The 57,671-nt window shown below is 28.7% G+C and carries 43 protein-coding genes, 2 other RNA genes and 1 pseudogene (2 of these 46 cut by a window edge); 41 read left to right on the top strand and 5 right to left on the bottom strand.

The window, feature by feature from the left end; translation table 11 throughout:
* The 10 genes from HF850_RS03160 to HF850_RS03115 form a co-directional block, all read left to right on the top strand.
* A protein-coding gene (locus HF850_RS03160) for a hypothetical protein (RefSeq protein ID WP_169104031.1) crosses the window boundary here: on the top strand, positions 1 to 961 show its 3' portion. Its footprint begins 206 nt before the window's first position; 961 of the gene's 1,167 nt are visible here — the last part of the coding sequence; its start codon lies beyond the left edge, outside the window; its stop codon occupies positions 959 to 961.
* A 251-nt stretch (positions 962 to 1,212) separates the two neighbouring features.
* On the top strand, positions 1,213 to 7,440 hold the full coding sequence (locus HF850_RS03155) for a M60 family metallopeptidase (RefSeq protein WP_169104030.1): 6,228 nt from the start codon (positions 1,213 to 1,215) through the stop codon (positions 7,438 to 7,440).
* A 120-nt stretch (positions 7,441 to 7,560) separates the two neighbouring features.
* Positions 7,561 to 10,095 (top strand): immunoglobulin-like domain-containing protein, encoded by a 2,535-nt coding sequence (locus HF850_RS03150; protein ID WP_169104029.1) that lies wholly within the window; start codon positions 7,561 to 7,563, stop codon positions 10,093 to 10,095.
* A gap of 169 nt (positions 10,096 to 10,264) precedes the next feature.
* Positions 10,265 to 10,744, top strand: a complete 480-nt coding sequence (locus HF850_RS03145; RefSeq protein ID WP_169104028.1) for an S-ribosylhomocysteine lyase — start codon at positions 10,265 to 10,267, stop codon at positions 10,742 to 10,744.
* A gap of 239 nt (positions 10,745 to 10,983) precedes the next feature.
* Positions 10,984 to 11,514 carry a hypothetical protein gene (locus HF850_RS03140; protein WP_169104027.1) on the top strand — a complete coding sequence of 177 codons (531 nt, stop codon included), beginning with the start codon at positions 10,984 to 10,986 and terminating at the stop codon, positions 11,512 to 11,514.
* Between the two features lie 158 nt (positions 11,515 to 11,672).
* Positions 11,673 to 12,659, top strand: coding sequence for a Gfo/Idh/MocA family oxidoreductase (locus HF850_RS03135; RefSeq protein ID WP_169104026.1), 987 nt, complete (start codon positions 11,673 to 11,675; stop codon positions 12,657 to 12,659).
* 155 nt (positions 12,660 to 12,814) lie between these two features.
* Complete coding sequence (locus HF850_RS03130) at positions 12,815 to 13,243, top strand: MarR family transcriptional regulator (RefSeq protein ID WP_169104025.1); 429 nt, start codon at positions 12,815 to 12,817, stop codon at positions 13,241 to 13,243.
* A 231-nt stretch (positions 13,244 to 13,474) separates the two neighbouring features.
* Positions 13,475 to 17,083, top strand: coding sequence for an AMP-binding protein (locus HF850_RS03125; protein ID WP_169104024.1), 3,609 nt, complete (start codon positions 13,475 to 13,477; stop codon positions 17,081 to 17,083).
* Positions 17,084 to 17,272: 189 nt separating this feature from the next.
* On the top strand, positions 17,273 to 17,848 hold the full coding sequence (locus HF850_RS03120) for a rhomboid family intramembrane serine protease (protein ID WP_169104023.1): 576 nt from the start codon (positions 17,273 to 17,275) through the stop codon (positions 17,846 to 17,848).
* 299 nt (positions 17,849 to 18,147) lie between these two features.
* Positions 18,148 to 19,479, top strand: coding sequence for an alpha/beta hydrolase (locus HF850_RS03115; RefSeq protein WP_243159375.1), 1,332 nt, complete (start codon positions 18,148 to 18,150; stop codon positions 19,477 to 19,479).
* Between the two features lie 111 nt (positions 19,480 to 19,590).
* Here the strand turns inward: HF850_RS03115 and nrdG are convergent, their stop codons facing one another.
* The 3 genes from nrdG to HF850_RS03100 form a co-directional block, all read right to left on the bottom strand.
* Positions 19,591 to 20,091: an anaerobic ribonucleoside-triphosphate reductase activating protein gene (gene nrdG, locus HF850_RS03110; RefSeq protein WP_169104022.1), complete on the bottom strand. Its 501-nt coding sequence runs from the start codon at positions 20,089 to 20,091 to the stop codon at positions 19,591 to 19,593.
* Between the two features lie 64 nt (positions 20,092 to 20,155).
* A complete protein-coding gene (nrdD, locus tag HF850_RS03105; protein ID WP_169104021.1) occupies positions 20,156 to 22,273 on the bottom strand; it encodes an anaerobic ribonucleoside-triphosphate reductase in 2,118 nt (705 codons plus the stop codon).
* Between the two features lie 268 nt (positions 22,274 to 22,541).
* Complete coding sequence (locus HF850_RS03100) at positions 22,542 to 23,249, bottom strand: carbonic anhydrase (RefSeq protein ID WP_206151576.1); 708 nt, start codon at positions 23,247 to 23,249, stop codon at positions 22,542 to 22,544.
* Positions 23,250 to 23,665: 416 nt separating this feature from the next.
* Between HF850_RS03100 and HF850_RS03095 the strand changes: the two genes are divergently transcribed.
* The 15 genes from HF850_RS03095 to ssrS (HF850_RS03025) all read left to right on the top strand — a co-directional run bounded on the left by HF850_RS03095 (position 23,666) and on the right by ssrS (HF850_RS03025) (position 36,279).
* Positions 23,666 to 24,643, top strand: coding sequence for a mannose/fructose/sorbose PTS transporter subunit IIA (locus HF850_RS03095; RefSeq protein ID WP_169104019.1), 978 nt, complete (start codon positions 23,666 to 23,668; stop codon positions 24,641 to 24,643).
* 33 nt (positions 24,644 to 24,676) lie between these two features.
* The gene (locus tag HF850_RS03090; protein WP_169104018.1) at positions 24,677 to 25,483 is read left to right on the top strand and encodes a PTS mannose/fructose/sorbose transporter subunit IIC; all 807 of its coding nucleotides are present in this window, start codon (positions 24,677 to 24,679) and stop codon (positions 25,481 to 25,483) included.
* 17 nt (positions 25,484 to 25,500) lie between these two features.
* A complete protein-coding gene (locus tag HF850_RS03085) occupies positions 25,501 to 26,415 on the top strand; it encodes a PTS system mannose/fructose/sorbose family transporter subunit IID (protein ID WP_169104017.1) in 915 nt (304 codons plus the stop codon).
* Positions 26,416 to 26,581: 166 nt separating this feature from the next.
* Complete coding sequence (locus HF850_RS03080; protein ID WP_169104016.1) at positions 26,582 to 26,953, top strand: DUF956 family protein; 372 nt, start codon at positions 26,582 to 26,584, stop codon at positions 26,951 to 26,953.
* A gap of 447 nt (positions 26,954 to 27,400) precedes the next feature.
* The gene (nhaA, locus tag HF850_RS03075; protein ID WP_169104015.1) at positions 27,401 to 28,570 is read left to right on the top strand and encodes a Na+/H+ antiporter NhaA; all 1,170 of its coding nucleotides are present in this window, start codon (positions 27,401 to 27,403) and stop codon (positions 28,568 to 28,570) included.
* A 168-nt stretch (positions 28,571 to 28,738) separates the two neighbouring features.
* Entirely contained in the window at positions 28,739 to 28,966 is a 228-nt protein-coding gene (tlp, locus tag HF850_RS03070; protein ID WP_169104014.1) for a small acid-soluble spore protein Tlp, read from the top strand.
* A gap of 546 nt (positions 28,967 to 29,512) precedes the next feature.
* Positions 29,513 to 30,499 carry a mannose/fructose/sorbose PTS transporter subunit IIA gene (locus HF850_RS03065; protein WP_169104013.1) on the top strand — a complete coding sequence of 329 codons (987 nt, stop codon included), beginning with the start codon at positions 29,513 to 29,515 and terminating at the stop codon, positions 30,497 to 30,499.
* Between the two features lie 34 nt (positions 30,500 to 30,533).
* Complete coding sequence (locus HF850_RS03060; protein ID WP_169104012.1) at positions 30,534 to 31,340, top strand: PTS mannose/fructose/sorbose transporter subunit IIC; 807 nt, start codon at positions 30,534 to 30,536, stop codon at positions 31,338 to 31,340.
* 18 nt (positions 31,341 to 31,358) lie between these two features.
* Positions 31,359 to 32,273 (top strand): PTS system mannose/fructose/sorbose family transporter subunit IID, encoded by a 915-nt coding sequence (locus HF850_RS03055; protein ID WP_169104011.1) that lies wholly within the window; start codon positions 31,359 to 31,361, stop codon positions 32,271 to 32,273.
* Between the two features lie 179 nt (positions 32,274 to 32,452).
* Positions 32,453 to 32,827 (top strand): DUF956 family protein, encoded by a 375-nt coding sequence (locus HF850_RS03050; protein WP_169104010.1) that lies wholly within the window; start codon positions 32,453 to 32,455, stop codon positions 32,825 to 32,827.
* A 273-nt stretch (positions 32,828 to 33,100) separates the two neighbouring features.
* Positions 33,101 to 34,114 carry an alpha/beta hydrolase gene (locus tag HF850_RS03045; RefSeq protein ID WP_206151575.1) on the top strand — a complete coding sequence of 338 codons (1,014 nt, stop codon included), beginning with the start codon at positions 33,101 to 33,103 and terminating at the stop codon, positions 34,112 to 34,114.
* Positions 34,115 to 34,288: 174 nt separating this feature from the next.
* Complete coding sequence (locus tag HF850_RS03040; protein ID WP_169104008.1) at positions 34,289 to 34,909, top strand: flavodoxin family protein; 621 nt, start codon at positions 34,289 to 34,291, stop codon at positions 34,907 to 34,909.
* 91 nt (positions 34,910 to 35,000) lie between these two features.
* The gene (locus HF850_RS03035) at positions 35,001 to 35,423 is read left to right on the top strand and encodes a GNAT family N-acetyltransferase (protein WP_169104007.1); all 423 of its coding nucleotides are present in this window, start codon (positions 35,001 to 35,003) and stop codon (positions 35,421 to 35,423) included.
* Between the two features lie 118 nt (positions 35,424 to 35,541).
* Positions 35,542 to 36,030: a large-conductance mechanosensitive channel protein MscL gene (gene mscL / locus HF850_RS03030; protein WP_169104006.1), complete on the top strand. Its 489-nt coding sequence runs from the start codon at positions 35,542 to 35,544 to the stop codon at positions 36,028 to 36,030.
* 37 nt (positions 36,031 to 36,067) lie between these two features.
* Positions 36,068 to 36,279, top strand: a non-coding RNA gene (gene ssrS, locus HF850_RS03025) — 6S RNA.
* A gap of 121 nt (positions 36,280 to 36,400) precedes the next feature.
* Here ssrS (HF850_RS03025) and HF850_RS03020 read toward each other — a convergent pair.
* Positions 36,401 to 38,158, bottom strand: a complete 1,758-nt coding sequence (locus HF850_RS03020; protein ID WP_169104005.1) for an ATP-binding cassette domain-containing protein — start codon at positions 38,156 to 38,158, stop codon at positions 36,401 to 36,403.
* Between the two features lie 441 nt (positions 38,159 to 38,599).
* Here HF850_RS03020 and HF850_RS03015 point away from each other — a divergent pair, with 441 nt between their 5' ends.
* The 16 genes and pseudogenes from HF850_RS03015 (at position 38,600) to HF850_RS02940 (ending at position 57,498) form a co-directional block, all read left to right on the top strand.
* Positions 38,600 to 39,646, top strand: coding sequence for an IS1595 family transposase (locus HF850_RS03015; protein ID WP_169104004.1), 1,047 nt, complete (start codon positions 38,600 to 38,602; stop codon positions 39,644 to 39,646).
* 160 nt (positions 39,647 to 39,806) lie between these two features.
* Positions 39,807 to 40,043, top strand: a complete 237-nt coding sequence (locus HF850_RS03010) for a hypothetical protein (RefSeq protein WP_169104003.1) — start codon at positions 39,807 to 39,809, stop codon at positions 40,041 to 40,043.
* A 466-nt stretch (positions 40,044 to 40,509) separates the two neighbouring features.
* On the top strand, positions 40,510 to 40,917 hold the full coding sequence (locus HF850_RS03005; RefSeq protein ID WP_169104002.1) for a secondary thiamine-phosphate synthase enzyme YjbQ: 408 nt from the start codon (positions 40,510 to 40,512) through the stop codon (positions 40,915 to 40,917).
* A 3-nt stretch (positions 40,918 to 40,920) separates the two neighbouring features.
* Positions 40,921 to 41,448: a 2'-5' RNA ligase family protein gene (locus tag HF850_RS03000; RefSeq protein WP_169104001.1), complete on the top strand. Its 528-nt coding sequence runs from the start codon at positions 40,921 to 40,923 to the stop codon at positions 41,446 to 41,448.
* Positions 41,449 to 41,612: 164 nt separating this feature from the next.
* Positions 41,613 to 43,179, top strand: a pseudogene (locus HF850_RS02995) (peroxidase family protein).
* Positions 43,180 to 43,305: 126 nt separating this feature from the next.
* Positions 43,306 to 43,518, top strand: a non-coding RNA gene (gene ssrS, locus HF850_RS02990) — 6S RNA.
* A 215-nt stretch (positions 43,519 to 43,733) separates the two neighbouring features.
* On the top strand, positions 43,734 to 45,650 hold the full coding sequence (gene cooS / locus HF850_RS02985) for an anaerobic carbon-monoxide dehydrogenase catalytic subunit (RefSeq protein ID WP_169104000.1): 1,917 nt from the start codon (positions 43,734 to 43,736) through the stop codon (positions 45,648 to 45,650).
* Positions 45,651 to 45,834: 184 nt separating this feature from the next.
* On the top strand, positions 45,835 to 46,290 hold the full coding sequence (gene msrB / locus HF850_RS02980) for a peptide-methionine (R)-S-oxide reductase MsrB (RefSeq protein ID WP_169103999.1): 456 nt from the start codon (positions 45,835 to 45,837) through the stop codon (positions 46,288 to 46,290).
* A 259-nt stretch (positions 46,291 to 46,549) separates the two neighbouring features.
* On the top strand, positions 46,550 to 48,643 hold the full coding sequence (locus HF850_RS02975) for a glutamine synthetase III (RefSeq protein WP_169103998.1): 2,094 nt from the start codon (positions 46,550 to 46,552) through the stop codon (positions 48,641 to 48,643).
* A 370-nt stretch (positions 48,644 to 49,013) separates the two neighbouring features.
* Entirely contained in the window at positions 49,014 to 51,062 is a 2,049-nt protein-coding gene (locus HF850_RS02970) for an ATP-binding protein (RefSeq protein WP_169103997.1), read from the top strand.
* A gap of 404 nt (positions 51,063 to 51,466) precedes the next feature.
* Positions 51,467 to 53,512: a PAS domain-containing sensor histidine kinase gene (locus HF850_RS02965; RefSeq protein ID WP_169103996.1), complete on the top strand. Its 2,046-nt coding sequence runs from the start codon at positions 51,467 to 51,469 to the stop codon at positions 53,510 to 53,512.
* A gap of 222 nt (positions 53,513 to 53,734) precedes the next feature.
* Positions 53,735 to 54,247 (top strand): ECF transporter S component, encoded by a 513-nt coding sequence (locus HF850_RS02960; RefSeq protein WP_169103995.1) that lies wholly within the window; start codon positions 53,735 to 53,737, stop codon positions 54,245 to 54,247.
* 233 nt (positions 54,248 to 54,480) lie between these two features.
* Entirely contained in the window at positions 54,481 to 55,827 is a 1,347-nt protein-coding gene (locus HF850_RS02955) for a triacylglycerol lipase (RefSeq protein ID WP_347564389.1), read from the top strand.
* 30 nt (positions 55,828 to 55,857) lie between these two features.
* Entirely contained in the window at positions 55,858 to 56,304 is a 447-nt protein-coding gene (locus HF850_RS15980; protein ID WP_169103994.1) for an HNH endonuclease signature motif containing protein, read from the top strand.
* A gap of 12 nt (positions 56,305 to 56,316) precedes the next feature.
* Positions 56,317 to 56,850, top strand: coding sequence for a flavodoxin domain-containing protein (locus HF850_RS02945; protein WP_169103993.1), 534 nt, complete (start codon positions 56,317 to 56,319; stop codon positions 56,848 to 56,850).
* A gap of 21 nt (positions 56,851 to 56,871) precedes the next feature.
* Positions 56,872 to 57,498 carry a CDP-alcohol phosphatidyltransferase family protein gene (locus tag HF850_RS02940; protein WP_169103992.1) on the top strand — a complete coding sequence of 209 codons (627 nt, stop codon included), beginning with the start codon at positions 56,872 to 56,874 and terminating at the stop codon, positions 57,496 to 57,498.
* Positions 57,499 to 57,579: 81 nt separating this feature from the next.
* On the opposite strand, the gene HF850_RS02935 is transcribed toward HF850_RS02940, so the two are convergent.
* Positions 57,580 to 57,671, bottom strand: the final stretch of a protein-coding gene (locus HF850_RS02935; protein ID WP_169103991.1) for a DUF4317 domain-containing protein. The gene runs 1,357 nt beyond the window's last position; only the last 92 of its 1,449 coding nucleotides appear in the window; its start codon lies beyond the right edge, outside the window; the stop codon is at positions 57,580 to 57,582.

Below are 57,671 nucleotides of genomic sequence, written 5' to 3'. Positions count from 1 at the left end.
TAATATACAGGATGAACTTGAAAGTATTGTTGTTAAAGATACAAGGATAAAAAAGGGATTAAGGTTTAATTTAAATAAAGAATTTAATGAATATAATATAACTGTGCCATTTTTAAGTGAAAATGATGAATTTATTGCGACAATAATAGTTGAAGAAACTAAGGGAAATAAGCCTTATGTTGCATTACGTTCTCCAGAAAAATTTAGAAAAACATATAAAGAAATAAAGAGTAATAAGAAATCATCTTCTAAGTCATCTTTTAATAGTAATTCACATGAAGGTAGCAATGGCATAGATGAAACTGCTATTCTTGATAGAAGTGATTTGACAAAAGCAAATTGTGATAAGAAGCATCATAGTACTAAAGGTATAAAAACATTTATATCAAGGAAAATAATTCTTGCAGTTATAGGAATATTAGTACTTGTGTACATAGGCATTTTGGGAATGGAAAAAGTTAAGGATGATAGTGCAAAAATAGGCTCTATAGGTAAAGCAGTTAGCACACAAAGTCAGCAGAAGAGCACTGAAAGCCCATCAGCAACTTCAAATGACAATAATAAAAATAAAGTAAATGAGCAGGTACAAGTAGAGAAAAAAACTCAAACTCAAAATAAAGCTAATACTTCTAAAGAAAAAGATACTTCAAGTACAGTGGAAGATAATAAAACAAAAGATAATGTATCAGTACAAGAAGCAAATGAAGCAATAAAAGAAAATGAAAATACTAATGATACTACTAATAATACTACTAATAATACTAATGCTAGTGCTGCTAAGAATACTATAACTAATTCTAATAACAATACAAATATTGAAGAAAAACAAAGTACAAGCAAGTCAAGCGAAGATGAAAAAAATAATACTAGCAAAAATAACTCAAATAGCAAAAATCAGAATTCTAATGTGAAGAATAATGCTGATTCTAAGTTTACGGATACTATTAATAAAGTACAGTAATAATCAAAACTTCATTTCATGTATAGTGCATGGAATGGAGTTTTTTTAGATAATTATAGATTCTAAACTGTTATTAAATATGAGTTTTAAAGAATAAATAAGGAATATATAATCAAATTTAAAATGTAGAATTAAAATCAACAAATACAAAATACTAATTTTATTAAATGAACTAAATATTTTAGATAAAAGGTCGAAAAATATACAGGATAGTTATTATTACATAAAAATAGGTAAAAGAGGAAGAGATAGTGAAAAAAATAATATCATGTACATTAGTTGCTTCCATAACAGGTACAAGTTTTGTAGCAGTTAATCCTAGTGAAGCAAAAGCTTTAGAAAATAATGATTCAGCAGTTAATAAAAATGTAAGTGTTGAAATTGAAAATATAGAAAATGACAATATTGATTTAGATAATGAAGGAATTAAGGATGATGATTTATCTAATGATAATTCAGAACAAGATAATATAAATTCAGACTCATCAGAAGAACAAACACCAGATGAGGAAACTAAAAATGAGTATGATGAGAACGAAGAAATAAATAATGATTTTGATGAAAATGATTCAAAAGAAGATAGCAGTGAAGATAGTATCATTGATAAAGAAGATTCAGAATCAGATGTGAATAATACTGAAGAAGATACAGTAGTTGATGAAATTGGAAATATAAATGAGGATTCATCATCAGATGAAGGTGAACAACCAGATGAAGATAGTGAAATAGCAACGGATAAGAATGAAGAGATAATAGAAGAAGATGAAGTATTAGAAGATGTTGATTTTCAAGATGAAGAGATAGACGAATCAGAAGCAAAATCTGTAGGTAAACTAGAAGTGGATATGAATTTCACGATGCCATTGATTGATAATAATGATTTGGATATTCAAATTGAGTTATTAAAAGATAATGAAGAGGTAGGAATTTTAGATTTATCAAAGGGAGTTATAACATCAGATTTAGATACAGATAAAAATTCTGATATAGATGAAAATGAAAATACTAAAAGTAGAAGTAAAGAACTAAACTTTGGAATAACATATAAAATAGAAAAATTCAATTATAAAAGAGAGCATATAAACAATAATGATGAAAGTATATATTATGTTAAAGTAACTTTTGAAAATCTTGAAAAAGATGTTTATGGATTAAAGGTTTCTGGTTCAGGATATTCAGAGATTAATGTTGAAGATATTAATATTATAGACTATTCAAAGAGAGTAAAAATTGGAAGTGGTAGTGCTTCAGAAGAGTCTACAGGCTATAAAAATACTTTCTTAGGTGGAGATGTAGATAATGATGGTAAGATAACTATGCAGGATTATCAAATAGTCTTTGATAAGATAGGTAGTAAAAATAAAAAGTCTGATTTAAAGAAATATGATTTAAATAGAGATGGAAAAATAGATGTAGCTGATTTATCTATTATATATGAAAATTTAGGACAGTCTAAAGAAGAGGCACAAATAGAAAATACAAATAAAATAATAGATGTGAGTGAAGTAAAATTAGAAAGTAATGCTGATTTTAATGGAAGTTCTGAAAGAGAAGTAATTGAAGACATATTATTAAAGGATAATTCAGTGGTTCAATTAGGTATTAAAAATGAAGAAGGTGAGATTGAACTTCCAAGTAAAGAGAAACCACTTACTTTATCTTTTGACCTTGAATCAGCATTTGGATCATCTAAAAAGAAAAGTAATAATTCTGGTATTGAAATGGAGCAAATTGTAATAAAAGCTCCAACAAAAGAAAGTGAGAATGCATCTTCGCCTGAAGAAGGATATATAACATATATTGATGAAAATGGAGTAAAACAAGAAGTTAAATTTAGTGCAGATAATTCAAATGATGAAGATTCAGAAGATAGCAGAGTAAAAAACAAGAAAAGAAGTTCATCAAATGATATTGTTATTGATTTAGGAAAGCAGGTTGCAGTAAAACAGATTTCAATAAATGTTACAGCTAACAGAGGAAATAAAGCAATATCTCAAATAGCTAAAATTGAGTTTTTAAATAATGTATATAAAGAAGTTCCAAAGCCAGATATGAATATTCCTGAAATTAAGACAGTAGAAACGTCAACAGAGATGCATGACGAAAGAATTACGATTTCATGGGAACCAGAGGCAAACGTTACAAGCTATGAAGTTAAATATGATAAATTAAATGAAAATGGTCAAGTAATTAAATCTAAAAAGCTTCAGACTAATAAAACAAATTTAAATATATTAGATAAAGATATAAAACCATATGATATATACAGAGTAAGTATACAGTCTATAAATGGTGAGTGGGAAAGTGGATATGAGGAAGAAACTTCAGGTCATAATGGATATGACGGAAAACCTGACAATGTTGATTCCAATTATAACCCAATAGAAAGCTATTACAAAGGTGATAAAGGGAAAGTTACAGAAATTCAAGTAATACCTCAAAGAAGTCCAGAGCAACCTAGAAACTTAACAACTGTTTCAGGATATAAATCATTTACTGTAAGCTGGGAAGACCATAGACAGGCTAGAGAATTTGATGTTTATTATAGAAAAGTAGGGGAATCTGATTGGATTAAGGCAAATGAGACAGATGAAAATGGTGAAAGACTTGTAGTATCAGAAAATAGCAGTCAAGTTACAAATCCAAATAAAGATACTTTAGTTCGCTCTCATAGCTATGTAGTAAATAAGCTAGAAGATAATACAACATATGAAGTACGTGTTACAGCAACAAATCATTTGGGAACTAGTAAAATGTCTCAAACTTATCTTGCAAGCACAGTTTCAATGCAAGAACCTAATGTTTATAAACATAAATTAATAAATAAGCCAACTTCAGAAAATAAGATTGGTGTAGAACATATTATAGATGTTGTTAATAAAACTGATGCAGATGGTGGATGGGATGTAAATGACACTAGATTAACTGTAGATTCAAAATATGCAGTTGTTGATGGTGATTTTTCTACTTCATTAAAATGTGATGATTGGGATATGGGAGCATATTACGGTGCTAACAGAGGATCTGAAATAACATTTGATAAAGAATATAAAATAGGAAAAGTTATACTTACTAAGTGCTATGAACAAGGCTTTGGTGGCTGGTTCGGAAGAGTTAAGATTACATATTGGGATGAAGAAGGAAACAAGAATGTGGCTATTACTGAATCAATTAATACTAAAACTTCTAATGGACAACAATATCATGAAATGAAGCTTGAAACTCCAATTAATGCTAAGAAAATAAAAGTAGAAACTGGTGGAGGTGGTTGGCAGACTATCTCTGAGCTTATGTTCTATGAATATGACAGTATAGAAGATGATATTAAAGATTTATATGTAGATCCATTAAGATTAAAGCTAAAAGATGATGTGACTCAAGAAAAGATAAATACATTAGTTGATAGAGTAAATACTAAAGATGCTGGAAGTAATGAATATCATCCAGATAGAGATACTTTATTAAAGGAATTAGAAAATGCACAGAAATTATTTGATGATAAAGATGTTTCTGTAAATATTAAACCTCTTGATGCAAGTATAAGAACAGATAATGTTGGACCATCTCTTGGAATGGAAAACTCATATCAAGCTTTAGGGGCAGTAGCAAGACCTAATGCTATAAATGCAGAAAAGAAAAAGAAAATAGTAGTTTATATGGGGTCTAGCGATAAAAATACTACTGTAGATATAGCATTTATTCAAAATTATGGACAACCAGGAGAATATATATCGAGAGTTACAACTATAAGACCTGGAGTAACTGAAATAGAAATACCTACTATCTTTAGTGCTGATGTAGAAAAAGGTGGTCAGGTAATGGCAAGAGTTACAGGGGGAAGTACTAATGCTGATGTAAAAATACGTTTAAGTGGAGTAGAGGAAATACCACATTTAAATGTAAATAATATTATTAATGATGTAACTAAGAAAGAGGAAGTAAAAGAAAGAATAAGAACATATATAAGACAATTAAAGGCTTATGTAAATGAATTACCTTCAAAATATCCAGATGAAGTAAGTGCCACTGATAAAGAAAATAATATATATACATATGAAAAGACAACTTCAGTATTAAATACAACAGATATTGAAGGTGATAGATTTACTCTTACTTTACCAGCAACAGAAATTCTTGCAGGAATTGAAGAAAATCTAAATGGAAATGAAGAATTAGAAGTAAATAGAGTTTATGATGCGCTTTTAGCATGGGAACAAGAAATGGAAGTGAGTTTTGCTAAGAAAGGTGTATTTGAAGAAGTTCAAGATTTTAATAATAATGGTGAAATTGATGATGAGGATAGAGGATATTTCAATAAACATAAAGCTCCTCTAACAAGATTAAATGTTAAGTATCAAAGAATGATGATGGGGGCAGCTGCATATGCGTCATCACATCATATAGGTGTAGGATTTGGAGCATCATCCTACATTCAAGGTGTGCCTTACAAATTTGATGAAAATGGTAATGTAATAAATAGAGATGAAGCTAAGTTATATGGAACTCTTATGGGACATGAAATAGGACATGCTATGGATATTTCAGATAGAATTTATCCAGAAACAAGTAATAACTTACTTGCATCTATTACCAATACAATGCTTAATGAAGATAATCCTCAAACTTCAGGTGCAATGAAGGAGCTATACAATAAAGTTACTTCAAATACAATAGGACTTTCTACTAATAGAAGCGTTGTTCTTGGAATGTTATGGCAGCCATATTTAGCATATGAAGATAATGATACATATAAGATGCTATTCACTGATTTTGATAAAGATATTTCTAATGATTCATACTTTGCAAAGCTTAATAGAGCATATAGAGAAATGAGTGATGAGGAAAAGTTAAATGGTGATAGAGATCAGTATTTAATAAGAATGACATCTAAGGTGACAGGGAAAAATTTAAGTGATTTCTATATTGCACATGGTATTATTCCAAATACGCAAACATTAAAGTATGTATCTAAGTTTGATAAAGAAGAAAGACCTATACAATATATAAATGATGAAGCTAGAAGAATGAGATTAGCAGGAAAAGCAGATATGGAAAATGGAACAACATTAACTGCAGAGTTTGGAAATGATTCAAAAGGAAATAAAATAACTGATGGTTCATATGTGGATTCTAAAGAAGTTAAAATAAATCTTTCTGTAAATAAGAGTAATGATAGAATTCTTGGATACGAAATTTATAGAAATGGTCTTCCATGCGGATTTATTGAAAGAGATAAATTAAATTCAGAAACGGTATTTACGGATACTCTTGAAAGTATGAACAATAGAGTTGTTACATATAAAGCTGTAGCATATGACTATAATTTAAAGGCAACAGAGGAAGTTGAGCTTGGAACAATTAAAATTCGTCATGAAGGTGGAGTTGATAAAAAGAGTATTGAAATAACTTCAAGTACTATAAGTGTAAATGAAGAAAAGAATAATATTCATGGAAGCTGTGCAAATGAAGATTTAAAAATGGCATTAGATAATGATGATAATACTTATTATGAAGGAAGAATGCTTAAGAATGGTGAATATAATTCATCTTTACATGGTGAAGAAATGAAGCCAGGAAATAACCCATACATAGTTCTTGATACAACGGAAATTAAGACTCTTGTTGGAATAAAGTATACAGCACCAGTTGAGAATGCAGGCTTCATATTTAAGAAGTCACAAATTTTAGATAGTGCATTAAAGGATTATAAGATAGAAGTAAGTAAAGATGGTACAGAGTGGATGACAGCAAAAACAGGTACATTAAGTGTAACTCCTGAAAATCCAACAGCTACAATTTATTTTGATGCAGATGGTACTACTGGTGGAAAACAACTGGCATCATATAATGCTAGATATGTTAGGATAACTGCTTTAAATACTAAGGTGATTTCAGCAGCAGAAATCGAACTTATAACTCCTCCAGGCGATAACATTGAAATAGGTGTTGCTGATGATAATATTAATTATAAAAATGGAATAGGAATACTTAAAGAAGATTATGCTTATCAGTTAGATAATCCAGATACTGATGAAAATGAATTTAGAGCGATTCCAAAGGGTTCAGTTATTATAACAGGAGAATATCGTGGAAATCCAGCTTTTAATGTTCCTTTAGTACTAAATCAAGATGAAAAACATATAGCAGATAAATATAATGGTTTATTATTTGCGGACGTACCTGATACTGGTGATTTAAAAGAAATTGCTGAAGGAAACTGGGTGTACTGGGTAGAGCCAGAATATGTAGATTCATTTTTAAAGGAAAATAAAAAGATATTTGCTGAATTGTATAGAACTGATTCAGCAGATGCTTCAGAAGGTGGACAAAGACTTGTAAGTGATACATTCATAATAGATGTGCCGGAAAAACTACCTGAAATATCATTAAGCAAAACTAAAGGATACAGGGCATCAAACAATTTAAAAACAATGAAAATCAACAAAGATTTAATAGATAAAGTAAGTTATAACAGATAACAAATATAAGTTACAAATTCAATTGATTTTAGTAAGTGTATGAATATTAAGTGTAATATTATGTTTTTTCATAATCATAATTATTACGCTTAATATTAAAAAAGCATAAAGGAGCAGCAAATGAAAAAGGTAAAATTAAAAGTTAAGATACTTGCGTCAATGGCAATAGTATCAATGACTATTGCAGGAGGAACTTTATATGTTACAAATGCTAAACAGCATAGGAATGTAGATGGAAATTCTATAGAACTTAATGTTGAAAAGCAGGATAGAGATACGGTTAAAATATATTTAAGTAATTTTGGTGATTTAGCAAAATCACTTCAATTAAGTGTGAAGATAGATAAAGGAAATGTGAAGTTTGAAAAAGATTCAATTAAGTGGTTAATTGGGTCAGAAAATAATGATGAAAATGGATCAAACAAAATACAGACAAACTATAAAATTGATAGCAGTGGTAAAGTATTAGATTTATTTATTGTATCAAAAGAGGCTCTTAATTCTGATGGTGGAAGAATAGAATTATGTGAAATTGATGTATCAAAGGACGAATCTATTTTAGATAGGATATTTAAATCAAATGATGGAACATATACAGTTGTACCAAACGTAGTAGATGGAGAAGCTTATAGCTATGTAACTTATTCTACAAACAAGAGAGTGGCTGGCGAAAATATAGTAAATCCAAGTGATGAGAAGCTTTCTATAAAAGATGAGCCTATTATAAAATTTAAGGATATCTCTTCAGTAGTTAATAATCAGATAATAATATCAAAAGGAACTGTATTCAACATAAATGATTATGTTGAAGCATTTGATGCAGATGGAAATGAAATTGAAAAAATAGAATATACAGGGGAAATTGATAATAAGAAAGCTGGTTCATATAAAATAGTATGTACTGCAACTGATTCATCAGGAATAACTACTAAACTTGAAACAGTTGTTGTAGTTGAACAGATTACAAATGAAGATATATCTCAGCCTGTTATATATGGAACTGAAACTCCTATTGAAATCTTTATAGGTGAAGAATTTAATCTTGAAGAAGGAATTACCGCAAAAGATTATATGGGAAGAAATCTAAAGCTTAATATTTATGGTGAATATGATATTAATACAGCTGGAGAATATACTATAATTTATTCTGCTACAGATAGATTTAATAATACTGTTACAGCAGAGAGAAAATTAATAGTTAATGAAAAGATCGAAGAAGATGATTCTAAGCCTGACCAACCAGATAATCCAGGAAACAATAATCCTATAGTTCCAGATGGTTCAGGAGATAAAGATTATACAATTCCAGAAATAATAGAAAGCATTGTAGATAAGGAAGTAGTTACAACTATAAGTGGGAACGGGACAAGTACTGCACCTTTATTGGTTGAAGTTAAGGATGTAAATTCAGAGCAGTTTGTAAGATTTCTTAATAGTATAGATGAAAAAGGTCTTGAAGTAAAAGAAGGCAAAGTAAAAGAGGACGATACTTATAAGACTCTTACACTTAAACTAGGTAAAAAATCTTTAAGAACTACTTCAATGGTTGATGAAAATATTGAAAATGAGTATTATATGTCAGTAAGAGTTGATAAATCTAAAGTTGAACTATTAAATATTTTAAATACTTATATAGAACAAAATAATTTAGATATTAAAGATAATAATAACGATAATAATAGTAATAACGGTGATAGTAGTAACAATGGTAATACTGGTGATGTAAATAACAACAATAGCAGTAGTGGAAGTAGTAACAATAATAGTAGTAGTGATAATAATGGAAGTGATAATTCAGGAGATAAAGATTTTATACTTCCAGAAGTAATAGAGAGTATTATAGATAAAGAAGTTGTTACACCTATAAGTGGTGAAGGAACAAGTGAAAAACCTTTATTAGTTGAAGTTAAAGATATATCTCCAGTAGAGTTTAAAGAATTTCTTGACAATATAGAGACTCTTGGAATAAAAGAAACAAAAGTAGAAGAATATGATACTTATAAAGTTTTTACATTTAAGTTAGGTAAAAAGTCTGCAAGAATTACTAGAATGTTTAATAGTAATAGAGAAAATGAGTACTATATATCAATAAGAATTGACAAGTCTAAAGTTGAATTATTAAATGTTATGAATAATTACATAGATAATTCAAATAATAACGTTGGTAATAATAACAATAACAGTGGAGATTCAAGTGATTTAGATAATTCTGCAGGTGATAATAACATGCCATCACAAGATATAACTAATAATGGAGAAGTATCATCAGAAAGTTCATCTGGTGGAAGTTTTATAGATAAGATTACAAATACTATTAATAATATATTTGGTGGATCTAATAATAGTCAAGAAAGTAATAATGTAATTTCAGATGATAAAATAAATAATAATAATTCTGGTAATTCAGAGATTAAGGAACAAGAAACTGATGAAAATAATTTAGCTGAAGCTTCTGATGCAGATAAAGATATTGAAGATAAAAATGCAACAGATATAGAAAATGCAAACAAAAAGAATGATTCACATGTTTTAGAATTACAAAACGATAATGAACAATCTGTAAAAGATAAAAAAATAGGATTATTTGTATGTAGTATATTAACTTTATGTGCAGCAGTAGCCTCTATATTTTATTTTAAGAATAAAAAGAAATAAATAATGAATTCCATCTCATAATAATATGAGATGGGATTTTTTTAGAAAAAAATTGATTATTTTATAGATTTTTATATGTAATAAATTTATAATGGTAATAAATTGTAAATTTATTAAGCAATGAATATTAAAAAGCAATAAAAAAATAATAAAGGAGATGTAGTCAGAAGTGAAAAAAATAGCTAGTTTTACAATAGATCATATAAAATTATTACCAGGGGTATATGTTTCAAGAAAGGATAATGTTAGTGGTAACATAATTACAACATTTGACTTACGTATGACAGCACCTAATCGTGAGCCAGTGATGAATACTGCAGAAGTGCATACTGTAGAACATCTTGGAGCAACATTTTTAAGAAATGATGAAGAGTATAAAGATAGAGTAATATACTTTGGACCTATGGGTTGCAGAACAGGATTTTATTTAGTACTTGCAGGAGATTATGAATCTAAAGATATAATATCTCTTATTAAGAGAATGTATAAATTTATATCTACTTTTGAAGGTGAAGTACCAGGGGCATCAGCAAAAGACTGTGGAAATTACTTAGATATGAATTTACCAATGGCACGTTATATTGCTAAAAAATATATAGATGAAGTGCTTGAAAATATCTCAGATGAGAGATTAATTTATCCAGAATAGCATATATTTATTATATTAATAATAGTGAAAATTATTAAATATCATCATTGCCATTAGTGGTAACGATGATATTTTATATTTTATAATTTCTATAAAAAAATTATCATATAAGGGTTTATAAATAAGTCATAATATATATATTTAAAAAATATACTAATAGTATAGTGATAATTTAAAAAAAAGTGTTATACTTATAAGTGCAAATAATGACATAATTTTTGTACTTGGAGGGAAAGAAAATGAATATTTTTGCAAAAAGTGTTATGGAGCATACTGATTCTCAGTATAATGAATATGGGAATAAGGTAAAGGATATGCAACAAGATATTAATTTTGATTTACAAGAATATAAAGATGTAAATCAAAAGATTATAAGATTAGACAGCCTAGGAAAAACATGTGATATTCTTATGGGTAAGGCTAAAGAAGAAAGGGAAAATAACATTTCATCTAAAATAGTTAAAGTCATAAAGGTATTAATAATTCTTTTTTCTTTATATTCTGCATTTACTAAAATAAGTCCACAAGTAACAAATGGAGTATTAAGTGGAAGGGCAATTAATAATATTATTGTTGATGTAGTAGTATGTATTGTTACTATTATTGTAGTATCATGTATAGCTAAAGTAGTGAATGAAATTATTAAAAAATTATATGATGAAAAAATAATAGAACTTTCTTTGAAAAAAGCTGTTATAGAATCAAATTATAAACAATTAAGTAAAGATGACAACATTTTATTAAATAACGAACTTATTGAAATTAAATAATATATAATTTAAATATTAAATTGTTTGTAATAAATAAATAAATCAAGTCCTTTGGATATAGATATAATCCAAGGGACTTTTTTATTTTATGTTGTAGAAAAGAAATAAATACTATTATAATAATCTTAATACAATATGTTTATTATGGAGGAATAAAGATGAAACTAGGCATAATTGGAGCAGGAATGATTGTAAAAGAATTCTTAACAATAGCACATGAGATTGAAGGACTTGAATTAACAGCAATTACAGGAAGAGAGCATAACAGAGAGTTGTTTAAAGAGTTTCAAGAAAAATATGGTATAAAAAATTTTTACTTTGATAATGATGAAATGATAAATAGTGATGTTGATACTATATATGTAGCAGTGCCAAATAATCTTCACTATGAGTTTGCTAAAAAGGCATTAGAAGCAGGTAAAAATGTAATAATTGAAAAACCTATAACAACTACATATAAAGAAGCTTTAGAGTTAAGTGCAATTGCAAGACAAAAGAAATTGTTTATATTTGAAGCAATAACTACAGAATATTTACCTAACTATAAAAAGATAAAAGAGCTTATACCTAAACTTGGTGATATAAAGATAGTTCAATGTAATTTCTCACAGTATTCAAGCAGATATGATAGATTTAAAGCAGGAGAAAAATTTCCAGTATTTAGTCCGGAATATGCAGGTGGGGCACTTATGGATTTAAATATATATAATATTCATTATGTTGTTGGATTATTTGGAAAACCTAAAAATGTTGAGTATTATCCTAATATTGAAAGAGGTATAGATACATCGGGAATTTTAATATTAGAATATGATAATACGAAATGCATATGTATAGGGGCTAAGGATTGTAAAGCTCCTATAGCTTATAATATTCAAGGGAATAAAGGTTGCATACATCAAAAATATCCTGCAAACTCGTGTGATGAATTTGAATTAATTATGAATTACGGTAAAACAGAAATCATAAATGAAAATAATCATAATCATAGAATGATTAATGAATTTATAGAATTTGTAGATATGATTAATAAAAAAGATTATGAAAAGTGTTATAAGATGCTTGATCATAGTCTTATAGTTACAGAAGTTCAGGATACTGCTAGAAAAAAATGTGGATTAGTTTTTCCAGGAGAAGAAAAATAAAAAGATATGTATAGTAGATTTGGTATAGTAATTATGTTGTTTTAGTAGTTACTATACTATTTTTATTTCTATAATAAATTCCTGTTGACAAAAAAAGGTAAAAATAATATTATTAGTTATAATAAGAATATAAAAATTCCATTTTGGAGGATGAAATGAAATACGAAGATTTAGGTGATGAACTTTACGACCTTCTTGCAGAATTTTTAAACAGAAGAATCAATCGTACAGTTCAAGACAGCATAAGAGGGGAGTATGGTGTTTTGAGGTACCTTGAATTTATACAAGATAATGTAACCGCAGGAATGCTTTCAGAACAACTTCATGTAGTACCAGGGAGAATGACAGATATACTTAAGAGCCTTGAAAATAAAAAGTTTATAACAAGATACAGAGATGAAGAAGATAAAAGAAGGGTTTATGTGTCTATAACAGATACAGGCAGAAGTGAAGCTGAAGAAAAGAGAAATTATATTGAAAGTGAATATAAAGGTCTATTTAAAATTTTAAGCAAAGAAGATACTAAGGAATTAATAAGATTATTAAAGATAGTATTATCATATTCCAACAGTACTGATATTTAAGTTATTTTAAAAGTTATAAGATATAGTGATTTTTTGTATATTTTACTAATGACATATATATAATTAAATATTTCGCATTACGAAACAAGAATTTTTTTTTAGATAAATATTTCGTAATGCAAAATAAATTTTGATACATATTTCGTATTGCGAATTAAAATTTTGCATTTATATTTCGTATTGCGAATTAAATGAATATTAATAAAATTAATGTAAAAGAGGTAGAGAGTTATGATTACATCAGAAAATACAAAAACACTTTATGATTTAGTACAAAATTGCGCAATAGAATATGGTGATAGAGCTTTATTAAGATATGAAAAAGATGATCTTATATATGAAAAAAGTTATGCGGAGTTTGCATTGGAATGTGATGCTATGTCAACATGGATAGAAAAGAAAAATAAAGAAATTGGACATAGAGTTCATGTAGGTATTTTAGGAACTAGTAGCTATTTATATCTTACTACTTTAATGGGAACAGTTAGTGCTGGTGGAGTTGCAGCTCTTTTGGATGTTAATCTTAGTAAAGAAGATTTAGCTGATCATTTAGACCGATCAGATGTAGATATTATATTTTATGATTGGGACTTTATTTCACAAGTAAGTGTTATAAGGCAAAAATGTAAAAATATTAAGCAATTTATATGTATTCAGCATAGAGAGCATGTAGAGTGTGTTCAAAATATTTTAGATAAATGTTCAGATAACATTTTTATATCAGATGCAAAACCAGAAGATTGTGCAATAATTATATTTACATCTGGTACAACAGGTAGGGGCAAAGGGGTAATGCTTTCCCATGGAAATCTTATTGATAATACATTCTGTACTACTGAAGAAAATCCAAACAATAATGAAGTTTGTTTGAATGTATTACCTATGCATCATGTTTTCTGTTTAAATGGTGATATTTTAATAAGTATGCGGTATGGGATGACAGTATGTCTAAATGGCCCATTGTCAAAAATGTTTCATAATATTCAATTATTTCAGCCTACAGAAATAAGAATGGTACCAATGATGGCAAAAGTTCTTTACAATAAAATTTCAATAACAGCTACAAAAAATCCAGAAAAATCAATGGAAGAAATAAAGGAAAGTGTTTTAGGAAGTAGATTACATAGAATTGTAAGTGGAGGAGGATATCTTCCTAAAACATTAGCAGATAAATTTTTAAAATTAGGTATTTCTATTGGACAGGGGTATGGAATGTCAGAATGTTCACCTAAGATTTCAGCACCAGTATTTAGTAGACCTGATAAGATAGATTCAGTTGGAAAAGTTGTTGATGGATGTGATGTAAGGATCGTTGATGGAGAAATACAAGTTAAAAGTCCTTCTGTTATGATGGGATATTATAAGGAACCAGAAAAAACTGCAGAAGCTATAACTGAAGATGGATATTTAAAAACAGGAGATATTGGGTATGTAGATGATGAAAACTTTCTTTATTTAACTGGACGTAAAAAGAATCTGATTATTTTAAGCAATGGTGAAAATGTATCTCCGGAATTAATAGAAAATGACTTTGCTGATGAAGAACTTATTGGAGATATTTTAGTTTATGGTACAGATGATATAATAGCGGCTGAAGTTTATCCTAATTTTGAATATGCTTTAGTTCAAGGGATAAATGATATTGAAGGAGAAATACAAAAAATTATAAGCAGGCATAATATTGGAGTTCCTTCTTATAAAAAAATAGTAAGATGTACAGTTAGAAAGAATCCGTTTGAAAAGACATCATCAAAAAAGATAATACGTGAAAAATATTTTGATAATAAAAAAGTAGAAGAGGAAATCGCAAGTAGCCTTCATATGCCTGAAAATGATATTCAGCAAAAAATTTATGATAGTGTTGCAGAAGTGATTGGAAATAGTAAGTTTGGTATAGACAGCAATCTTTATGAATGTGGACTAGATTCTTTTGGTAGTGTAATGCTTATAGAGGAGCTTCATGATAAGTTTGAAAAGACTATAACCTTTAATGATTTAATGGAAAACAATACAGTATTAAAACTTGAAGAATTCCTAAATGGTAAAAAGGAAGAATGTAAAGTTGATTATAGTATAAGAAAAGTATATCCACTTACTAATATGCAGAAATATTTTGCTTATATTATAAAAGGTAATACAACTGGAAATCTACCTTTTACATTTAAGTTAGACAATAGTATTGATCTTGTTAGGCTGAAAAAAGCAATTGAAGATACAATTGATGCCCATCCAGGATTAAAAGCAATTATCAAAAAAGAAGATGGGATATATAAGGTATTTAGAGATGACTCAAGAAAAATTGATATTCCAATAATAAATCTTAGTGATGAAGAATGGGAATTAAGAAAAAAAGAAATATTAGTACCATTTGAGTATACTGCTGATGATAATTTATTTCATATTGCTATATTCAAAACTGAAACTTCAAAATATTTATTGTTTGATGTAGCTCATATTGCAGCTGATGGAATTACAATGAATATTTTAATAGAAGATGTAAATAAATTTTACTGCAATGAGCCAGTAGAAAAGGAATCATATACATTTTATGAATATATATTAGATGATCAAATGCGTGAGGAACTAGGAATAAGAGCTAAAGATGCAGCTTACTTTGATAATCTTATGGATGGTCTAAAGATGAGAAGAAGCATATTAAATAAAAAGGAAAAAGAAGATTGTACATCTGGAGTAAATGCATTCATTAGAAAGAGATTTGATAATACAGTAAGAAAGAAAATTTTATATTACTGTAAAGAAAATGGAATATCAGAAAATACAATATTTTTGACTGCATTTAATTATTGTATTGGATTATTTAGTGATGAGAAAGATGTATTTTGTACAAGTATCCATGGAGGAAGAACTGATAATAGATGGGCAAGACTTGCAGGTCCTTTATTCTTAACTTATTATTTTAGATTTACTCAAGTTCCGCATGAAAGAGTATCTGAACTTTTACACAAGTCAAGTAAGCAGATAATGAATACAATGAGATGTTTTGTATCTACACCACGTGAGGGAGAAATGTTCTTCCAATTCCAAGGTGATATAATAGATATAAATAAGATTGGTGATGCAAAGGCAGAAAGAATAAGATTACAACTTGATTCTTTACCATTCCATTTACAAGTTATGTATGATAATAAGGGATATTATTATGAATTACGTTATTGGGAAAACAGATTTGATAGAAGTCAACTTGAAATATTCTTAAACTGTTATGAGAGTATATTAAATGCAATGCTAGAAGAAAGATCAGTAAGAAGACTTAAAAAGCATCTACCTGAAAGTGTATATCCAAAGCATTATTTTGTTGATGGACAGGAAGTAAATAATGAGGCAGGATATGAAATGCTTCCAGGGTTAGAAAATAGAGAGAGAGTTAAAGCTTATATACTTGATGAAGGTTATAATAAAAAACCATATGGAGCATGGGGACCATTATATATTATGAATCATAGACCAAACTTCTATAGTGATTCAATAGAAAATCCATATGGACCAGGAACATTGTATCGTACAGATAAAATAGCAAGAATATTGCCAGATGGTACATTAGACTTTTTAGAAAATGACGGAAGAACAGTTCTTACTGATGGAAGTCATGGGCGTATTTATTATGATTTAGGAAAATTAGAAAGGACATTGGATGATTTCGAAGGTATTAGTAAAGCAGATGCTTATATGGTATATGATCCTTCAAAAAATGAAATGAGTTTAAAATGTAATGTTAAAGGTAAAGCTGAGCCAGATATTATTAAGTTAAAGGAATATATTAAAGAAAAATGTGGAGAAAAGCTAGTACCTGAAGAGGTATGCTATACTGGAAGATACTAAGGTTAAAATAAATATTATTAGTTATTTAAAGAATTCAAATATTCTAAAGAACCTATGGAATCATAATAATATGATTTGCATAGGTTTTTTTACTTTTTAGGATGATTATTTATAAGTATTGCATGTAAAAATATTAAGGTTTTAAAAATAAATGGTATAATAAAATAAAAAAATTAGGAGGATAAGGTTGTGAGTAGAAAGATAAAAATATCTTTTAATTCACCTGTGATTTTAACATTTTCTATAATCTGCTTTGTAGCATATATATTAAATATAATCACAAGAGGATTAACTAATTATTTATTGTTTAGTGTCTATAGGTCATCATTAGGAAGTTTATTTACATATGTACGATTCATCGGTCATGTTTTTGGTCATGCAGGGTGGGATCACTTTATAGGAAATATAACATTGATATTAATAGTTGGGCCATTATTAGAAGAAAAATATGGTTCACTTAATATGAGCATTGTAATTGCATCAACAGCTATTGTTACTGGAATTGTAAATTATGTATTTTTCCCTTATACAAGGCTTCTTGGTGCAAGTGGAATAGTATTTGCATTAATTTTATTATCTTCTTTTACAAGAATTAAAGAAGGAGAAGTTCCGCTTACTTTAATTTTTGTGGCAGTCATATATATAGGAGGACAAATATATGATGGCATATTTATAAATGATAATGTAGCTAATTTAACTCATATATTAGGTGGTATAGTAGGTGCTGTAGCAGGCTATATAATGAACAAAAAAGACTACAATTAAATTGATTTATGTAAAAATTCTACACATAGTCCATTGTTTGAAGAACCTGAAAAAATGGAAGATATAATTAAAACTGATATCTTAAAGTGATATATGGCTTTGAATAATTATGAAAATGCTAATTGATTGTATATATTTATAATAAAATGAAAAAGATAAGGACTAAAATTTGATTTTGTTATAAATTATTGAAAAAATATATATTTTTAGTAAAAAATGTTGATTTTTTGTTGTTACATTATACTTATTTGGTAATATTGTAATTAAATTATAAAAAATGTAATAGGGTGGAAGCTAAAATGAAAAAAAACAAAATTAGATTATTAATAGCTGGTGCTGTTGTATCTTCTCAGTTATTTGGTCCTTCAACTTTCTCATTAGTAGAAAAAGTAAATGCAGCTGAATTAGGAGAAAATGTTTCGATTGAACAAATTATTGAACAAATTGATAATGATGAAGTACTATCATTAAGCGAAAAAGAAATGCTTAATGAAATAATAAAAGGTATGAACAACATCAATTTAGAATATGAAAATTATGATTCAGAAGAAGAAGTTGCTTCAGTAATGGAGGAAGTAGATGACTATGTTACTACTCAAGCAGCAGTTTCTGTAAATATTGATTCTAATGTAGATTATTTAAACATAAACTTAGATGATATACATATATCAGAAGATAACTATGTAGAAGATATGAAAAATATAGTAGAACCGTATATAGATAGCAGAAAAGAAACAGGATACATAACTGGTGTTGATAATGCACAATTATATTATGAAAAATACTATAATTCTGATGATGTTGGAAATATAGTTATTAGTCATGGATTTACTGAAAACTTAGAAAAATATAATGAAATGATTTATTATTTCTTAAAGAATGGATACAATGTATTTGGAATTGAACATAGAGGTCACGGAAGATCTGGTTCTCTTGGAGTAAAAGATCCAAGTCAAATTCACGTAAATGATTTTAATGATTATGTTAAGGATTTAAAAACTTTCATGAATAAAATTGTAATGCCAAATTCTGATGGCAAGAAAGTATTCTTATATGCTCACTCAATGGGGGGAGGAATTGGAGCTAAGTTCTTAGAAGATAACCCAAAATATTTTGATTCAGCAGTTTTAAGCAGTCCAATGCTTCAAATTAATACAGGAAATATTCCAGAAGATTTAGCACTAGTAATTTCAAAGGTAGCAGTTCTATTTGGACAAGGTGGTAAATATGCAGCAGGTCAAGAACCTTATAACGATAAACATGGATTTGAATCTGCATCAACATCATGTGAAAATCGTTATAATTATATAAGTGAAATAAAGAAAGAAAATACTGAATTCCAAAAGGGGGGCGGAAGTTATAAATGGTTAGCTGAAAGCCTAAGTGCGACAAGAGAAATCACAAGTAAGAAAAAGGCTTCTAAAGTTAAAACACCAGTATTATTATTTCAAGCAGATAGAGATGATTTAGTAAGACCAAAGGGACAAAATGACTTTGCTAAATATGCTAAAAACTGTACACTTGAAAAAGTAGAAAATTCTAAACATGAAATATACTTTGAAAAGGATTATGTTCAAAAACCTTACTTACAAAAAGTTTTTGATTTCTTTAAGAAGCATTTATTTAAATAGTAGTTATTAGGACAAGCGCTTTAAAGATAAATTAGTATATGTGTAATTGAGAATATTTATACAATAAATAGCTAAAGGGCATTGAGTTAATCAATGCCCTTAATTTATATATTAATAATCAAGTAATATTATTTCACCAGTTTTCAAAGTTTTTGGTACATCTATAACTCTTTGATTAGCGCTACCCATATATTTTAAAGTAATATCCTTTTGTGCTTCTATAAATTCACCGTCTACAATAACATCTAAAAAAGGTAGTACTTTTGACATACGCTCATCATTTATGACTTCCTCGAATAAATATCCAGTCCATAGCCATATGGTTTTAGTATCACCAAAAGTATCTCTGTATTCTTTTAATAATCCTAGTATTCCATCTACATTATCAAGTGGATCACCACCAAGAAGTGATAATCCAGCTATATATTTACCACGGCTTTTTTCAATTATACTGTTTTGAACTTCTTGAGTATAAGGTTCTCCATTGGTGAAACACCAAGTTTCAGGCTGGAAACAGCCTTTGCAGTGATGATTACATCCAGATGTGAATAAACTTATTCTTAGGCCTGGTCCATTAGCAACATCATTAACTTTAATTTTTGAATAATACATATACTTTGATCTCCCTATCTTTATATATATTTATAGCGTTGCCAAAAGTGGCAACGCATAAACTTTAAAGATGTAGAACTCTTTCTTTGATTTCAGCAGTTCTTCCTTTACTCCAGTAAGATGAACCTATATATCCACATGTTCTTCTCATAACTTGCATTTCGCTTTCATCTCTATTACCGCAGTTAGGACAGTACCAGTGTAAATCGTCATCATTTTGTATTTCACCAGTAAATCCACATTTGTAACATACATCTGGTCTTGTATTTATTTCTGCATATTGTACATTGTGATATATAAAGTTAATTATTGATTTAACTGCATCTAAGTTCTTACTTAAGTTAGGAACTTCAACGTAAGATATACATCCACCACTACTTATTTCATGGAATTGGCTTTCAAATGTAAGCTTGTCAAAAGCATCAATTTCTTCTGTAACATGAACATGATAGCTGTTAGTGTAGTACATTTTATCAGTTACATTTTTAATTTCACCAAATTTCTTTTTATCTAATTTTGCAAATCTATATATAAGATTTTCAGCAGGAGTTCCATAAAGTCCAAATCCTAAGTTATATTCTTCTTTCCACTCATCACATTTCTTTCTCATGTATTTCATTACATCTAAAGCAAATTTTTCTCCTTCTTTAGTAGTATGACTTACACCAAGCATTGCATATGTCATTTCGCATACACCAACATATCCTAATGATAGAGTAGAGTAATTGTTCTTAAGAAGTTTATCTATTGGCTCACCTTTTTTTAGACGTCCTAAAGCTCCGTATTGCCAGTGGATTGGACTTACATCAGATTTAGTTCCTAAAAGTAATTTATGTCTGTAAAGTAATGCTTCTTTACATAATTCTAATCTTTCATCTAATAATGACCAGAAAATATCCATATCCTTATTAGCTATAATAGCTATTTGAGGAAGGTTAAGGCTTATAACACCTTGATTGAATCTTCCATACCATTTATATTCACCATTTTCATCTTTGTATGGTGAAAGGTGAGATCTACATCCCATTGGAGGGAAGTTACATCCTTCATAATTTTTACGCATTATCTTTGCAGATTGATAATCAGGAACAAGTCTCTTAACATTACATTCAGCACAAAGTTCTGTGATATAGTCATATTTTCCGCCTTCTAAACAGTTGTGCTCATCAAGAACATAAACAAGTTTAGGGAAAGTTTCTCCTATTTCTTGACCTTTATAATTTTTCATTCCTTCAAGACGTTGCTTTATCATCTCTTCACAGATAAGAGCTTGCTCTTTTTCGTATTCATCACCATCAATAATTTCAAGATATACAGTTGCAAATGGACTTTGACCATTAGTTGTTTGAAGTGTTGAAAGTTGGTATCTAATTGTTTGAACACCGCTTTTTAATTCTTCCATCATTCTATCAGTTGCAAGTTCATAAGCTAATGCTTCATCACATTTTTCTAAGTATGCTTTATAGTATTTATCAAAGCTTACTCTTAAAAATGGTGCTAAATGTCTTATAGTTATACTTTGACCACCGTACTGATTTGAAGAAACTTGTGCCATGATTTGAGTTGCTACTGTACAAGCAGTGCTAAAGCTTTTTGGAGTTTCAACAAGCTTATCATTGATTACAGTTCCATTTTCAAACATGTCTTCTAAGTTTATAAGACAGCAGTTATGTATGCTTTGTATTGCATAATCCATATCATGGTAATGAATTATTCCTTCATCATGAGCTTGAACTATATTTGTAGGAAGAATTTTACGTCTAGCAATATCTTTACTTACTTCTCCAGCTATTAAATCTCTTTGAGTTGCTGCTATATTTCCATCTTTGTTTGAATTTTCCTTTAATACATCTTCATTTGTGCTATTTAAAAGGCTTATAATATCTTCATCTGTAGTATTTTCATGTCTTTTAAATTCTTGAACGGCTCTGTAGCCTTCATAAGCTTTAGCTACTCCTTCTAATCCATTTTTTACTAATTCGTAGTAAACTAAATTCTCAACTTGTTTTACAGTAGGAGGATGTTTTTCATCTTTAAAAACATTATATATATTTATAGATATTTCTTCAGCCATATCTTCATTAATATTTCCTATTCCAAATTTCATTGCCTTTAGTATGGCGTTTTTAATCTTATCAGGGTTAAAATCTTCTACGCTTTTGTCTCTTTTTATAATTAGCATAATATTTCTCCTTAGTCGTACATAGTATTATCATTTTTATATTATATATGAACTATCGGAAGATTTAAATCGAAATATATACCAAAAAAAAAATATTTAGTAATTTTTGTAGTGATTTCAAGGTGTAATAGACGTTGGGATTTGGCTCTATAAGTAGGTTTGCACTAAAAAAATTTTTTGAAATATTTCAGAAAAAATATTAAAAAATAATAATTATTAATTAGTAGTTATTGCAGTGTATGCTAGAAAATTAAAAAACTAAAATTTCTTACTGAAACTCAACAGTTCCATCAAGGTCATAATATGCTTTTACTACTTTTAGTTTACCTTGTTGTACAAGATTTTTTACTATTTTATTTTCTAAGACCTCATTATAAACACCAGTAATATTATCTTTTATTGCATCATTTAAATTTTTAGAGTATTTTATGTTTGGTAATATTTTATCAACAATAGCATTTATGTTTCCTTCGGCTTCAGTTCCATTTTTTAATTTATCATATGCAGCAGTTACTGCACCACAATTTTCATGTCCCATAATAACGAGAAGGGGAGCATGCAGATGTTCCGCACCGTATTCAATTGATCCTAAAGCATCCTCATCAATTACATTTCCAGCTATAGATATGTTGAAAATTTCACCAAGTCCACAGTTAAATATAAGTGATGGAGTAACTCTTGAATCAGCACATGAAACTATAACTGCATATGGGTTTTGAGATTCTTCTAATTGATTCCGCCTTTCGCTTGTAACATTTATTAATTGTGACTTATCATTAATGAATCTTTTGTTACCTTCTTTAAGTTTTTCAAGAGCTTCATTACTATCAGTTATTACTTCGTCTTTTGTTATATATTTTTCTATGTCTGATTTACTTGATAACATTGAATTATGTGATGTATATAAAGGGGTATTCTCACGACCCACTATAAACAGAATTGGTAATAGCAATATCATAGCTAATTTATTCATCATTAAAGTTAATAGCACATCCTTTTTGTAATAATTAATTTATTCTTTATTATTTACTCATTCTATTTATTGTATACATAAAATAATTTTAAAAATATTTGTTATTATATTGAAAAAAAGAAAATAGTATGTTATTATGAAAACGTAGTCAGGAAAATAAAGGAAAAATGATTGCATAAAAACATTATATTTAGCGTGTTACTGATTCAATCAGGCATAAGCATTGAAAATATAAATGTAGTTAATAATTTAATATTTGGTATGTCATTTGTAGTGTACACTTTTAAAGTTATCGTAATAGTTTAATTAACTTTGTATGTAAAGGTATTTGGCATAATTCAAATATTAGTTATTCATTATATTTTTTGAATGTTTATGCCTTTTGTTTTTGTAACAAATAAAAAATAGGAGGGATAAAGATGGTAGGAATTATTCTTGCTAGTCATGGAGAATTTGCTAAGGGTATATTACAATCAGGTTCAATGATTTTTGGGGAACAAGAAAATGTAAAAGCTGTTACTTTAATGCCTAGTGAAGGTCCTGATGATATTAGGAAAAAAATTGAAAAAGCAGTTGCCACTTTTGGCAATGAAGGTGAGGTTTTGATTTTAGCTGATCTTTGGGGTGGTACACCATTTAATCAGGCAAATAGTCTAGTTGAAAAGCACAAAGATAAATGGGCAATTGTTAGTGGTTTGAATTTACCTATGCTTATAGAAGCTTATGGTGCACGTTTATCTATGAATTCTTCTCATGAAATTGCAGCTTATATTTTAAATTCAGCTAGAGATGGAATTAAGGTAAAACCAGAAGAATTAGAACCAGATAATAATAAAAATGATTCTGCAAATATAGTTGAAAATTCCAATGTGGGAAAGCCAGGAAAATTTGAATATGTTTTAGCTCGTATTGATTCCCGTTTACTACATGGACAAGTAGCAACTGCATGGACTAAAACAATGCAGCCTACAAGAATTATTGTTGTATCAGATGGAGTTGCTAAAGATAAGCTTCGTAAGAATTTAATTCAACAAGCAGCACCTCCAGGGGTTAAGGCTCATGTTGTACCTGTTGATCATATGATTAAACTTGCAAAAGATAATGAGCATTTTGGAGGACAACGTGCTATGTTACTTTTTGAAAATCCACAAGATGTGCTTAGAGCAGTAGAGGGAGGAGTGCCATTAAAAACAATAAATGTTGGATCAATGGCCCATTCTATAGGTAAAGTTCAGCCAAACAAGGTTCTTGCGTTTGATCAAGATGATATTGATACATTTAATAAATTAAAACGATATGGTTTAGATTTTGATGTGCGTAAAGTACCAAGTGATTCAAAAGGAAATATGGATGAAATATTAAAGAAAGCTCAAGATGAATTAAATAAACAAAAATAAATTAATTATGTAAATAAAGGAGGATGAACAATCATGACTTTAAATATAATTCAAATTGTGTTAGTTATTTTAGTAGCATTCTTGGCAGGTATAGAAGGTGTATTAGATGAATTTCAATTCCATCAGCCAATAGTTGCTTGTACATTAATTGGATTAGTCACAGGTAATTTAGTACCATGTTTAATTTTAGGTGGTACACTTCAAATGATGGCATTAGGATGGGCAAACATTGGTGCTGCTGTAGCTCCAGATGCGGCTCTTGCAGCTGTAGCCTCTGCAATAATTTTAGTTCTTAGCGGACAAGGAAAAGCGGGAGTGACTTCAGCAATTGCTATAGCAGTTCCATTAGCTGTAGCAGGATTATTATTAACAATTGCCTGTCGTACTATAGCTACAGCATTTGCACACTTTATGGATTCAGCTGCAAAGGATGGAAATATCAGAGCGGTTGAAATGTGGCATATATTGGGTATATGTTTACAAGGTGTTCGTATAGCTATTCCAGCAATTTTGATTTTAGCTATTGGAGAAGGTCCAATTGGAAGCTTATTGAATTCTATACCAGCATGGCTTACAGATGGTTTAGCAATAGGTGGTGGAATGGTAGTTGCTGTAGGATACGCAATGGTAATTAATATGATGGCAACTAAAGAAGTATGGCCATTCTTTGCAATTGGTTTTGTATTAGCTACTGTAACAAACATTACACTTATAGGACTTGGAGCAATTGGGGTAGCTTTAGCTCTTATTTATCTAACACTTTCTAAACAAGGTGGATCAGGTAATGGAGGAAGAACAAATACTGGTGATCCTATAGGCGATATTATTGATAGATACTAATAGAGGGGGGATGTAGAATGGCTAATGAACAATTGAAATTAACTAAAAAAGATCGTATTTCTATCTGGTGGCGTTCAACTTTTCTTCAAGGTTCTTGGAACTACGAAAGAATGCAGAATGGTGGTTGGGCTTATGCAATGATACCAGCAATAAAAAGACTATATAAGAGTAAAGAAGATAGAGCGTCTGCATTAAAGCGTCACTTAGAATTTTTTAATACACATCCATATGTTGCTTCGCCAGTTATTGGAGTAACATTAGCGTTAGAAGAAGAACGTGCAAATGGCGCGCAGATTGATGATAAAACAATACAAGGTGTTAAGGTTGGTATGATGGGACCTTTAGCTGGTATTGGAGATCCAGTATTTTGGTTTACAGTTAGACCAATATTAGGAGCATTAGCGGCTTCACTAGCAATGACAGGAAGTTTACTTGGACCAATTATATTCTTCTTTGTATGGAATGCTATTCGTATGGCATTTATGTGGTATACACAGGAATTTGGTTATAAAGCAGGTTCTCGTATAAGTGATGATATATCAGGAGATTTATTGCAAGATATTACAAAGGGTGCATCTATACTTGGTATGTTCATACTAGGATCATTGGTTAATAGATGGGTATCTGTTAAATTTACTCCAATAGTATCTTCTGTTAAGTTAAGTGAAGGGGCATATATTGACTGGGGCAACCTTCCAAGTGGAGCTGAAGGTATTAAAGAGGCATTGTTACAACAAGCATCTGGTATGTCATTAACTCCTGATAAAGTTACAACATTACAAAATAATTTAGATTCATTAATTCCAGGATTTGCTGGATTAATAATTACACTTATTTGTATGTGGCTTTTAAAGAAAAAAGTTTCACCAATTATAATTATACTTGGATTATTCTTGATTGGTATTGTATTTCACTTAATTGGATTGATGTAGTATTTATTATGCCTAGGTATTGCACCTAGGCTTTTGCTAAAATAATAATTTGAGGAAAGTGTAATAGGATTAAAATAAATGTAATAAGCTTTTTTATACATAAATCGTTTACATATAATTTTTGTGTATTAAGGATTTATGTATAAAAAGAAATGGAGGCAGAAAAATGGTTCAATCTTTAAATACAAAAGTTAATCTTACAATTAATGCAACATCTTTTAATGGAGTAACTAATTATGGCAAAATTATGATTGGTGATAAAGGTTTTGAATTTTATGATTCTCGTGATTATAGAAAGTATATTCAGATTCCTTGGAATGAAGTTGATTATGTGATTGTATCTGTTATATTAAAAGGAAAGTGGATACCAAGATATGCAATTAGAACAAAGAAGAATGGAACATATACTTTTGCTTCAAAAGATGCAAAAAAAGTTCTTAGGACTGTTAGAAATTATGTGGATCCAAATCGTATGGTTAATTCATTAAGCTTTTTTGATGTTATGAAAAGGTCTATAAAATCTCTATTGAATTGTTAGGAAGAACAGTTGTTTTATTCTATGTATATAAAATATTTTGAATATATATAATATTTGTATAAATAAGATTTTTGAATTATATAATAGGTAAGGCAAATAAAGATTAAAATACTACTGTTAGAAGACTTAACTACAATTTTTGTATAATGCTTGATAAAATTACTAAATTTGAATAATTTGTTGACACGCAATATTATTATTTGCTAGTATTATAAAAAAATACTATTTGTATTATGGAAATTAGTTTGCTATCCGCAATGTTATTGTAATGATATAAGAAAATAATATAGGTTAAAAACATTGAATAAAAATAATATTAAGTTCTTGAACTATGTGGGTTTTGAAATTTATATTCTAAAAGAGGTGTGGTTAAACAACTTTTTTATATGGAATATTTTAAATTATATGAGTTTAGATAGGAGTTTAAAACAAAGGAGAAGATTAAGTATGAACACTAGTAAAGAAGAAAAGGGGAGTATATTAAATTCAGATGCAGCTCCAGGGATATTATTATTAGTAGCAACTGTTGCAGCTTTATTATTTGCAAATACACCTTTAAAAAATATATATTATACTGTAGTATATAATTTAAAAATTGGTGAAGAATTTAATATTCATTTTTTAGTAAATGATTTTTTAATGGCTATATTTTTTATAGTAGTAGGATGTGAAATTAAAAGAGAAATAGTCTATGGAAAATTATCAAGTATTAAACAGGCGGCTTTTCCTGTATTAGCTGCAGTTGGTGGAATGGCTGTTCCAGCAATAATTTTCTCAATATTTAATTTTAACACAAATTTAGAAGTAGGGGTTGGAATACCTTTATCTACAGATATTGCATTTGCAATTGGGATATTTGCTATATTAAAGGATAGAGTAAATCAATCTTTAAAAATATTTTTACTTACTTTAGCAGTAGTAGATGACTTATTATCAATAGTAATTATAGGAGTTTTTTATTCTTCTCATATTAGAATATCAGGAATAGTAGCAGCTATAATACTTACAATAGTTTTATTATGTATCAGAAAAGTAGAAAAGTTAAATAATTTATATACATATTTAATAGTTGGATTGATGTTATGGTTAGCTATGCTTTATAGTGGGATTCATTCAACACTTAGTGGAGTTATTCTGGCTTTCTGTATACCAGTACATGATGAGTATAATAGACATATAGACTTAAACTATAAATTACAGCATGCCTTAGAAGGCTTTTCTAATTTTATAATTCTTCCTTTATTTGCCTTTACAAATACAGGTATAGCTTTTGGAGGAAATTTAGACTTTAGTAATGATATGACTCTGCTTATTGGAATAGTACTAGGTCTATGTGTAGGAAAACCTTTGGGTATAGTTGGTTTTGGTTATATAGGTAATTTACTTAATATAGCTAAAAAGCCAGAAAACTCAAAATGGTATGATATTTTTATAGTTTCAGTTATTGCAGGTATAGGATTTACAATGTCATTATTTATAACTGAAATTGCTTTTGCAAATAGAGAAGTTGAAATTAATGTAGCAAAGGTATCTATACTAGTAGCAGCAATTGTTTCAATTTTAGCATCGTACATATTTACTATGTTTCATAGAAAAAAGAATGAAATATTAGGTTAAACAAAACAAAAATTATAATAGTGGATATAAAAGAAGAGAACTGTCTGCAACTGTTTTCGTGGTTTTGCAGACAGTTCAAATTTTGTAAAAATAAAATTTTAATATTTATAATGATACTTTTTATTTTGGGGACACTATTATTATATTGAAGATTAAGGAGATGATAATATGAATCCAAAACCAGATGATAGAAGGGATAATGTTCAAAGAATTCAAGAAAATATTGATAATACTTTGAAGAATATAAGTCTTGCTAATGATATGATTGCAAAATCTGATAATCCTGATGAAATTCAAAATATGAAGGAAAAAAATGTAAGAAGAGAAGAAGCATTAAGTAAAATGATATGTGAAATAAGAGATGAGGCATTAGCAAATAAGAATAATATGAAATAAAAGTATAATTTAAATCATTTATAACCAGTGTTTTTTTGTTTGTTAATTTAATTAAATAATATTTTATATAAAAAACGTATGAATCTAGAAGACTTATACGTTTTTTATTATATTCTTTTAATATAAAGAAAAATATATATTTGTAGTATAAAAAATAAGTAATAATTATTATCATATTTTTATAAATACTATAGGATATGCTGTTAAAATGAAATGAAAAGATAAAACGATTCAAATTTTGTCAAAAAAACTCAAAATAACTCAAAATATATTGCAAAAGAAGGATTGGAGTGATAAAATGAAAACGTAGTCAGCTTAGGGCGGTGTTTCCAGTATGATTACAATGTTAAAAATATTGTTTATTATGTTACTGATTCTATTAGATATAAGGATTTACAATAGAAATGTAATTATAAATAGAATATTTTGAAGTTTATATATTTTTACAATTTAATAGAATGAATTAAAATATTTTCTATTTATGATTATATTTGAAGGAGTTATGTCTTTAGTTTTTGTAACAAATAAGAAATAGGAGGTACAAAAATGGTAGGAATTATTCTTGCTAGTCACGGGGAATTTGCTAAAGGCATATTGCAATCTGGTTCTATGATTTTTGGAGAACAAGAAGATGTAGCAGCAGTCACATTAATGCCAAGTGAAGGTCCTGATGATATTAGAGCAAAGATGGAAAAAGCAATAGCATCTTTTTCCAATCAAGATGAGGTCCTAGTCTTAGCGGATCTTTGGGGTGGTACTCCATTTAACCAAGCTAATTCTTTGTTTGAAAAACACAAAGATAAATGGGCAATTGTTAGTGGTTTGAATTTACCAATGCTTATTGAAGCTTATGGTGCACGCTTATCAATGGAAACAGCCCATGAAATTGCAGCTTATATTTTAAGTCCAGCTAGAGAAGGAGTTAAAGTAAGGCCTGAGGAATTAGAAGCATCAAATGATGAAAAGGCTTCTGAAGCTTCATCAGCTTTACCTGATAATTCTAATGCAGGTAGGCCTGGAAAATTTGAGTATGTTTTAGCTCGTATTGACTCACGTTTGCTTCATGGTCAAGTTGCAACTGGATGGACAAAAGCAACTCAGCCTACAAGAATTATTGTTGTATCAGACGATGTCGCTAAAGATAAACTTCGTAAACAATTGATTCAACAAGCAGCACCTCCAGGTGTTAAAGCTCATGTCGTTCCTGTTGAGCATATGATTAAACTAGCACAAGATGATAAGCATTTTGGTGGACAACGTGCTCTTCTTCTTTTTGAAAATCCACAAGATGTACTTAGAGCAATAGAAGGTGGAGTTCCTTTAAAAACAATAAATGTTGGATCTATGGCTCATTCTACAGGAAAAGTTCAACCTAATAAGGTTCTTGCATTTGATCAAAATGATATTGATACTTTTAAGAAATTAAAACAAGCTGGTATTGAATTTGATGTTCGTAAAGTACCAAGTGATTCAAAAGGCAATATGGACGAAATACTTAAAAAAGCCCAAGAGGAATTAAACAAACAAAAATAGATTTAAGTATTTGACTAAAGGAGGATGAGTAATTATGACTTTAAATATAATTCAAATTATATTAATAATTATAATAGCATTTTTAGCTGGTGTAGAAGGAGTTTTAGATGAATTTCAATTTCATCAGCCAATAGTTGCATGTACATTAATTGGACTAGTTACAGGTAATTTGGTACCATGTTTAATTCTAGGTGGTACACTTCAAATGATGGCATTAGGATGGGCAAACATTGGTGCGGCAGTAGCCCCAGATGCAGCTCTTGCTTCTGTAGCATCTGCATTAATTTTAGTTCTTAGTGGACAAGGAAAAGCAGGAGTTACTTCAGCAATTGCAATAGCAGTTACATTAGCTGTTGCAGGATTATTATTAACTATTATTTGTCGTACTATTACTACAGCATTTGCACATTTTATGGATGCAGCCGCAAATGAAGGAAAGATTGGAAAAGTTGAAATGTGGCATATGTTAGGCGTTTGCTTACAAGGTATACGTATAGCAATTCCAGCTGCTTTAATCATAGCTATTGGTGCAGGTCCTATTGGAGAATTACTTGCTCTAATGCCAGCATGGCTTACAGATGGTTTATCAATAGGTGGTGGAATGGTAGTTGCTGTAGGATATGCAATGGTAATTAATATGATGGCAACTAAAGAAGTATGGCCATTCTTTGCAATTGGTTTTGTATTAGCAACTATTACTAATCTTACACTTATAGGACTTGGAGTAATTGGTGTATCTATAGCTCTTATTTACTTAAAGCTTTCTAAACAAGGCGGATCAGGTAATGATGGAAGTTCAAATACTGGCGATCCTGTAGGCGATATAATTGATAGGTACTAAGGAAGGGGCGAATGTAAAATGGAAAATGAAAAATTGAGATTAACTAAAAAAGATCGTCTTTCTGTTTGGTGGCGTTCAACTTTTCTTCAAGGTTCTTGGAACTATGAAAGAATGCAAAATGGTGGTTGGGCTTATGCCATGATACCAGCAATAAAGAAATTATATAAGAGTAAAGAAGATAGATCAGCAGCATTAAAACGTCACTTAGAATTCTTTAATACACATCCATATGTTGCTTCACCAATTCTAGGAGTAACACTAGCATTAGAAGAAGAACGTGCAAATGGTACTGCAATAGATGATACAACAATACAAGGTGTTAAGGTTGGTATGATGGGACCTTTAGCTGGTATTGGAGATCCAGTATTCTGGTTTACAGTTAGACCAATATTAGGAGGATTAGGAGCTTCGCTTGCTATGACAGGAAGTATACTTGGACCTATTATTTTCTTCGTGGCTTGGAATGCTATTCGTATGGCATTTACATGGTATACACAAGAATTTGGTTATAAAGCTGGTTCTCGTATAAGTGAAGACTTATCAGGAAGTTTACTACAAGATATTACAAAGGGTGCATCTATACTTGGTATGTTTATACTAGGGTCATTAGTTAATAGATGGGTAAAAGTTAAATTTACTCCGGTTATATCTTCAGTTAATTTAGCTAATGGAGCATATATTGATTGGAACAGCTTACCAAGTGGTGCAGAAGGTATCAGACAAGCATTAGTACAACAAGCAGCAGGTTTATCTTTAAGTCCAATTAAAATTACAACATTACAAAATAACTTAGATGATTTAATTCCTGGACTTGCTGGATTAATAATTACACTTATTTGTATGTGGTTACTTAAGAAGAAAGTTTCTCCTATTATACTTATAATTGGATTATTCATCATAGGAATTGTATTCCACTTAATTGGATTAATGTAATCTTTATAAAAGCCTAGGTACTATGCCTAGGCTTTTATAAATTATGAGTTTCAAAAATCAGTAATGTATAGCAGTGAAGATAATTTGATTTTAAAAAATATAAATTGATTTTATATATAAATCGTTTATATATAATCTATGTATAAAGGATTTATGTATAAAAAATGGAGGTATGTAAGATGATTCAATCTTTAAATACAAAAGTAGACCTTACAATTGATGCAACATCATTTAATGGGATAACAAGTTATGGAAAAATTATGGTGGGTGATAAGGGGTTTGAATTTTATGATTCTCGTGATGTTAAAAATTATATACAAATTCCTTGGGAAGAAGTTGATTATGTAATTGTATCTGTTATGTTTAAGGGAAAATGGATACCAAGGTATGCAATTAGAACTAAAAAAAATGGAACATATACCTTTGCATCAAAAGATCCTAAAAGAGTGCTTCGTACAGTTAGAAATTATGTTAATCCAAACCGTATTGTAAGTTCTTTAAGCTTTTTTGATGTGGTAAAAAGATCAGTAAAATCATTGTGTAAAAAGAATTAATTAGATTTGATGCTAAATGCTTTTTCGCCTCTAATAAATAATATAATTATTGTAAATACTGTATTTTGATTTTAAGGTAATAAATGTTATTATAATACATATAGTATTTTAATATAACTCTTAAAGGGTAATATAATAATTTAAAATATAATATATAGAGGTAAAATTATTAAAAATAAAAATTTAATAAAGAAAAGAAAATTTAGAGCGTTAAAATTTTTAAAAGTTCTTTTACTGGCTTTTTTTAGTCTGACTATTATATCAGGAATGTTTATGTGTAAAGTTACTGAGGCATCTAGTATAAAGGTAAAAAGTGGTGTGGATTATGATAAGAGGATTAAGATATGGGAGAATGTAGCTGGTAACAGTTCTCGTAGCAAACTAGATGATATGAATATTGATAAAAATAGACTAGTTTCTAATGAAGAATTTGCTAAGGCCATTGTTGGGAATAAATTTTCTAATAAAGAAAAAACAATTGATACATTTACTTATCTTTATGAAATTAAAGGTGGATATGAAAAAGAGACTTATGAGGATGAACCATATTTAATTCCATATTTAGTGGATAGTAGTGATGAATCAGTTATTATAATTCCAGGTGGTGGCTATGGATATAAATCAATGGACGGTAGTACACAAGAAGGTAAGGAGGTTGCTTATACTTTAAATAAGAATGGAATAAATGCATTTGTGTTACATTATCGATCAAATCCATATGAATATCCAATTCCACAATTAGATGTTCAAAGGGCAATAAGATATTTAAGATATCATTCCTTAGATTACGGAATTAATCCAGATAAGATAGGGTTAATTGGATTTTCAGCAGGAGGCACTCAGGTTGGATGCTTCATTAACAAAATAAGAGGAAAAGATTTATTTCCAGAGGAATATATTATTGATGAAATAGATAAAGTTAGTGATAATATTGCTAATGCAGCAATGATTTATCCAGTATTAGATTATTATAATAATGTTCCTATGCTATTTAGTTTATTTAATAGTGAGGAAGTTAGAAATAAGCAAAAAAGGATGGAATTATTAGAAGAAATGGATTTAAAGAAGTATATAACTTCAGAAGATATTCCACAACTAGTTGCTTATGGTACTAATGATTTGATAGTTGGTTCAGATGGGGCTAAAAGTTATATTAATGTAGCTAGAAAAAAAGGTGTTAATATTAAAGAGATCTCTGTTGAAAGTGGAGGTCATGGATTTAATCAAAAGTGCTATATGAGTGAGTTTTTGAGATGGTTCAAAACACTGAATAACAAAAATATATAGCTATAAATTTAAATGAATATTCTTAAGGTATAATAAATTTAATGTATTATACCTTAAAAATATTATTTTTTCTTGACTTACAGTAACTATAATGTATTAAAATAAGTCTATAATATCTAGTATATTTTTCAATAGATATTTATAAAGTTATATAAATTAAGGAGCATATTTTTTATGAAAGTAATATTAGTAAATGGAAGTCCACATCCAAGAGGATGTACATATACAGCTTTAAGTGAAGTGGCATCAGCGTTAGAAAAGAATGGCGTAGAAACAGAAATATTTCAATTAGGAGCAAAACCTATTTCAGGCTGTATAGGCTGTGGTTCCTGTAGAAAAACTGGTGAATGCTTTATGGATGATCCAGTAAATAAATTCTTAGAAAAATCTTCAGAGGCAGATGGATTTATTTTCGGTTCACCTGTACATTATGCAGCAGCATCTGGAATGCTTACTTCATTTATGGATAGAGTGTTTTATGCTCAACAAGGAAGATTTGAAAATAAACCTGCAGCTGCAGTAATAAGTGCTCGTCGTGCTGGAACTACAGCTACATTTGATCAAATAAATAAGTATTTCACAATAAGTAATATGCCAATAGTTTCATCTCAATATTGGAATATGGTTCATGGATCTAAGCCAGAAGATGTTAAACAAGATTTAGAAGGTATGCAGACTATGCGTATCTTAGGAAATAATATGGCATGGTTATTAAAATCAATTGAAGCTGGTAAGAAAGCAGGAATTCAATTACCAGAAAGAGAAGAAAGAGCATGGACTAACTTTGTTCGTTAATTAAATATATTTTATATGGAAAAGGTACTATTTTTATAATAGTGTCTTTTTTGTATTTAGAGATTATTATGATTTGAGATAATATTTTTTTGTGTTAATAAATTATGTTGGTAAAAGTAAAAGTGTAATAAAAGATTGGATAGGAAATTATTCTCGAAAAGACTATTACCAATGGGCAATTATATTAAAGGAAAACAGTTCTGAACCAATAGGTAGTATAGGCGTAAATACATGTGATAACACTATTTCTATGGCGCATATAGGATATTGTCTTAGTAGCCAATGGTGGCATAAGAGAATAATGTTTGAAGCTTTACAATGTGTTATAGATTTTTTATTTGAAGAGGTAGGAATGAATCGTTTAGAGTCAAGACATGACCCAAGAAATTCACATTCAGGAGAAGTTATGAAAAAATGTGGAATGAAATATGAAGGTACTTTGAGAAGTGCAGATTATAATAATCAAGGTATCTGTGATGCAAGTTATTATGGAATATTAGCAAGTGAAAGATAAGTTATATATAATATTGAAAGTGTAAATGAAGAATAGATTCTATATTAAGAGGTTATACTAGCCTAGTAATATTAATTTGACATAATTAATGACAGAAATAGGCTAGAGGTGATTACACATGAATAGTAGTAATAATGATAGTAATAGTGATATTAAAAGTAATAGTAGCATTTTTCGAAAATTCAAAGCTTTCTTTATGAGAGGAAGCGTTATTGATTTAGCTGTTGGTGTTGTTATAGGTGATGCTTTTTCAGGAGTAATTAAGAGTATTGTTGATGATATTCTTATGCCCCCAATAGGAATGCTAGCAGGGAAAATTACATTTTCAGATTTGAAGTGGGTTCTAAGTTCAGCAACTGAAAGTCGTTCAGAAGTTGCTATTACGTATGGAAACTTTCTGCAAGTTGCACTTAACTTTTTAATAATTTCATTATGTATATTTTGTTTGATTCTTTTAATAGGTAAAGATCCTGAAAAAATTAAGACAAAAGATGAAGCACAAGCAGAAAGTACACAAAAAACAAATAAGTTATTAGAAGAAATTAGAGATGAATTAAAATCTAGCAACGGAAATGAATCAAAATCAACTTATGGTAAAAATAAGTGATTGAAAAAGTGACAAAAAGTGATATAATAAAGCTATAGAAATCCTGAGATGTACGGAAAAGTAGCTTATTATATTCAACCTACATTACATTTTCGGGATCTGCAATAAATTTATGGATATTGGATTTCAGTAATTTATAAATAATAATTTATATTGTTTATAGCAGAAAATAATAAAAGTAAGTTGAGTGGAACCCACCTGCGAGGCGCAGGTTATGAATATATAAGTGAACGGCATATTGGGATATTTTTTTATTTATCTATAAATAATATATTATGAAACTTAATTGATAATATTGATTTACGTATTATCACTATTGTAAAAGCGTATGAATTGTTTTTTATTCATACGCTTTTTATCATATTAAAAACTAACGAGAAAGTTGTTTAACAAGCTTTTCTAGTTGTTCACATAATTCTTTTGCTGTATCAAAATCATTATCCTTTAAAGCTAATTCTATTTGTATTTCAAGCATTTTTTTGTTATGTTCAATTTCTAAATAGTCTTTATCAAAGTAATTTGCATAAACCATCTTTTTGAATGTTTTCATATTCATTCTTCTTATTTTCTTATCTTCAACAAATAATATATAGTCCATACAGTTTACTATAGAGTAGAAGTCATGTGAAACCATAAGTATTGTACCATTGTATTTCTTTATAGCTTTTTCTAATGCTATTTGTGAATATGTATCCAAGTGGCTAGTTGGTTCATCAAGAAGTAACATGTTTGCATTGCTTGTAGAAATCTTAGCAAGTTGCAGCATGTTTTGTTCTCCACCAGATAAAGAACCTATTTCTTGTTTAAGTATTTCTCTATCTTCAAAACTGTACTTTGAAATATGTTCCATGATTTCATCATTATCTTTAAAGCCAACTTCAATGAATTCTTCACGTACTGTATTAGAATCATTTAATGTTTTATGTTGAAGCTGTGATAAATATGCCATTTCAATATTTTCATTTACTTCAATAGAATCATTAGTATTATGGTTGCTGAATATATCTTGCATTAAAGTGGTTTTACCAGTACCATTTGAACCTACGATTGCAACTTTGTCACCAGCTTTAACTTCAAAGTTAACATCTTCAAATAATACTTCATTAAATGCAGCATTGTAATTTTTAAGTTTTAATGCAATAGTTTCTTCATCAATTTCATTTGTTGTATTTAAATCTATATCTGGTTCCTTTATTGCTAAGAATGGTGCTTTAATTCTACGAGCTTCTAATCTTTCTTGAATTTTAACTCTGGCACGAAGTGTTTTTCCTCTAAAACGTTCAGCATTTTCACTTGCAAGTTCTCTGAAGTATTCTATTAATTTATCATTTCTTTCGATTTCAGCTGTATCTTCAGCAGCAAGCTCTTGTAATTCCACTTTTGTTTGAAGTAATGAGAAGTTATAATCTATATAATTTCCATTAAACTCTTGTACTTCCATGTTTTCAAGATGAATAATCTTATCAAAGCAATTGTTAAGAAGATATCTGTTATGTGTTATTACAAGCATTGTACCTTTATGAGAATTAATTAAATTTTTAAGAGAATTAAGGTTTTCAAAATCTAAGAACACATCTGGTTCATCCATTATTATTAAATCTGGATTATTAAGCATTCCTTTCATTACTTGAACAAGCTTAAATTCACCACCACTAAGTTCAGATATCATTAAGTCTTTATGTTTCATTAAATCTGCAAGATTTAATTTCTTATTAACGTTATTTTCAAATTCATCTCCACCAATAGCATCTAATGCATCTAAAGCTTCTTGATATTTTTCTAATAAGGGTTCAATATCAGAAGAGGTTTCCATTTCAGTACATATAGAAGTTATTTCGTTTTGAATTCTATTATAATCTTCGCAGATATAGTCAAAAACAGTGATTTCTCTTGCTTTATCCTGTTGTGAGAATTGGCGTACATATCCAATTTTACAATTTGGAGATTTTTCTATTTTTCCATCATATAAATATTTTTCAGGGTCCATAATCATATCTATAAGTGTACTTTTTCCACTTCCATTAGTTCCTATAAAAGCAGCATGTTTATCAGTTTCTAATGTAAATGAAACATTTTTATATAGATCCTTTTCAGGAAATGAATAAGTCAAGTTTTCAATTTTTAACATAGTAATACCTCGCTTTATGAATAAAAAAGAGCTTATGAAAAAATAAGCCCTTAAAATACTTTTTATCTATTGTAATTAAAAAAATTATAAAGACTTTTTTATAGGTCTAATATTCATAGCTTAACATTTTTTTATATTAAGTTCAATGAATTTATATGACTATCTAAAAGTATTTTGTTATATAAATTAGAAATTATCCATACTATTTTAAGTAATTTAGCTATAATTTAAATATGTAGTAAAGGTAATTATTTTTTTGAATAAATCATTATATATAATAAAAATATAATAACTAATAAAATCAAGGATAGTATTTATGAAGATTAGAAAGATTTCACTTCTTATAGTTATGTTATTATATAAATATATAGTGAGAATACAAATAAGAAAATATAGATATTAACTATATTTCAACCTATTTTAGAAAGGATGCCTAGTATTATGCCAAAAACAGACATAAAAGCTATGATAAAAGATTTAGAAAAGAACGAATTTAGAGAGTTAATTTCAGTAGCTCAAGAAGTACTAAGTACTTTGTTTAATTCATCTGAAATTAGAGATAATGTTAAAGAGAGTAGATTTTCAAATGGTTATGAATGTCCAAAATGTCAATGTAAAGATGTGAATAAAAATGGAAAATCTAACGGAAGACAAAGATATATCTGTAAACGTTGTCGCACAAGTTTTGATGAGTTTACTATGTCTCCATTCTCTAATACAAAATTAGGCTTAGATAAGTGGCTAAAATACTGTGAATTAATGATATTAGGGCTTTCTATAAGAAAATGTGCTGAAGAAGTAGGCGTAGGTGTTAAAACATCTTTTTACATGCGTCATAGAATACTTGATGTAATAAACCTTTCACTTAAAAATGATAAAGTTGAAGGTATAGTTGAAGCTGATGAATGTTTTATCAAAGAGTCTTTTAAAGGAAATCATTCTAAAAGCACTACGTTTGTGATGCCTAGAGAACCTAGAAAAAGAGGTAAAGGCAAACATGATAAAAAGAAAAGAGGAATTTCAAAGCAACAGATATGTATAGAAACAGCAATTGATAGAAAAGGAAATATCATTATGGGGGCTGTTTGCAATGGAAGAATTACAACAAATCAAATAGTTAACTTCTTTGATAATAAAATATGCAAAGATGTTACTTTTTGTGTGGATTCACATAAATCATATATAGGAATAAAAGATAAATTAAATGTAGAATTAAAACAAGTTCCTAGAGGTAAATCAATGATAGATAGTGTTTATCATTTACAACATATAAATGCCCTTCATAGTAGCTTTAAAAGATGGCTAATGCCATTCAATGGTGTTTCTACAAAATATATAAACAACTATTTAGCTTGGTTTAAATTTCTTCAATTAAGCAAGAAGAATAAAAAATCTGACCGAATCAAAGATATGTTAGTTAATGTAGCTACTAAAGAAACACTTATAACAAGAGACACTATTAGAAGTAGACTTATTGAACTAGCTTAAAACAATATACTACACTTTAAATTAATGAAATTGTTTTACTATTGGAAAGTAAATTAACATTATGTATAATATAGTAAAGTTCACAAATGTTATATATTGTGAAGAAATAAGGATGAAAAAATGATACAACATAAATCACTATATATAGAAAGGAGAAAAAATGAAGAAAAATATATTTAAAACAATAAGATTAGCGACTTTTATTGCTTTTATCTTATATATGCTAGAAACCATATTTATAGCTGGTATGTTTACAAATTTTATACTATTAGTTATACTAGGCGTGTTAAGTTCTATACAGTTAGTTTTTAGTATAAAAGAGAAGAAATACAATGATATTATGCTTTCTATGTCTTATATTTTAAGTGCAATAACAATTGTATCAATATTATATTAATAATAAAATCTCAAATCGATAAATTAAAAGTATAAATGTTGGGGTGAGTTGCAAAGAATTATATTTTTTTAATTTACCCAAATTATGAACAGCAATATGAGTTCATCTATATTGTCTTAAATTGAATTACAGCATACAATTAATTAGTAATATTAATAAAGTACGAACAATTTAAAGTAATCTATAAAAATAACCACATCTTAGAATTTTATATATTGAAAATACTAATGTGTGGCTATTTTTATTCCCTATTTATCACGAAAAAAGCTAACATAGCCAAAATGAAAAAGCAATTAACTTTTATCTTAATAATGATTTTAAAATTTTCAGTAAGAAATTAAATGAAGATATTTGTGAAGAAGAGTATTATATGACATATGGATTGTAAACATTAAAATAGAAAGCTAAGATTATAAATAAAATAAATTGTAATTAGTTAATTAAGATATATTTATGGAGGTATAGTATGAGCAAATTATACAAACATTCATTAACTATAGGACAAAGACAGACAATGATTGATATTACAGAAACTATAAGAGAAGATGTAAAGAACAGTGGTGTTAAAGAAGGAATAGCTATAATATACTGTCCACATACAACTGCTGGGATTACTATAAATGAAAATGCTGATCCTGATGTAGTAAGAGATTTAATTTATGGTTTTGAAAAAGCATATCCAACAGATGATAGACATTACAAACATTTTGAAGGTAATTCCCATGCGCATATGAAGTCTTCAACAATAGGAGCTTCTCAAACTCTTATAATAAATGAAGGAAAGTTAATATTGGGGTGCTGGCAGGATGTATATTTCTGTGAATTTGATGGGCCAAGAAATAGAAATTTTTATGTTAAGGTTATGCAGGGATAACAGATGTATTTAGTATCTTTATATTTTGATGATAGTACATCAAAGAAAATACAAAGGTTTATAAATAAAGTGTCTAATAAATGTGGAAATATATTTATGACTGATGGAAATGTACCACCGCATATAACTATAGCTGCATTTCAAAGTGATGATGAAAGAAAAGTTATAGAAGTACTAGATAAAAGAATTAATAGTATTAAAATTGGAGCTATTACATTTGCATCAATTGGTGTATTTAAGTCATCTGTTATATATCTTGCTCCAGTTTTAAATAAATATCTACATAATTTATCTGTAAGTATCCATGAAGAAATATCTTTAATAGAAAATATATCTATAAGTAAATTTTATCTGCCTTTTCAATGGCTTCCTCATGCTACTATTGGGAAAAAGCTAGATAATGAACAGTTAGTAATAGCTTTTCAGGAATTAGTAAAGGAATTTTCTATTTTTAATGGGAAAGTAACTAAGATTGGATTATCTAAAACTAATCCTATGAAAGAAATATATTTATGGAATTTAGATACTTAACTCTAAAAATGGGTTTCAATTCTAATGTTACACAATTTTTAGTCTAAGTAATATGTTTATTTTCATATTTGTATAATACAAGTGCAAAATATGAATTTTGCAAGTAGATGAATTAAGTATGAGGTGAATGTATTGTGACAATAAGCAGATGTCCGGTAACAGGTATGAGTGGACATACTATGAGAGAAAAAGGAAATAGTGGTAACATATGTGTTGACACCTTGAATCTTGATATGCTTCATGAAAACTCAGAACTTAGCAATCCTATGTCTAAATGTCTTAATTACGCAGAAGAATTTAATAAGCTAGATTATGAAGCATTAAAAGTAGATTTGTATATGCTTATGACAGATTCTAAAGAATGGTGGCCTGCTGCTTATGGAAATTATGGGCCATTTTTTATACGTATGGCATGGCATAGTGCAGGTGCTTATAGAATACAAGATGGAAGAGGTGGAGGTGGTTATGGGATTCAGCGTTTCGAACCTATTGCAAGCTGGCCAGACAATATAAATCTGGATAAAGCACGTCGTCTTCTTTGGCCTATAAAAAAGAAATATGGAAATAAAATTTCTTGGGCAGATCTTTTAATACTTACAGGTAATTGCGCTTTTGATATTATGGGGCTTAAGACTATTGGGTTTGGTGGAGGTCGTGAAGATGTTTGGGAATGCCAAAAGGATATTTATTGGGGGATGGGAAATAAAGAAGAACTTCCTTCAAATGAGGATAAAGAGACAGGTAATATTGAACAACCACTTGCAGCATCACAAATGGGACTTATATATGTGAATCCCGAAGGTCATGATGGAATTCCAGATCCATTATTATCTGCAAAAGATGTAAGAGAAACTTTTAAACGTATGGCTATGAATGATGAGGAAACAATGGTTCTTATAGCAGGTGGACATACATTTGGAAAATGCCATGGAGCAAGACCTAAATCAGATGTTGGACCAGCACCAGATAAAGCACCTATTGAGAAGCAGGGCTTTGGATGGGAGAATAGTTATGGAACTGGAAAGGGAAAGTATACTACAGGAAGTGGTATTGAAGGAGCTTGGAAAGCAAAGCCTACAACATGGAATATGGGATACTTAAAGACATTATTTAAATATGAGTGGGAACTTGTTAAAAGTCCAGCAGGAGCATATCAATGGTTAGCTAAAGATGTAGATGAAGAAGATATGGTAGTTGATAGCATCTACATTTAGAGGGTCGGATAAATGAGGTGGTGCAAATGGTGCTAGAATATGCCTTGAACCTATGGCAGATGGATTTAGAAACTATTTAAGAAATGTATATAAATATGAAATGAAGCCAGAAAATATGTTAATTGACCGTGCACAATTATTAAAATTAACTGCTCCAGAAATGACAGTACTCATTGGAGGATTACGTGTACTTGGAGCAAACTATAAAGAATCTAAAGATGGTGTGCTTACAACTAGAACTGAATGTCTCACAAATGATTTCTTTGTAAATCTACTTGATATAGATACAGTATGGAAGCCAATTTCTGAAGAGTGTGGAAGATATGAAGGTTGTGATAGAGCAACAGGAAGAGTGAAATGGACAGCAACAAGAGTTGATTTAATATTTGGTTCAAATGCACAACTTCGAGCAATTGCTGAAGTATATGCTTGTGATGATAACAAAGAAAAGTTTCTAAATGATTTTGTAGCTGCATGGAATAAGGTTATGAACGCAGATCGATTTGATATTAAATAGTATATAATTTATATTTAAGAAATAAATGTGAAGTAGTGTTAGTTTATAATTACAATATAATTTTTGAGATATATGGAATAAATTCATAATTGAAAGTAAGATTAAAAATGGTATAATTAACTCATAAACAACCTGAGATGTGCGAAAAAGTAGCTTATTATATTCAACCTACATTATATTTACGGGATCAGCAATATATTTAGATATATTGGACTTCAGAAATTTGTAATAAATAAAATATTACTTATTACAGCAGAAGATAATAGAAATGAATTGCGCAGAACCCACCTGCGAGTTGCAGGTTTTGAATATGTAAGTGAACGGCATGTTGGGTAAATTAAGATTATATAAACGACTATATTTATATAATTTTTGCATAATAAGAAATCACTTTTTCTAAAGATAAAACGTATGAATTGTTTTAATTCATACGTTTTTTTGTATACAAATTTTTGAATAATTTTAATTAGAATACAAATAATACTTATTGTATTGAAAAGAATAAAACATGTAAATAACTATTTATATATAGAAAGGAGAACAGTACAATAAGTATGAGCGAAACAATTAGAGAAAAATTAGAAGGTCGTGTAAGTTATCACGATTCTGTTGAAGAAATGCTAAAGAGAATACAGACAGATGGACTCTCAAGTGTTTTTTCAAGATGGGAACCACAAGAAAAAATACGATGTAAATTTTGTCTTCAAGGGGTAAGCTGTCAGTTATGTACACAAGGTCCTTGTAGAATTAATGAAAAAACTGGTGCTGATAAAGGAGTATGTGGTATTGGTCCAGATGCTATGGCTATGAGAAATTTTCTTATGAGAAATATAATGGGAGCAGCTACTTATGCACATCATGCATTTGAAGCATTCAGAACTCTTAGAGCTACTGGAGAAGGAAAAACACCATTTAAAATAAAAGATGAAGCTAAACTTAAATGGATGTGCGAAAAGGTTGGAATAGATACTAAGCAAGATATTAACAAACTAGCAGTACAGCTTGCTGATTTACTTGATAAAGAGATGAAAAATGGTCCAGATGAAGAAAGTATAGTGACAGAAGCATTTGCACCTAAAAAGAGAAAGCCAGTGTGGAAAGAATTACATATATATCCTTCAGGTATTAATCACGAAGTTCAAAATTCAATAGCAAGTTGTTTGACAAATGTTGATGGAGATTATGTATCTTTGGCTACAAAAGCTCTTAGACTAGGATTATCTACAATATATACAGCACAAATTGGACTTGAAATGACTCAAGATATTTTATTTGGAACTCCCATGCCTCATGAAGTAGATACTGATTTAGGTATAATGGATCCTGACTATGTAAATATAGTATTTAATGGTCATCAGCCTTGGATAGGAGCAGCTACTATTGAAAAGCTTAGAAAAGGTGAATACAAGGATGAAGCAATAAAAGCAGGAGCTAAAGGAATAAGAGTAGTAGGATCTATTGAAACAGGACAGGAATTACTACAGAGATTTGAGGTAGATGATATATTCGTTGGTTTAATGGGTAACTGGCTAGCTATTGAGCCGTTATTGGCTACTGGAACTGTCGATGCACTTGCAATGGAAGAAAATTGTTCGCCACCAGCTATTGATCAATATGCAGAAAAGTATCAATTAGCTTTAGTAAGTATAAGTACAATAATTGGTGTACCAGGAACTGAACATAAAATGCCTTATTATCCACAAAAAGCTGATGAAATGGCAGATAATTTAATTAAGGTAGCAATAGAAAACTTTAAGAAGAGACATGGTAAAATAAAACCAATGGTTCCTAAACATGTTACAAAAGCTATTGCAGGATTTTCAACAGAAGCAGTTGTAGGAGCTCTTGGTGGAACACTTGATCCACTAGTTGATGTACTTACATCAGGTAAATTAAAAGGTGTTGTTGCACTTGCAAATTGTTCAACACTTAGAAATGGCCCTCAAGACTGGAATACAGTCAACTTAACAAAGGAATTAGTAAAAAGAGATATATTAGTTGTTGCAGGAGGCTGTGGTAATCATGGACTTGAAGTAGCAGGTCTTGCAAACTTAGAAGCTATTGATAAATATGCTGGAGAAGGTTTAAAGGAAGTATGTCATTTGCTCAAAATACCTCCAGTATTGAGCTTTGGTACTTGTACAGATACAGGAAGAATATCAATGCTTGTTACAGCGCTTGCTGATCATTTAAATCTTGATATTCCAGATTTGCCAATAGCAGTTACAGCACCAGAATGGATGGAACAAAAGGCAACTATAGATGGTATATTTGCATTAGCGTATGGAGCATATACACATTTATCGCCTACACCATTTGTTACAGGTGCTCCAAATCTAGTAAAACTTTTAACAGAAGATCTCGAAGGAATAACTGGTGGAAAAGTGGCACTAGGGGATGATCCAGTTGAAGTAGCTGAAGCTATAGAAGCTCATATAATAAGTAAGAGACAAAAACTTGGACTTAAATAATATATTATAATAAAGACTAAAAAAATGATATGATTTATAAAATAAAATGATAATAAAAAATGCCGTATACGTAATAATTAAAAATATTAAGTATACGGTATTATTGTTTAATCAAAAGCTTTATATTATAATAAGTTTATTTTGAGTTGTGTACAATAAGTAATGAAAGAAGGAGAATGATATTATGAAAGACTTAAATAAAGAAAGTTCTAAATTTGATAAGGAGGAATTAAAGAAGAGGCTGACTCCTTTGCAATATAAAGTTACTCAAGAAAGTGGAACAGAACCTCCATATAATAACGAGTTTGATAATCACTTTGAAGAGGGGATTTATGTTGATGTTGTAAGTAAAAAGCCTTTGTTTTCATCGCGAGATAAATATAATTCTGGATGTGGATGGCCAGCTTTTACAAGACCCATAGATGATAAGGTAGTAAAAGAAAAACAAGATTTTAGTCACGGCATGATTAGAACTGAAGTCAGAAGTGAAGAAGCAGATTCTCATCTAGGACATGTATTTGAGGATGGACCAATAGAAAAAGGTGGACTTAGATATTGTATTAATTCTGCGGCATTGGAATTTATTCCTAAAAGTGAGATGGAAAGTAGGGGATATGAAAAGTACTTGAAGGATTTATAACTTTATATAGGATAGTATTTAAATAGATAATAAATCTTAAAAAATATTATGAAGAAAAATTTTCAAAAAATCATTTTTTTGTATTGTAAATTTTTAAAAAATAAAGTATTATATTCATATAGTAAGTAAATTATTTGAATTCAAACAAGTTGTTGACAATGGAGTCAAGGAAATATGCGTATATGCGTATTCTTTGGCTCCTTTTTATTTTTAGCAATAAAGTATATGCAATAAGTAAATATGGAAAGAGGAATTAAGTATGGAAAAAGTTAATGAATTTTTTGGAACAAATGTATTTAATGATACTGTAATGAAGGAACGTCTTCCAAAGGCTACATATAAGGCTTTAAGAAAGACTATAGAAGAGGGTACAGCACTAGACCCTGAAGTTGCAGATGTAGTTGCATCTGCCATGAAGGATTGGGCAACTGAAAAAGGAGCTACACATTTTACACATTGGTTTCAACCAATGACAGGTATTACAGCAGAAAAGCATGATGCTTTTATAAGCCCAGCTGAACATGGAAAAGCTATATTAGAATTCTCAGGCAAAGAATTAATCCAAGGTGAACCAGATGCATCTTCATTCCCATCAGGTGGACTTAGAGCTACATTTGAAGCTAGAGGATATACAGCATGGGATTGTACTTCACCAGCATTTATTAAAGATGGTTCATTATGCATACCTACAGCATTCTGTTCGTATAACGGAGAAGCACTAGATAAGAAAACTCCATTATTACGTTCAATGGAAGCTATAAATAAACAAGCTTTACGTGTATTAAGATTATTAGGCAATACTACTTCAAAGAAAGTTACTACTACAGTAGGGCCAGAACAAGAATATTTCTTAATAGATAAGAAAATGTATGATGCCCGTAAAGATATTATTTTAACTGGAAGAACTTTATTTGGAGCAAAACCACCAAAAGGACAAGAATTAGATGATCACTATTTTGGAGTTTTAAAACCAAGAGTTTCAGCATTTATGAAAGATTTAGATGAAGAGCTTTGGAAGCTTGGAATTTATGCTAAAACTAAACATAACGAAGTAGCTCCAGCACAACATGAACTTGCACCAGTATTTACAACAACTAATATTGCAGCAGACCAAAATCAATTAACAATGGAAATAATGAAAAAGGTAGCAGCTAAACATGGATTATACTGCTTGCTACATGAAAAACCATTTGAAGGAATCAATGGTTCAGGAAAACATAATAACTGGTCAATGAGTACAGATGATGGAATAAATCTATTAAATCCAGGTAAAAATCCCCATAATAATAAGCAATTCTTATTATTCTTATGTGCTGTAATTAAAGCAGTTGACGAATATCCAGATTTATTAAGAGTTTCAGCTGCAAATGCTGGTAATGATCATAGACTTGGAGCAAATGAAGCACCTCCTGCTATAGTTTCTATGTTCCTTGGAGATCAGCTTGAAGATATATTAGAACAAATTGAAAGGGGAACAGCTACAAGTTCAATTGAATCTAGCGATTTAGCAATTGGTGTAGATACTTTACCTCATTTACCTAAGGATGCAACTGATAGAAATAGAACATCACCATTTGCATTTACAGGAAATAAATTTGAATTTAGAATGGTAGCTTCATCTGATTCTATTGGGTGCTGTAACTATATATTAAATACAATCGTAGCAGAAAGTCTTTCACAAATTGCTGATAGATTAGAGAATGCTTCAGACATAAATTCAGAAATAGATTCCTTATTAACAGATTTAGTTAGAAAGCATAAAAAGATAATATTTAATGGAAATGGATACTCAGATGAATGGGTAGAAGAAGCTGAAAGAAGAGGACTTCCAAATCTTAAGTCTACAGTTGAAGCGGCACAAGCTTATATAGCTGATAAGAATCTTGAAGTTTTAGAAAAACATAAAGTATTATCAAGAGTAGAAGCTACAGCACGCTATGAAATTATGCTTGAAAATTATACTAAGACAATAAATATAGAAGCATTAACAACACTTGAAATAGCTAAACGTCAAATTTTACCTTCAGTACTTAAATTTGAAGGAAACTTAGCAGAGTCAATTAATGCTATTAAAGCTACTGGCCTTGACACAGATACTTCTGTACAAGCAGATTTATTAAAAGATGTTTCAGTTTTAGCAGCTTCATTAAATAAAAATATCAAACTTCTTGAAACAGTAGTAGAAAAAGCTGAAAACTTTAATGGAGATATGGCTGAATTAGCTAAGATGTATAGATATGAAGTATTTGCTCAAATGGATTCATTAAGAAGAGATGCAGACAAGCTTGAGACAATTGTAGATAAAGAATTCTGGCCAATGCCAACTTATGAGGATATGTTATTTAATGTTTAGTATCATCAATGTTGGCAGAACAGCTTTTGATGCGGCTATGAAATTGTAGTTGAATGAATGCAAGAAAGAAGTGGTTATATTTTGACCATTTCTTTTTTTTGCAAAATTATGTTTTGTATAAAAGAGTAATAAGTGAGAAATTAGAAATAAATTAGTTTTGTATTTGTAAAGTTAAAAAAATGACATTATGTATACGTATAATATAATAAATTTGAAAAAATTATCTTCTATTGCTGAACAGTTAGTATTTTTGGAGAAAATAGACTAAATAGAGAAAAATATGCTAAAATATTACATATAATAAATTATATTGATATTATTTGTTTGAAAAACTACATGATTGTAGGGTATAGATTTAGGAGAGGAAGCAATGAACAACCAGAATAAAGTTATAACTAGAAGTTATACTATAGAAGATTTAGAACAGATTTTAGATAGTATTCCTTATGAAGTTTATCTTAAAGAAGCTGATGGAAAATATAAATATATAAATAAAGAAGCAGCAGATAAGGTAGGATTAAAAAAAGAAGATATTATTGGAAAATATGATGTTGATTTTAGAAGCAAGGAAATGGCTAAAATATGCACAGATGGGGATAAATTAGTATTAAAGCGAGGGAAAGCAACCTTTATAGAAGATAAGTTAGTTATGGGAAATATTGAAACTGCATATGAATTATTTAAAACAATATTGTTTGACAGTAGAACAAAAGAAAAATTAATATGTGGTGCGGCTAAGTTTGTAACTGTTGATAAAACTGTTTCTAATTATATTATTGAAAAGTGTGGAGATATTATGAATGGTGTACAGACTATAGACAGTGAAGTTGTACATACTGAAATATTGATGAAGCTTAAAGCGGGAACAAAAGCTGATAATGTAGCTTTATATTTTTATGATGATACTTTAAATGAAATGAATATGCATGTTAATTTGGGCAATAAAAGAAGATTATTTCCGCAAAGTTACATAATAAGTAAAGAAATGAAAAGTGAATATTTTGAAAATAATAATTGTGCTATTATTAGTAGACTTGATAATGGTGGGGTAAATAATATTTATCTTTTAAAGGATAGTAATAAGTTATTAGGATGTGTACATATTTATCATAAAAATGATCCTGTTGAAATTAAAGAGGAATTTGTAAAATATATATGTCTTGTATTATCATTTATGCAGAATAAAAAGATACTTACAGACAATCTTAATAAAGAGCTACAGATGAGGAAAAATTCACAAGAAAAGCTACAGCTTATGATAGATAGCTCAATTGATTATTATGCACTTGCTAAAAGTGATGGAGATAAGACTATCTGGCTTGAAACAAGCAAAGGATTTGATAATACTATTGGATGGACTGTTGATGATTTAAATTCTACGCATTACATGGAGTTTATTCATCCTAAAGATAGAAAAAAAGTACAAAATATATTATCAGCATATCGTAAAAGAAGCTGTAAGGTGTGTTTTGAACTTTTGTGTAAGGATGGAAAATATGTTACATTAGATGCAAATATAAATTATTTAGCAGATGATATTTATATGGTTGTAGCCAATGACATAAGTATTATTACAGAGCTTAAAAAAGATAAAGAAGAACTAGAGCACATAGTCGAACTTGAAAGTCTTAAAACTGAATTTTTTGCAAATTTGTCCCATGAATTTAAGACACCAATAAATATTATTCTAACAACTATACAAGTTATAACGAGTTTTATGATTGCAAATCAAAGGTATCCTGATTATGAGAAATTTTATAGATATATATCAAGTATAAAGCAAAATTCATTCAGACTTTTAAAATTAGCAAATAATATGATTGATATAACTAAAATAGATGGTGGGTTTTATGAAATCAATATGGGAAATTACAATATTGTTGAAGTAGTTGAAAATATAGTTCAATCAGTATCTTCGTATATGAAACATAACAAGAGAAATATAACATTTGATACAGTTGAAGAGGAAATAATTACAGCATGTGATCCAAATCAAATTGAAAGAATAATATTAAATATTTTATCTAATGCGATGAAATTTACATCATCTAATGGAAATATATATGTGAATATTGATTTTTTAAATGATTGTAAAACACTGATAATAAAAGTACGAAATGATGGAGAACCTATTGATGCAGAAGATGCTGAAAAGATATTTGATAGGTTTACTCAATCGGAACAATTATTAACTAGGAAAAGAGAAGGTAGTGGTATAGGCTTGGCTCTTGTAAAGTCTTTAGTGGAAATGCATGATGGAAAAATATATGTTAATACGGAAATTGAAGAAGGAACAGAATTCTGCATAGAACTACCTATAAGAAGTGTGTCAGATTCAGATTCCAATAATATATTACAGAAGAATCTTAATTCTAAAATTGAAAGATTTGATATAGAATTTTCAGATATATATAATTAAAAATTTAAAGAGTGTTTTTAATAATTAAAACGCAGATACTGTTTTAAAATCAATTAAGATAAACATGGGTAGTTATTGAAATTTAATATAATAAATATTATATTAAGTTCCTATAAAAATACTATTAAAAAGTATTCTTATAGGAACTTTATTTGTTGTTATGCAGTTTATTATTAAAGATTATTATAAGGTAGTAATAAAGATATTGCTTGCTATTTTTATTAAAGAATAAGGTTCTTGATGGTTGTTTTTTCTTTAATTAGTAAAAAATATGATATTTTAATAAAAATAAGATATTTTTTTATGAAAATATGTTGAAAAAATGAAAAATATGCTAAAATATAATATGTAATAAAAAAGTAAATTTGTGATAATTTAATTGATAAATTATAAGGGGTAAAGAGATGAGTAATAATGGAGTAAAAACTAGAAATTATACCATAGAAGATTTGGAACAAATTTTAGATAGCATACCATTTCAAGTATTTTTAAAAAATTCAGATGGAAAGTATATATATGTGAATAAAGAAATTGAAAAAAATACTGGTATAAAAAGAGAAGAGATTATAGGAAAATATGATATTGATTTTAGAAGTGAAAAGCTCGCAAAATTATGTCGTGAAGGAGATAAGATAACTTTAGAAAATGGCACATCAACATTTATTGAAGATAGAATAATTAAAGACAATGTTGAAATTGAAAATGAAGTATTTAAAACTATAATAATTGATAGTAGGGCAAAAGAAAAATTAATATGTGGTGTATCAAGAGTTATTGAAAGAGATAAATCAGTATCAAAATATATTATTGAGAAATGTGCCGATATTATGAATGGACCACAGAGTATAGATGATGAATTATTATACAAAGAGATGCTAGGAAAGTTAACAGATATTACAAAGTGCGATTGTATATCGCTATATTTCTACGATAATGAACTAAATACCATGAAGATTAATACTAAACTAGGAAATTCAAAAAATCTATTTCCACTTGAATATATAATAACAGAAGAAATTGAAAGTAGTTATAATAATAATGATAAGTGTAGAATAGTTAATAGACTTGAAAATAATGAAGTTGAGTACATATATTTAATAAAAAATAGCAATAAATTATTAGGATGTATACATATTTATTATAAAGATATGCCTGTAGAAACTAAAGAAGAGTATATAAAATGTGCATCTCTTGTAGTGTCTTTTATGCAGAATAAAAAGATACTTACAGACAATTTAAATAAAGAATTAACTATGAGAAGTGATTCACAGAAAAAGTTAAAACTTATGATAGATAGTGCTATTGATTATTATGCACTTGCTAAAAAAGAAGGTAATAAAACAGTTTGGCTTGAAACAAGTAAAAAATTTAACGAAGTCGTAGGATGGACTGTTGAGGATTTAAATTCAATAAATTATTTAGAATTGATTACACCTAAAGATAGAAGTAAAGTTGAGAACATTCTATCAGATTATCATAGAAAATCTCATAAAGTTTCCTTTGGCCTTTTATGTAAAAACAACAAATGGGTAACTGTAAGTGCAAATCTTAATTATTTAGCTGATAATATTTATATGATTTCAGCTAATGATATAAGCTTGATTAAAAAGTTGAAACAAGAAAAGGAAGAGTTACAGCATATAGTTGAATTAGAAGGACTTAAAACTGAGTTTTTTGCAAATTTATCTCATGAATTTAAAACTCCAATAAATATTATTCTAACGACTATACAGGTTATAACTGATTTTATGATTACCAATCAAAAATATCCTGATATCGATAAGTTCTACAGATACATATCAAGTATAAAGCAAAATTCATATAGACTTTTAAAATTAGCCAATAATATGATAGATATAACTAAAATAGAAGGAGGCTTTTTTGAAATAAATATGGGGAATTATAACATAGTTGAAGTGGTTGAAAATATAATTCAATCGGTAGCTATATATATGAAGGATAATAAGAGAAATATTACATTTGATACAAGCAAAGAAGAAATAATAACTGCTTGTGATCCAAATCAAATAGAAAGAATAATACTAAATATATTATCAAATGCAATGAAGTTTACATCATCTAATGGAAATATATATGTAGAAGTTGATGAGATAGATAATGGCAATAAAGTAATGATAAAAATAAAAAATGATGGAGAGCCTATTGATATAGAAGATTCTAAAAGGATATTTGAAAGATTTACTCAAGCAGAACATTTATTAACTAGAAAAAGAGAAGGTAGTGGAATAGGTCTTTCACTTGTAAAGTCATTAGTAGAAATGCATGATGGTATAGTGTATGCTAATACAGAAGTAACAGATGGAACGGAATTCTGTATAGAACTTCCTAAAAAACAGATAGTTTATGATGAATCTAAAAGTACATCAAGTAAGTTTTTAAATTCAAAAATTGAAAGATTCCATATTGAATTTTCTGATATATATAATTAGTGAGTAAAGTATGAACTTAATACATAATATTTTAATGTCACTTTTTATTATTTTGAGTATATATAAGAGTAATTTTGAGAATATTATATTGTATCCATACATTTTGAGTAGTTGTGATTTTGTGATAGTATGTAAAAAAGATAACTTTTACAAATAATAACAATGCATTGAATCATTTTAGTACTTGTTGCAATAAGTATTAAGGAAAGAGGAGAATATAATATGGAGATTAATAATAAAGTTAAGTGGATTACTTTTACGGCATTATTCATGTCTATGAACATAGTTTTAAGTTCATTTAGTATACCAGTACCAGGAGGACATTTATATTTAAATGATGTTGTTATTTGCACAGCAGCCATTATTTTAGATCCTTTATCAGCATTTCTAGTTGGAGGAGTAGGTGCATTTTTAGGAGATATGATTTTTTATCCAGCACCAATGTTCGTATCACTTATAACTCATGGAATTCAGGCAGTAGTGATTTCATTATGTGTAAATAAGATATTTAAAAATCGTGAAGAAATGGGAGCCATTATTGGAGTATCTCTTGGCGTAATAATTCTTGTTGTAGGATATACTTTAGGACGTGCATTTGTATACAGTACAATTCAAGCTGCTATGATAAAGCTTCCATTTGAATTTTTACAGGGAATGTTTGGAGCTGTATGTAGTGTATTATTATGTTATAGAGCGAGTCTTAAAAAGAAGTTTGCTCAAATTGCATTAAATTAAAAGAAATAGAAGTTTATATATAAAATTGAATAAGTATTATTAATTTAATATGAGTTTAAAAGCTTTATTTATATAAAAAGTTAGGTAAAAGACTTTAAATATAAATAAAGCTTTTTAATTTAGGTTATGTTAGAGAATAGGAGAAATAATACTATTTTTTAAAAAGGAGTTGTTATTATATTATTAAAATCAAATATATATAAGTATAAATATTAACTGAAGGAGTGAAATAAGTGTACCCTGAAGGAAAGTTCTGGACACATATAAGAAATATTATAATATTTTTTGCACTTATGAATAGTTTAATTATAATCAGAGTATTACCTACTAGTAGTACCTTTTATGTATTAATTATAGTTATTTTGTTAGGAGCTTATTTATACGTAAATGTTGTACCATCATCAAAGGAAAAACTAAGTAGAAGATTAAGTATTATGAGAAGTGGATATACTCTTGTTGTAGACTGTGCATTAGTTGCATTTATAGAAATAATCTTATATGTTTCACAAGTTTTATTTAAATATTTAGAAATAGATAAAGAAATATTAATTATCAATTGCATAATAGCCATAATTACATTGTTTATCCCATTTGTAAATGGATTTATTAGAATGATGTTTACATCCAGAAACTTAGGAATTATAAACAGAATACTAATTATACTTTTTTGGTGGGCTCCAGCTATAAATATTGTTATTTTAAGGAGTTCATATAAAAAAGTCAGATATGAATATTATTTAGAGAAAGAAAAGATGTTTAGAAATGAGCAGAGAAGAGAAAGTGAAGTTTGTAAGACTAAATATCCAGTTGTATTAGTTCATGGTATATTCTTTAGAGACTGGCTTTTTATAAATTACTGGGGCAGGATTCCAAAGGAGTTAATTAGAAATGGAGCAGAAATATATTATGGACATCAGCAGTCATCAAATTCTGTAAGCAAAAGTGCACAAGAGTTAAAAGAAAATATTATGAAGATAATAAATGAAACAGGATGCGAAAAAGTAAATATTATAGCTCATTCAAAAGGAGGTCTTGATTCAAGATATGCTATAAGCTGTTTAGGCCTATCAAAATATGTGGCATCTCTTACAACAATTAATACGCCTCATAGGGGATGTAGATATGTTGATTTTTTATTAGATAAAATACCAGATAAATTTAAAAAACTTGTTGCGCAGAATTACAATAAGACATTTATTAAACTTGGTGATAAAAATCCAGATTTTTTAGGTGGAGTAACAGACCTTACAGCAGAAAAGTGCAGAGAGTTTAATAATAAAGTTGTAGATTCAGAAGATGTTTTATATCAGAGTATTACATCTAAGATGAAAAATGTACTCTCCTCTCCATTTCCTTTAAATGCAGGCTATTTACTTGCAAAAACTTTTGACGGTGAAAATGATGGATTAGTTGGAGTAGAATCTGCAAAGTGGGGAGATTTTTTAGGTCTTATAGAAACAGATAATAAAGGTATTTCCCACGGTGATGTTATAGATTTATTGAGGATAGATATAAAAGGCTATGATGTTTGTGAATGTTATGTAGATATTTTGAAAAAACTAAAAGAAAGAGGCTTTTAATCAAAATATAAATCGTTAGGGATGATCATAATGAAGTATACGTATGTATGTGAATTATGTAAAAGAGAAGGAGTTCCAAAGGTTACAGAACATCACCTTATACCTAGAGAAGAAGGTGGCAAAGATGGAGAAGTGGCATGGCTCTGTGAAAACTGTCATAAGCAGATCCATGCTTTGTACACTAATAAAGAATTAGCTATAAGATTGAATACATTGGATGCTCTTGAAGAGGATGATAAAATAAGCAGTTATCTAAAATATATAAGAAAACAGCCTGCCAGCAAAAAGGTCAAGGTTCATAAGTCTAAAAGGGATTATTTTGATACAAGATCAGAGGTACAAAAGCAGATACTTCATATGATGTTTGAAAAACTCAATGATGAAGAGATGGAAAATCTATTTAATCTATTATGCAAAGTTTACGAAGGAATTGAAGAAATAGAAAAAAATATTCAAGTAGAAAAATTAAAATTATAGGAGTGATTTCATGTGAAAAAAGTATTGTTAATAGTTGGTGCAGTAATAGCCGTAGCATTTATAAGTGTTGTCTGGATATGCAAAGCAAATGATGCAGAAAACAAAAATAATCCTATAAAACTTGGAAATGACTCTAGTAAAAAAAATGCAATTATAGTATATCAAAAAGGAAGGTCATCATATGCTGATAAAGTGGCTCAATCCATAGGAGAAGGATTAGTTAAGGATGGTTATAATGTTGTACTTAATCAGCCAGGTGATTATTTAGAAAAAGACCTTTCAAAATATGATCTTATACTATTTGGTTCACCAGTATATGCATCTCAAACATCTTCACAGATAAAGAAATATGCAGATTCTATTGTTAATTATGGTGATGGAAAGGTAATCTGCTATTGTGTGGGAAATCTTAATGATAAGGATGAATCTAAGGAATTTATGGATAGTTTCAATGGGAAAGCAACTGGAGCATTTAAAGTGGTAAAATCAGATTTTGATGTAGATAAAAATGCACCTATAAATAAAGTTAGAAGCATACTTGGATAGTATGATTTTCAAAGTATTTTTATGATTAAAGAATTATATAAGATTAGAAATATTCATGCATTCTGTTTGGTTAATACTATAACTTTAGTGCGAATCCCATTAATATTTATGTTTATATATAATTTAATATATTATTTAAATACAAAAGAACAATCATATGGATTAAACTCAATTATTATATCCATGCTAATTATTTTTTCAGATTTTATAGATGGAAAGCTTGCAAGAAGATATAAAGTAGCAACACAAATAGGGCAGTTATTAGATATTTACTTGGATTTTGTATATATTTTTGCTGGATTAGTTACTTTATGTGTTTATGATTTAATTAATTTTTACTTCATAATTGTGATTGTATATAAGTTTTTAGAATTTGTATTAAGTTCAAGACTACTGAAATCAAAAGTTAAATTCAAAGGCAATAAGGGGCAGAATTATTTTTATGATTTATTAGGAACTCTTGCGAGTGGATTTTATTATGTAATTCCATTGATAGTAGTTACTTTTAATTATTTTGATTATATTTATAGTGGAGAATTAATTGAGGCTATATTAGTTTTTGTTACTACAGTAACTGTTATCAGCAGTTTTGTAAAATTAAAATATATTTATAATATGCTGATTATTAAAAGAAATATAGAGATTTAGGAGATGTAACTGGAGTATCTTCAGGTATGGGTAGGGTAAAAATTAAGCGGCTATTTTTTATAACCGCTTAATTTTTATAGATTAAAGAACCCTGTCTACGCCATTTACATTGGTTTGTTCATCATCATCTACAGGGATTACAAGATATTTTTTACCATCGATTATTTGATATT

It is taken from the genome of Clostridium sp. SM-530-WT-3G, assembly GCF_012843905.1.
Classification (GTDB): domain Bacteria; phylum Bacillota; class Clostridia; order Clostridiales; family Clostridiaceae; genus Clostridium.
The sequence above is the reverse complement of the archived record's forward strand: the minus strand, read 5'-3'. Positions and strand labels throughout refer to the sequence as shown.

Bases quoted from the DNA above. Each gene is read 5' to 3' on its own strand.
- HF850_RS03150 (WP_169104029.1), top strand. From the start codon at position 7,561: ATGAAAAAGGTAAAATTAAAAGTTAAGATACTTGCGTCAATGGCAATA.
- HF850_RS03140 (WP_169104027.1), top strand. From the start codon at position 10,984: ATGAATATTTTTGCAAAAAGTGTTATGGAGCATACTGATTCTCAGTAT.
- HF850_RS03135 (WP_169104026.1), top strand. From the start codon at position 11,673: ATGAAACTAGGCATAATTGGAGCAGGAATGATTGTAAAAGAATTCTTA.
- HF850_RS03130 (WP_169104025.1), top strand. From the start codon at position 12,815: ATGAAATACGAAGATTTAGGTGATGAACTTTACGACCTTCTTGCAGAA.
- HF850_RS03125 (WP_169104024.1), top strand. From the start codon at position 13,475: ATGATTACATCAGAAAATACAAAAACACTTTATGATTTAGTACAAAAT.
- HF850_RS03115 (WP_243159375.1), top strand. From the start codon at position 18,148: ATGAAAAAAAACAAAATTAGATTATTAATAGCTGGTGCTGTTGTATCT.
- nrdG (WP_169104022.1), bottom strand. From the start codon at position 20,091: ATGTATTATTCAAAAATTAAAGTTAATGATGTTGCTAATGGACCAGGC.
- nrdD (WP_169104021.1), bottom strand. From the start codon at position 22,273: ATGCTAATTATAAAAAGAGACAAAAGCGTAGAAGATTTTAACCCTGAT.
- HF850_RS03100 (WP_206151576.1), bottom strand. From the start codon at position 23,249: ATGATGAATAAATTAGCTATGATATTGCTATTACCAATTCTGTTTATA.
- HF850_RS03095 (WP_169104019.1), top strand. From the start codon at position 23,666: ATGGTAGGAATTATTCTTGCTAGTCATGGAGAATTTGCTAAGGGTATA.
- HF850_RS03090 (WP_169104018.1), top strand. From the start codon at position 24,677: ATGACTTTAAATATAATTCAAATTGTGTTAGTTATTTTAGTAGCATTC.
- HF850_RS03085 (WP_169104017.1), top strand. From the start codon at position 25,501: ATGGCTAATGAACAATTGAAATTAACTAAAAAAGATCGTATTTCTATC.
- HF850_RS03080 (WP_169104016.1), top strand. From the start codon at position 26,582: ATGGTTCAATCTTTAAATACAAAAGTTAATCTTACAATTAATGCAACA.
- nhaA (WP_169104015.1), top strand. From the start codon at position 27,401: ATGAACACTAGTAAAGAAGAAAAGGGGAGTATATTAAATTCAGATGCA.
- tlp (WP_169104014.1), top strand. From the start codon at position 28,739: ATGAATCCAAAACCAGATGATAGAAGGGATAATGTTCAAAGAATTCAA.
- HF850_RS03065 (WP_169104013.1), top strand. From the start codon at position 29,513: ATGGTAGGAATTATTCTTGCTAGTCACGGGGAATTTGCTAAAGGCATA.
- HF850_RS03060 (WP_169104012.1), top strand. From the start codon at position 30,534: ATGACTTTAAATATAATTCAAATTATATTAATAATTATAATAGCATTT.
- HF850_RS03055 (WP_169104011.1), top strand. From the start codon at position 31,359: ATGGAAAATGAAAAATTGAGATTAACTAAAAAAGATCGTCTTTCTGTT.
- HF850_RS03050 (WP_169104010.1), top strand. From the start codon at position 32,453: ATGATTCAATCTTTAAATACAAAAGTAGACCTTACAATTGATGCAACA.
- HF850_RS03045 (WP_206151575.1), top strand. From the start codon at position 33,101: ATGTGTAAAGTTACTGAGGCATCTAGTATAAAGGTAAAAAGTGGTGTG.
- HF850_RS03040 (WP_169104008.1), top strand. From the start codon at position 34,289: ATGAAAGTAATATTAGTAAATGGAAGTCCACATCCAAGAGGATGTACA.
- mscL (WP_169104006.1), top strand. From the start codon at position 35,542: ATGAATAGTAGTAATAATGATAGTAATAGTGATATTAAAAGTAATAGT.
- HF850_RS03020 (WP_169104005.1), bottom strand. From the start codon at position 38,158: ATGTTAAAAATTGAAAACTTGACTTATTCATTTCCTGAAAAGGATCTA.
- HF850_RS03015 (WP_169104004.1), top strand. From the start codon at position 38,600: ATGCCAAAAACAGACATAAAAGCTATGATAAAAGATTTAGAAAAGAAC.
- HF850_RS03010 (WP_169104003.1), top strand. From the start codon at position 39,807: ATGAAGAAAAATATATTTAAAACAATAAGATTAGCGACTTTTATTGCT.
- HF850_RS03005 (WP_169104002.1), top strand. From the start codon at position 40,510: ATGAGCAAATTATACAAACATTCATTAACTATAGGACAAAGACAGACA.
- HF850_RS03000 (WP_169104001.1), top strand. From the start codon at position 40,921: ATGTATTTAGTATCTTTATATTTTGATGATAGTACATCAAAGAAAATA.
- cooS (WP_169104000.1), top strand. From the start codon at position 43,734: ATGAGCGAAACAATTAGAGAAAAATTAGAAGGTCGTGTAAGTTATCAC.
- msrB (WP_169103999.1), top strand. From the start codon at position 45,835: ATGAAAGACTTAAATAAAGAAAGTTCTAAATTTGATAAGGAGGAATTA.
- HF850_RS02975 (WP_169103998.1), top strand. From the start codon at position 46,550: ATGGAAAAAGTTAATGAATTTTTTGGAACAAATGTATTTAATGATACT.
- HF850_RS02970 (WP_169103997.1), top strand. From the start codon at position 49,014: ATGAACAACCAGAATAAAGTTATAACTAGAAGTTATACTATAGAAGAT.
- HF850_RS02965 (WP_169103996.1), top strand. From the start codon at position 51,467: ATGAGTAATAATGGAGTAAAAACTAGAAATTATACCATAGAAGATTTG.
- HF850_RS02960 (WP_169103995.1), top strand. From the start codon at position 53,735: ATGGAGATTAATAATAAAGTTAAGTGGATTACTTTTACGGCATTATTC.
- HF850_RS15980 (WP_169103994.1), top strand. From the start codon at position 55,858: ATGAAGTATACGTATGTATGTGAATTATGTAAAAGAGAAGGAGTTCCA.
- HF850_RS02940 (WP_169103992.1), top strand. From the start codon at position 56,872: ATGATTAAAGAATTATATAAGATTAGAAATATTCATGCATTCTGTTTG.